The organism is Paenirhodobacter huangdaonensis (genome assembly GCF_004022465.1).
Lineage (GTDB): Bacteria > Pseudomonadota > Alphaproteobacteria > Rhodobacterales > Rhodobacteraceae > Rhodobacter > Rhodobacter huangdaonensis.
The window spans coordinates 1-56733 of record NZ_SAVA01000015.1 but is presented as its reverse complement, the minus strand read 5'-3'; the positions used below and the strand labels follow the sequence as shown (position 1 = coordinate 56733).

Annotated in this window: 47 protein-coding genes and 8 pseudogenes (1 of these 55 only partly in view); 33 read left to right on the top strand and 22 right to left on the bottom strand. The window is 65.8% G+C overall.

Going from position 1 to position 56733, the window contains the following annotated elements:
• Together EOW66_RS18395 and EOW66_RS18390 are read left to right on the top strand one after the other, a co-directional pair.
• Positions 1-121: the 3' end of a LysR family transcriptional regulator gene (locus EOW66_RS18395; protein ID WP_128157791.1), read on the top strand. It extends 761 nt beyond the left edge of the window; only the last 121 of its 882 coding nucleotides appear in the window; its start codon lies beyond the left edge, outside the window; the stop codon is at positions 119-121.
• A 260-nt stretch (positions 122-381) separates the two neighbouring features.
• Positions 382-804, top strand: a complete 423-nt coding sequence (locus EOW66_RS18390) for a hypothetical protein (protein WP_128157790.1) — start codon at positions 382-384, stop codon at positions 802-804.
• 310 nt (positions 805-1114) lie between these two features.
• On the opposite strand, the gene EOW66_RS18385 is transcribed toward EOW66_RS18390, so the two are convergent.
• The 7 genes from EOW66_RS18385 to EOW66_RS18355 form a co-directional block, all read right to left on the bottom strand.
• Positions 1115-2551: an FAD/NAD(P)-dependent oxidoreductase gene (locus EOW66_RS18385; RefSeq protein WP_128157789.1), complete on the bottom strand. Its 1437-nt coding sequence runs from the start codon at positions 2549-2551 to the stop codon at positions 1115-1117.
• The gene (locus tag EOW66_RS18380) at positions 2551-2835 is read right to left on the bottom strand and encodes a (2Fe-2S)-binding protein (RefSeq protein ID WP_128157788.1); all 285 of its coding nucleotides are present in this window, start codon (positions 2833-2835) and stop codon (positions 2551-2553) included. Before EOW66_RS18380 ends, EOW66_RS18385 begins: the two co-directional genes overlap by 1 nt.
• Before the next feature lie 3 nt (positions 2836-2838).
• Positions 2839-4017: an NAD(P)/FAD-dependent oxidoreductase gene (locus tag EOW66_RS18375; protein ID WP_128157787.1), complete on the bottom strand. Its 1179-nt coding sequence runs from the start codon at positions 4015-4017 to the stop codon at positions 2839-2841.
• A gap of 5 nt (positions 4018-4022) precedes the next feature.
• Positions 4023-4955, bottom strand: a complete 933-nt coding sequence (locus EOW66_RS18370) for a dihydrodipicolinate synthase family protein (protein ID WP_128157786.1) — start codon at positions 4953-4955, stop codon at positions 4023-4025.
• 33 nt (positions 4956-4988) lie between these two features.
• Positions 4989-6413 (bottom strand): Na+/H+ antiporter NhaC family protein, encoded by a 1425-nt coding sequence (locus EOW66_RS18365; protein ID WP_128157785.1) that lies wholly within the window; start codon positions 6411-6413, stop codon positions 4989-4991.
• A 93-nt stretch (positions 6414-6506) separates the two neighbouring features.
• Positions 6507-6974, bottom strand: a complete 468-nt coding sequence (locus tag EOW66_RS18360; protein WP_128157784.1) for a VOC family protein — start codon at positions 6972-6974, stop codon at positions 6507-6509.
• A 10-nt stretch (positions 6975-6984) separates the two neighbouring features.
• Positions 6985-7380: a RidA family protein gene (locus EOW66_RS18355; protein ID WP_206363743.1), complete on the bottom strand. Its 396-nt coding sequence runs from the start codon at positions 7378-7380 to the stop codon at positions 6985-6987.
• Between the two features lie 230 nt (positions 7381-7610).
• On the opposite strand from EOW66_RS18355, the gene EOW66_RS18350 reads away from it, so the two are divergent.
• Positions 7611-8528 carry a LysR family transcriptional regulator gene (locus EOW66_RS18350; protein WP_128157782.1) on the top strand — a complete coding sequence of 306 codons (918 nt, stop codon included), beginning with the start codon at positions 7611-7613 and terminating at the stop codon, positions 8526-8528.
• Between the two features lie 354 nt (positions 8529-8882).
• Here EOW66_RS18350 and EOW66_RS20730 read toward each other — a convergent pair.
• Positions 8883-10191, bottom strand: a pseudogene (locus tag EOW66_RS20730) (IS3 family transposase).
• 63 nt (positions 10192-10254) lie between these two features.
• Positions 10255-10560 (bottom strand): annotated as a pseudogene (locus tag EOW66_RS20725) (IS5/IS1182 family transposase); the annotation flags it as partial.
• Positions 10561-10632: 72 nt separating this feature from the next.
• Here EOW66_RS20725 and EOW66_RS18340 point away from each other — a divergent pair.
• Positions 10633-11564, top strand: a pseudogene (locus EOW66_RS18340) (hypothetical protein); the annotation flags it as partial.
• 56 nt (positions 11565-11620) lie between these two features.
• Here EOW66_RS18340 and EOW66_RS18335 read toward each other — a convergent pair.
• Together EOW66_RS18335 and EOW66_RS18330 are read right to left on the bottom strand one after the other, a co-directional pair.
• Positions 11621-12355: an SDR family NAD(P)-dependent oxidoreductase gene (locus tag EOW66_RS18335; RefSeq protein WP_128157781.1), complete on the bottom strand. Its 735-nt coding sequence runs from the start codon at positions 12353-12355 to the stop codon at positions 11621-11623.
• A gap of 1 nt (position 12356) precedes the next feature.
• Positions 12357-13031, bottom strand: coding sequence for a GntR family transcriptional regulator (locus EOW66_RS18330; protein WP_128157780.1), 675 nt, complete (start codon positions 13029-13031; stop codon positions 12357-12359).
• A gap of 198 nt (positions 13032-13229) precedes the next feature.
• Between EOW66_RS18330 and EOW66_RS18325 the strand changes: the two genes are divergently transcribed.
• From EOW66_RS18325 to lpdA, 10 genes are all read left to right on the top strand, one after another.
• On the top strand, positions 13230-14222 hold the full coding sequence (locus tag EOW66_RS18325; RefSeq protein WP_128157779.1) for an ABC transporter permease: 993 nt from the start codon (positions 13230-13232) through the stop codon (positions 14220-14222).
• 40 nt (positions 14223-14262) lie between these two features.
• Entirely contained in the window at positions 14263-15276 is a 1014-nt protein-coding gene (locus tag EOW66_RS18320) for a sugar ABC transporter substrate-binding protein (RefSeq protein ID WP_128157778.1), read from the top strand.
• 101 nt (positions 15277-15377) lie between these two features.
• The gene (locus EOW66_RS18315; RefSeq protein WP_128157777.1) at positions 15378-17507 is read left to right on the top strand and encodes an ABC transporter permease; all 2130 of its coding nucleotides are present in this window, start codon (positions 15378-15380) and stop codon (positions 17505-17507) included.
• Positions 17508-17510: 3 nt separating this feature from the next.
• Positions 17511-18635, top strand: a complete 1125-nt coding sequence (locus EOW66_RS18310) for an SMP-30/gluconolactonase/LRE family protein (protein ID WP_128157776.1) — start codon at positions 17511-17513, stop codon at positions 18633-18635.
• Positions 18632-20146, top strand: a complete 1515-nt coding sequence (locus EOW66_RS18305) for a sugar ABC transporter ATP-binding protein (protein WP_128157775.1) — start codon at positions 18632-18634, stop codon at positions 20144-20146. The genes EOW66_RS18310 and EOW66_RS18305 overlap by 4 nt, the downstream gene beginning before the upstream one ends.
• Before the next feature lie 10 nt (positions 20147-20156).
• Positions 20157-20702 carry a VOC family protein gene (locus EOW66_RS18300; protein ID WP_128157774.1) on the top strand — a complete coding sequence of 182 codons (546 nt, stop codon included), beginning with the start codon at positions 20157-20159 and terminating at the stop codon, positions 20700-20702.
• A gap of 1 nt (position 20703) precedes the next feature.
• Positions 20704-21495 (top strand): SDR family NAD(P)-dependent oxidoreductase, encoded by a 792-nt coding sequence (locus tag EOW66_RS18295; protein ID WP_128157773.1) that lies wholly within the window; start codon positions 20704-20706, stop codon positions 21493-21495.
• 50 nt (positions 21496-21545) lie between these two features.
• Positions 21546-23735, top strand: a complete 2190-nt coding sequence (locus tag EOW66_RS18290) for an alpha-ketoacid dehydrogenase subunit alpha/beta (RefSeq protein ID WP_128157772.1) — start codon at positions 21546-21548, stop codon at positions 23733-23735.
• 26 nt (positions 23736-23761) lie between these two features.
• Complete coding sequence (locus EOW66_RS18285; protein ID WP_128157771.1) at positions 23762-24982, top strand: dihydrolipoamide acetyltransferase family protein; 1221 nt, start codon at positions 23762-23764, stop codon at positions 24980-24982.
• A gap of 11 nt (positions 24983-24993) precedes the next feature.
• Positions 24994-26391 carry a dihydrolipoyl dehydrogenase gene (lpdA, locus tag EOW66_RS18280; RefSeq protein ID WP_128157770.1) on the top strand — a complete coding sequence of 466 codons (1398 nt, stop codon included), beginning with the start codon at positions 24994-24996 and terminating at the stop codon, positions 26389-26391.
• Between the two features lie 149 nt (positions 26392-26540).
• Here the strand turns inward: lpdA and EOW66_RS18275 are convergent.
• Positions 26541-26756: pseudogene (locus EOW66_RS18275) on the bottom strand (saccharopine dehydrogenase); the annotation flags it as partial.
• A 40-nt stretch (positions 26757-26796) separates the two neighbouring features.
• Positions 26797-27769, bottom strand: a pseudogene (locus tag EOW66_RS18270) (IS5 family transposase); the annotation flags it as partial.
• 29 nt (positions 27770-27798) lie between these two features.
• On the opposite strand from EOW66_RS18270, the gene EOW66_RS18265 reads away from it, so the two are divergent.
• Positions 27799-28512 carry a hypothetical protein gene (locus EOW66_RS18265; RefSeq protein WP_164881187.1) on the top strand — a complete coding sequence of 238 codons (714 nt, stop codon included), beginning with the start codon at positions 27799-27801 and terminating at the stop codon, positions 28510-28512.
• 23 nt (positions 28513-28535) lie between these two features.
• Positions 28536-28760, top strand: coding sequence for a DUF2283 domain-containing protein (locus tag EOW66_RS18260; protein ID WP_128157768.1), 225 nt, complete (start codon positions 28536-28538; stop codon positions 28758-28760).
• 168 nt (positions 28761-28928) lie between these two features.
• On the opposite strand, the pseudogene EOW66_RS18255 reads toward EOW66_RS18260, so the two are convergent.
• From EOW66_RS18255 to EOW66_RS18240, 4 genes and pseudogenes are all read right to left on the bottom strand, one after another.
• Positions 28929-30022, bottom strand: a pseudogene (locus EOW66_RS18255) (IS3 family transposase).
• 95 nt (positions 30023-30117) lie between these two features.
• Positions 30118-30216: pseudogene (locus EOW66_RS18250) on the bottom strand (transposase); the annotation flags it as partial.
• Positions 30217-30361: 145 nt separating this feature from the next.
• Positions 30362-31222, bottom strand: coding sequence for a LysR substrate-binding domain-containing protein (locus tag EOW66_RS18245; RefSeq protein ID WP_128157767.1), 861 nt, complete (start codon positions 31220-31222; stop codon positions 30362-30364).
• 35 nt (positions 31223-31257) lie between these two features.
• Positions 31258-31671 carry a hypothetical protein gene (locus EOW66_RS18240; RefSeq protein ID WP_128157766.1) on the bottom strand — a complete coding sequence of 138 codons (414 nt, stop codon included), beginning with the start codon at positions 31669-31671 and terminating at the stop codon, positions 31258-31260.
• On the opposite strand from EOW66_RS18240, the gene EOW66_RS18235 reads away from it, so the two are divergent.
• Genes EOW66_RS18235 through EOW66_RS18225 form a run of 3 tightly spaced genes read left to right on the top strand, consistent with a single transcriptional unit; the run spans position 31661 to position 34665 of the window.
• Positions 31661-32785 carry a C4-dicarboxylate TRAP transporter substrate-binding protein gene (locus tag EOW66_RS18235; protein WP_128157765.1) on the top strand — a complete coding sequence of 375 codons (1125 nt, stop codon included), beginning with the start codon at positions 31661-31663 and terminating at the stop codon, positions 32783-32785. The two genes, EOW66_RS18240 and EOW66_RS18235, sit on opposite strands and share 11 nt — an antisense overlap.
• Positions 32786-32823: 38 nt before the next feature.
• Positions 32824-33345, top strand: coding sequence for a TRAP transporter small permease subunit (locus tag EOW66_RS18230; RefSeq protein ID WP_239017629.1), 522 nt, complete (start codon positions 32824-32826; stop codon positions 33343-33345).
• A gap of 12 nt (positions 33346-33357) precedes the next feature.
• On the top strand, positions 33358-34665 hold the full coding sequence (locus tag EOW66_RS18225; RefSeq protein WP_128157764.1) for a TRAP transporter large permease: 1308 nt from the start codon (positions 33358-33360) through the stop codon (positions 34663-34665).
• Between the two features lie 28 nt (positions 34666-34693).
• On the opposite strand, the gene EOW66_RS18220 is transcribed toward EOW66_RS18225, so the two are convergent.
• Genes EOW66_RS18220 through EOW66_RS18210 form a run of 3 tightly spaced genes read right to left on the bottom strand, consistent with a single transcriptional unit; the run spans position 34694 to position 37972 of the window.
• A complete protein-coding gene (locus EOW66_RS18220) occupies positions 34694-35065 on the bottom strand; it encodes a cupin domain-containing protein (protein ID WP_128157763.1) in 372 nt (123 codons plus the stop codon).
• An 11-nt stretch (positions 35066-35076) separates the two neighbouring features.
• Positions 35077-36468, bottom strand: a complete 1392-nt coding sequence (locus EOW66_RS18215) for an NAD(P)/FAD-dependent oxidoreductase (protein ID WP_128157762.1) — start codon at positions 36466-36468, stop codon at positions 35077-35079.
• Between the two features lie 16 nt (positions 36469-36484).
• On the bottom strand, positions 36485-37972 hold the full coding sequence (locus EOW66_RS18210; RefSeq protein ID WP_128157761.1) for an aldehyde dehydrogenase family protein: 1488 nt from the start codon (positions 37970-37972) through the stop codon (positions 36485-36487).
• Between the two features lie 552 nt (positions 37973-38524).
• Here EOW66_RS18210 and EOW66_RS18205 point away from each other — a divergent pair.
• Positions 38525-40561: a hydantoinase/oxoprolinase family protein gene (locus tag EOW66_RS18205; protein WP_128157760.1), complete on the top strand. Its 2037-nt coding sequence runs from the start codon at positions 38525-38527 to the stop codon at positions 40559-40561.
• Positions 40562-40565: 4 nt separating this feature from the next.
• A complete protein-coding gene (locus tag EOW66_RS18200) occupies positions 40566-42233 on the top strand; it encodes a hydantoinase B/oxoprolinase family protein (RefSeq protein ID WP_128157759.1) in 1668 nt (555 codons plus the stop codon).
• Between the two features lie 474 nt (positions 42234-42707).
• Here the strand turns inward: EOW66_RS18200 and EOW66_RS18195 are convergent.
• Positions 42708-43328: pseudogene (locus EOW66_RS18195) on the bottom strand (transposase).
• A gap of 48 nt (positions 43329-43376) precedes the next feature.
• Here EOW66_RS18195 and EOW66_RS18190 point away from each other — a divergent pair.
• The 3 genes from EOW66_RS18190 (at position 43377) to EOW66_RS18180 (ending at position 45315) form a co-directional block, all read left to right on the top strand.
• Entirely contained in the window at positions 43377-43781 is a 405-nt protein-coding gene (locus EOW66_RS18190) for a DUF1214 domain-containing protein (protein WP_275402055.1), read from the top strand.
• Between the two features lie 474 nt (positions 43782-44255).
• Positions 44256-45044, top strand: a complete 789-nt coding sequence (locus EOW66_RS18185) for an alpha/beta hydrolase (protein WP_128157757.1) — start codon at positions 44256-44258, stop codon at positions 45042-45044.
• Between the two features lie 85 nt (positions 45045-45129).
• On the top strand, positions 45130-45315 hold the full coding sequence (locus EOW66_RS18180) for a hypothetical protein (protein ID WP_128157756.1): 186 nt from the start codon (positions 45130-45132) through the stop codon (positions 45313-45315).
• Positions 45316-45536: 221 nt separating this feature from the next.
• Here the strand turns inward: EOW66_RS18180 and EOW66_RS18175 are convergent, their stop codons facing one another.
• A complete protein-coding gene (locus EOW66_RS18175; RefSeq protein ID WP_113902139.1) occupies positions 45537-46301 on the bottom strand; it encodes a DeoR/GlpR family DNA-binding transcription regulator in 765 nt (254 codons plus the stop codon).
• 259 nt (positions 46302-46560) lie between these two features.
• Between EOW66_RS18175 and EOW66_RS18170 the strand changes: the two genes are divergently transcribed.
• The 9 genes from EOW66_RS18170 to eutB form a co-directional block, all read left to right on the top strand.
• Complete coding sequence (locus EOW66_RS18170) at positions 46561-47355, top strand: inositol monophosphatase family protein (protein WP_128157755.1); 795 nt, start codon at positions 46561-46563, stop codon at positions 47353-47355.
• Between the two features lie 75 nt (positions 47356-47430).
• Positions 47431-49005, top strand: coding sequence for an ABC transporter substrate-binding protein (locus tag EOW66_RS18165; protein WP_128157754.1), 1575 nt, complete (start codon positions 47431-47433; stop codon positions 49003-49005).
• A 63-nt stretch (positions 49006-49068) separates the two neighbouring features.
• Positions 49069-50049 carry an ABC transporter permease gene (locus tag EOW66_RS18160; RefSeq protein ID WP_128157753.1) on the top strand — a complete coding sequence of 327 codons (981 nt, stop codon included), beginning with the start codon at positions 49069-49071 and terminating at the stop codon, positions 50047-50049.
• A complete protein-coding gene (locus EOW66_RS18155) occupies positions 50049-50957 on the top strand; it encodes an ABC transporter permease (RefSeq protein ID WP_128157752.1) in 909 nt (302 codons plus the stop codon). The genes EOW66_RS18160 and EOW66_RS18155 overlap by 1 nt, the downstream gene beginning before the upstream one ends.
• A gap of 1 nt (position 50958) precedes the next feature.
• Positions 50959-52815: an ABC transporter ATP-binding protein gene (locus EOW66_RS18150; RefSeq protein ID WP_128157751.1), complete on the top strand. Its 1857-nt coding sequence runs from the start codon at positions 50959-50961 to the stop codon at positions 52813-52815.
• Positions 52808-54094: a Zn-dependent hydrolase gene (locus tag EOW66_RS18145; protein WP_128157750.1), complete on the top strand. Its 1287-nt coding sequence runs from the start codon at positions 52808-52810 to the stop codon at positions 54092-54094. Before EOW66_RS18150 ends, EOW66_RS18145 begins: the two co-directional genes overlap by 8 nt.
• A complete protein-coding gene (locus tag EOW66_RS18140) occupies positions 54091-55041 on the top strand; it encodes a phosphotransferase (protein ID WP_128157749.1) in 951 nt (316 codons plus the stop codon). Before EOW66_RS18145 ends, EOW66_RS18140 begins: the two co-directional genes overlap by 4 nt.
• Positions 55038-55979, top strand: a complete 942-nt coding sequence (locus EOW66_RS18135; protein ID WP_206363737.1) for a choline kinase family protein — start codon at positions 55038-55040, stop codon at positions 55977-55979. Before EOW66_RS18140 ends, EOW66_RS18135 begins: the two co-directional genes overlap by 4 nt.
• Positions 55980-55986: 7 nt before the next feature.
• On the top strand, positions 55987-56733 hold a 747-nt coding region (gene eutB, locus EOW66_RS18130; RefSeq protein WP_164881186.1), incomplete at its 3' end, for an ethanolamine ammonia-lyase subunit EutB.

Here is a 56733-nt window from a genome sequence, read left to right as displayed (position 1 = left end):
GACCGTGACCCTCGGGAGCTATTGGGTCACGGTGCCCAGAGAACGACGGATGACGACCGCCGTCGAGACCTTGCTGGACTGGATGAGAAACGCAGCGATCGATCACAGGCCTCCTGAATGACAACGCCCGGTTTGGGGCTCGAAGCGGCCATGCGGCGGCGCGGCGTGTCGCGTGGCCACCTTGGCTGAGCAACATGGCGCTCCCGGCCCTTTGCTGCCGGTCGAGCATGCGTCGCCGCCGCGGTGCAACTTCCCCGAAGCGATCGGTCGTGGCATTGTGCAGCATGGCCGGGCAGGCCAAGGTCAGCAGTGCGGACAGAGGCGGACGTTGACGGATGCTACTGTCGACTAAAGCTGAGCAATCGTTAGGAGCCGGACGGCATGGCAAGACGCATCGAACTTCAGGGTATCGTTCATGATGTTCTCGCCGCCTTTGTGAGCCGCAACAACGATATGAACGGTTACTGGGCCCTCGGTCAGTTGAGAAATTGGATAGAGCGCGAAGGTGCGAGTGCGCTTGATATACCGCTGGCGGGCGAAGACCTCTCCAAGATAAATCCTGAGATTTCAATGGTATCGCAACGCTTCGCGGCAACGCTGCAAGCCTTGATGAAGAGCCACAATCTGCCTTTCGAGTGGGTTCAAGACGCTCACTTAACTGTGGAGTTGGCCACTATTGACCGGCTCAATTGCTCGCTCCGCGTGGTTTCTGACCTTGGGCGCGGGTTCGAAGCTAGCTGCATCCTGTTGGTGCTTCGGCATGATCCTCGACGCGAACTCAGGAGAGCTGCTGCGAGCCCCTGACCGTCCGCTCCGGGCTCGAAGCGGCCATGCGGCGGCGCGGCATGACTGTCTTGAGGCCCCCGCCGCCGTATCGACCTCGGCCCAAAGCCGACCTTCGTGCCAGGCGCGGCAGATGGCCGGTCCAGCTTCAAACAGGATCTTTGCTGCTTGTGTGCAACGGCATCGTTCCCTTGAAACTGTTTGGGTTCTCACCTGCGTTCGGTGCAGCAAGAAGCCCTTTGCATGAGAAGAGCCGCTTGACCACAATGCCCATTCCGTTCTCAAGGAGGATGGGCCCGACTTGTTGGACGGAGCCGACTGGGCCGAGCTTTCATGAGATCTCCGGCTCATTAGCGATGTCGCGATAGGCTGCGAGCGGCACGGGTTTCACAGGCAGATGTGCGTTGAAGCGCCCGGATTGCTCAATCGAGGCGCCGCGTGCTTTGGCTATTCGCGCCGCGATCGTGCCCTCGCAATAGCGTCCCTGGCATGGCCCCATCCCGCTGCGGCATTCCAGCTTCAGCGCATTCGCGGACTGTATGAAGGGGTTGCCTGCCAATGCCGCTTCTATGCGCTTATTCCGGACCTCTTCGCAGCGGCAGATCACGGTATCTTCCTGACAAGACAGCTCCGCCAAGGCGGCACGATGAGGCTCGAACATCGTCTGCATCACCGTAGAAAAACGCGCAGCGCTGGCCAGTCGCCGCTTGGCGCGTGTGAGCGTAGACGGATCCACTGTAGCGCCGAGCGATGCAGCAATGCTCAACCCCGCCATATGACCCTCCGCCCAAGCCCGTTCCGCACCGGCGACACCCGTCGGTTCGCCCGCCACGAAGATGTCCGGCGCCGAACTGCGGAATTCGGCGTCATGCGATACGGTCCATCCGCCCCCCGCCGAGTTCCAGCAAAGCGCGCAGCCGGCCTGCCGTGCGAGTTCGGTGGACGGCGAGAAGCCATAACCGAGCGCGAGGACATCCACCTCGACAACGTGATCTTCTCCGCTACGCACCCACTCGGCGTCGACCCGGGAGAGCCGAACCTCGAGCCTGTCGTCAATCGCGCGCGCTTCCGACACCACCGTCCGCCGCGAGACCGGAACCCGGTGCCGCGCGATCTTGGCCATCGCGCGCAAGGCCTCGGCAAAGATCGAGACATGGCCGGGAATGGCGGGGAGTGCTTTCGCCATTTCGAACAGGCCGGGCAGATCGCGAGCGAGGGAAATTTCCACGATCTCGGCGCCGGCATCCAGCAACTGCCCGGCGAGAATGAGCTGGATTGGGTGCGAACCGGCCAGCATTACGCGCTTGCCGACAAGAAGTTTCTGGCTTTTCAAAAGGGATTGCACCGCACCCGCCGTCATCACGCCAGGCAAGGTCCAGCCGGGAAAGGCGACCGGCATGTCATAGGCCCCGGTCGCAAGAAGCAGACGGCGTGACGCGACCCGACGGCCACCATTTGGCGTGTTGACGGCCAGCTCCAGTGCCGCAGGCTCAGCCCCGTCCCGGTCGTGCAGCACGCCGAAGGCGGTCGAGCGGAAATGGGCCTCGATCGCCGGGTGATCCTCGAAATGCTCGATCAGCTCGCGCGCCCAAGGGTAGGGGCGATAATTCCCGTGCCGCTCGCCCCAGGCTTCGGGGGGGCGGCGAAAGATCTGCCCACCAGCGCGCGCCTGTTCGTCGATCACGGTGACCGAGAACCCGGCCTCTGCCACGGCAAGGGCTGCGGCCATGCCGGCCGGGCCTGCGCCAACGATTGCCAGATCGCGCATCACTTGCCCTCCTGCCGTTCGACTTGCATTCCGTCGCGCACATCAGTCAGGCAGGCCCGCACCAGGTCCTGCCCGTCGACCCGGACCGCGCAGTCGAAGCAGGTACCCATGTTGCAAAATGGCAAGCGCGGTTGCCCGGCCCGGGTCACACTGAACGCGGCAACTCCAGCGGCCAGCAAAGCCGTTGCCAGGGTCTCGCCCTCATAGCTGTCGATACTCCGGCCGTCGAAGGAGAACGTCACCTTTCGGCCACGTCCCGCATCGAGGCGTCGTGCCTTCACCATGTTCTAGCTCCTTCCATAGCGGGCCGGATCGAAGGCCGTCAGATCAGTTTCGGGCCGGCGACCGGCCACCAGCGCGGCCAAAACCTGCGCGAAACTGGGGCCGAGGGTAAAAGCCGAGCCTCCGGTCGCGACAAAGGCACCGGGGCAGCCCGGCACGGCGCCCACAAGCGGCAGCTGATCCGGCGTGACGGTTGTCGTCCCGACCCAGCTGCGGATCGCCGGAACACGGCTCAGGGCAGGCAGAACGCAGATCGCCATCTCGGCGTTGCCTGACAGCGAACTCAGCAGAAGAGACGGTTTGGCGTCGAAATCAGGCTCCCCCCGGGCATCGCGCATCAGGCGCGCCGGCCAGCCGCCTCCGATCAGGATATTGCCGTCAAGCGCCTGCTTGAGCGACAACCGCCCGCCCGCATGCTGCACCAGATGCGGAATCAGTTTTGGCACGCGCTGCGTCACGGTCATCATGAGCGCCAGCGGGATCGTCGGCAGATCGGCCTCCATCATTTGGCCGATCCGCGTCGTCCAGACGCCGGCAGCGATGACGATAGTCTGCGCCGAGACCGGCTCGCTCGTGCTGCCCGCCGAGAGGGCGACCTGCCAGCCTCCGCCGCTGCGCGACAGCCCGGTGACCTCGGTCCGGGTCCGGATCTCGGCGCCTGCCTTAAGTGCGGCACGGGCCAGCGCGGGCCCGGCGGTTCGTGCATCGGCCTTGCCTTCGATCGGGCAATGCGCCGCTGCAATCACCCGATCCGACAGGTAGGGAGCAATCCGCTCGATCTCGGCCCGGTCGATCATCCGGTTGTCGAGTCCCCAGCTCCTCTCGAGCGCGGTTTTTTTCTCTAGCAGGGCGACCTGCTCGGCATTTTCGGCGATCATCAACCCGCCGGTCTGCTTGACCTCGATTGTCTCGCCGCAAAGCGCGGGGAGAGCGGACCACAGCTCGGCAGCCTGAAGGTGCAGCGGCATCGCCTCGGCCGCCTTCAGCGCCGCCTCGGTGCCGCGTTCGATCATCCGGTATTCGAGCTGAAAATGCAGGCTCCCGGCATTGCTGCCGGAGGCGTGCTGATTGATCTGGTCGCGCTCTACCAGCAGAACCCGACCGCCCTCCCGCGCGATCATCCAGGCGGTGGAGCAGCCGAGCAGTCCCCCGCCAATGACGATCGTGTCGAAGTTCCGGGCCATGGCGATCAGCCCAGCGGCTGGGTTTCGATCCCCAGCTTGTGCAGAGTGGCCTCGATCCGCGCGACCTCATCCGGGCTCAGCTCCATCAGCGGGTCACGCACGAAACCGGCCGGAACGCCCCGCAAACGCAGCGCGGTCTTCATGATCGCCTGCTGGTTGCCGAACTGAACGCCGTAATCGGGCCGGAACCATTCCGTCATGATGACGCGGTCGCGTTCGCCGAGCGCCAGCGCCCGGGCCCGATCTCCTTCGGCGATCGCCCGCCAGAAATCGGGGTGATCGGCTCCCAGCACACCGCCCGAGCCCATCAGCCCGTCACCATGGCCGAGCAGGGCCAAATCCACCCCCAACGCGCTGGTGGGCAGGCCGAAATAGCGCACCCTGTCTTCGAGGCGATACATGCCTGCAAGGAACGCGGCGAAATTGCCGGTGGAGTTCTTGATCGCCACGACATTCTCGATCTCGGCAAGCTCCTCCAGAAGGTCCGTATCCATGTCCACAATGCAGCCGCGTGGCCAGTTGTAAACGGTCATCGGGATGTCGACCGCATCCGAGACCGTGCGATAGAAGCGCACGATCTCGGTCCGGTTGGGAACCACATAAGGCGGCGGGGTCAGCAGGATACCGTCCAGCCCCGCCGCTTCTGCAGCCTTGGCATGGGTGATCGCCTCGGCCGCGGTGAAAGCATTGCAGGCACCGATGACCCAAAGGCCCGCTGCGCGGTGGCGCGCGCCCGCCTGGAACAGAGCGGCGCGCTCCGCGAGGCTCATGCTGAACCATTCGCCGCTGGTGCCCGCGAGGATGACACCATGCATGCGCTCGGCGCGGAGCCACTCCATCTGCCCGTCGAACGCGTCGAGGTCCAATCGGCCCTTGCCGTCGAACGGGGTGGTGATGGCAGGAATATAGCCGGTCCAGGAGACGGAATTGCGATCCATTTGAGGTCCTTTCGATGCCTGCTTTTCAGGTCGTTATCGGATTTTGGAGGCCGAGCTGTCAGTCGCTTCGAAACGCCGCCCCCAACCGGTCACCACGGCCACGATCATCACCGCGGTCAAAGCAAGCGGATAGATCGTCACCGGGAAGAGCGCGAAGGTGGATTGCGCCGGGGCCTGATCGTAGCCCGAGGTCAGCAGCGCCCCGATGAACAGGTAGGCGCTGAGAACCGGCACCACCGAGGCCAGGCCGAGGGCGAAACAGTCCATCACGTTGGCCCGCCGATAGGGATGCAGGCCGACACGGGCGCCGAGTTCGTCAGCGATCGGGCCGAAGGTCAGCATCGCGGCCGAGTTCACGCCGCCGAACAGCAGCGTCGTCGCCGAGACGCCCAGCCCGATCGCCCATTCGACGCCGCGCGGGGTCGAGGCGAGGGAACCGGTCGAGAGCTTGGTGATGATCAGTTCCATGACGCCCGCCCCGCGCAGCACGCCCATGATCCCGAAGACCGAGATGACCAGCGCCACGGTCCCCAGCATCGAATTGACGCCGGCATAGAGGAAGCCCGAGGGGGTGCCGTCCTTGACGCCGACGATGTCGCTCAGGTTGAGCAGGCTGGAGGCGAGCCCGGTCAGCGAGCCGAGGATCAGCCCCACCGTGACGGCGAGGAAGATATCGCGCGAAAGCATCGCCACGATCAGCATGATCGCGACCGGGATCAACATCAGGAGCGGCAGCGGCGAGGCCTCGGCCGAGAATTGCGCCAGCCCGGCATGCTGGGCGCCCGACATGCCGATCACCAGATAGAGCACGGCCGAGATCGCTGCCGCCACCAGCGCATAGCGCGCCCGGTGCCGGACCACGCCGCCCACATCGGCCACCGCGTCCTTCGAGCGGAATCTCTGGCTCGAGGACGAGATGATCGTGGTGTCCGAGATCGGCGCCAGATTGTCGCCCAAGATCGCCGCCGAGAGAATGGCGCCGGCCAGCGGTGCCGGGGCTGCACCGATCGTGATGCCCGCCGCGTAGAAGATCGGGAAGGCGGTGAACATCGTCCCGATGGAAGAGCCGGTCGCCATCGAGATCACGCCGACCGAGATAAAGACGAACAGCGTGTAATATCCTGCGTTCAGGCCGAATTCCTGTGCCAGCCAGACGAAACCGATGGCCACACCCGTGGCCTTGATCAGGGCCGAGATCATGCCGACCATGAACAGGATCACGGTGATCGCGACCGCGCTTTCGCTGCCGATGCCTTTCAGCACCTGGACCCAGAACTCCTTGTAGGTCTTCGCGAACAGCGCGCCGATCAGCAGCGACACGAAGCCGCCCATGGCCAGTGCCGTCATGTCGAAGGCCTTGAAGACCACGAAATAGAGAAAGCAGGAGATGAGGAAGAGCACCGGGGGCAGGAAAGCCATCGTCAGGCCGCCCCGGAATTGCAGAGAGGGTTGGTTCATCACGAACCTCCGTGTTGGAGCTTCTGTTTTTATGTCGATTGCCCGCCAGAGGCAGCATGTTTCAGAACCGGGCGGCCCTAGCCGCCCGACCTGTCAGATCGTCAGGGCCAGGCCGCTGTCGGGATCGGTGATCTGTTGCAATTCCACGAAATTCCCGTCGGGATCCCGGCAATAGCAGACGCGCATCGGACCGACCTTGATCGGATCCGAATTGAAGCGAATGCCCTCCGCGCTCAGCCGCGCGTGGTCTGCATGCACGTCGTCGCTGTCGAAACAGACATGCGCGATGCCCTTGTTTGACAGGGCGGGCGCGTCGCTGCGCGCCGAGAGCGGCGTGGTGTATTCGAAGATCTCGAGAAAGGCGTTACCCGCCTTGAGAAGCGCCGAGCGCGCGGTGGAGCCGCTGATGCCGGTGATCTGGCCTGCGAGTGCCGACAGATCGCTGCCGGCCTCCCAACCAAAGGTGGAGATGACCTCGAAGCCCAGCAGATCCCGGTAGAACGGGAGCAGGGTGTCGAGATCATCGGTCGCGAGGCTGGGGTGATGGATGCCACGGATCATGATACTCTCCTCAAACGCAGGCCGTGGCTTCGATTTCGACCAGCAGGTCGGGCGAGAACAGCCGCGTGGTGCCGACCAACGTGCTGGCAGGGCGATGGCCAGCCTCGACGAAGGGGCCGATCAGCGCCCCCCAATTGGCGAGCGTCGCGTCCATGTCGGTGGTGAAGATGCGGATACCCTGGACATTGGCATAGCTCATGCCGGCCTGCGCCAGCACCTCGCCCAGGTTGGCCACGGCCAGCGCCAGTTGCGCGGCCATGTCGCCGGGATATTGCGGGGCGCCGGACGCATCGGTCGCGCATTGCCCCGACAGGGTCAGGAAACGGGTGGCGCCGGTCGCTTCACGTGCATGGGCAAAGCCGAAGCCGTCTTGCCAGGTCCAGGGGTTGATTTCGCGGGTTTCCAATTGGAGATCCTCTCTGTTGTCGCACATCGTTGGGGAGGTGCCGGTCTGAGGGCCGGCTTGCATGTCGATCGATCGCGTTTGTCGAGAGAGCGGTGATCGTGTCGATCATTCCAGCGGAGAACATGGTTGCGTTCAATGGCGATCATTGCAGAAATTCGTTGCAAACATTGCAACATAATATGTATTATTTCATGTGATTAATTTGAAATCATGGCGCACCTCAGACCCAGATGAAGATCACTGACGACCGCATCCGATTCCTGTTCGAAGCCTGGCGCTGCGGCTCCATGCGCGCGGCGGCCGATATCCTGGATCTGGCTCCTTCCTCGATCAGCCGCCAGATCGCCCAGCTCGAGGCAGAGACCGGAACATCGCTGATCGAACCTGGGCGCCGCGAGATCCGCCTGACAGATGCGGGCCACGCCGTGATCGACTACTATCGAGCCCGTCAGTCCAGCGTCGAGGTCCTGGAAGCCCAGTTGCTTGACCTTGCTGCTGCGCGGGCGGGGCATGCCGAAATCGCGATCGGTGAGGGGTTTCTCGGCCCCGACTTCCACGAGACGCTCGACGGTTTCATCAACACATATCCGGGGATCACGCTTTCCGTCAGCGTCACGGATACGACGAAGATGATCCGCCTGCTGCTTGATGACGAGGTCCATTTCGGCGTCGCGTTCAACCCGGTCTCGCATCCGCATGTCGTTTCGCGCTATCGGGCAGCTCTTCCCCTTGTGGCGATCCTGTCCGCGCATCACCGGCTGGCACAGCGCAGCAGCCTTTCGATGGAAGACCTCGGCATGGAATCCCTGGCCCTCATGGGGCCGAACTTCCGGATCCGGCAGTTGATCGACGAGGCCGCCACGAATAACGGGCTGAGGATATCGCCGATCTTCACCAGCAACTCGATCGCCCTGCTGACCCATATGGCGCGGGCCCATGGTTTGATCACCGTTCTGCCCGCCTTCAGTGTCAGCGCCGAACTCGCCAGCGGAGAGTTGGTCGCGGTTCCCGTTGCGACGCCCGAGCTACAAGCCGTCTATGTTCATCTTCTTGCCCGCCGCGGCCGACGTTTCGCGCCACATCTGAATGAACTGGCGGATCTCATTCGCAAACGCTTGCTGCCATCGGCGCGTGTCTCAATCGGATGAGGCAACGATGACTATTGGTCGTCGCCACTGCAGAAAATAGTCAGTATGCGCGCTTTCGATGGGGCTCATTGTCCTTAACCAGACCTTCGCGCGAGTCGCAGCGAAGGTCCGCAACCCGCCCTTCGTGCCGATAGCGGGTGTTTGGCAGAGTTTGCGTGTGAGAGGGATTTTCGCTATGCTGCAAGGGATTTTAGATCGCGCCATTGCTGCTGGTGCAAAGGCAAGAATTTCTGAAAGTGCGCCCCCGCAACCAACAAATCCGACTTCGACACAACACCAGCCCTCGCCAAACGCGGGGGCTTCGTCATGTCAAGCTCGGCGAGATCGAGAATCCCAACCAAGTCCCCAACAAGCTCAAGCTGATGGCCGCTGCTGTGACCCCCGACAGTCACCCAGCTGATGCCGGAGCCCGCGGTTGAGTATGGCGCTGTTGCGCCCATTGCGGTGAGTTGGGCCTCGAAAGCGGTGGGGGGCGCCGAGAGCCGGGTGTGGGCGCTCGGCGTTGTAATCGGCGCCCCAGTCCGCGACGATGGCGCCGGCGTGGTCGAGCCCGTGAAACAGCGGCTCATTCAAGAGCTCGTCTCGCATCTTTGAGTTGAAGGCTTCACAGATCCCGTTCTGCATCGGCTTTCCCGGCGCGATGAAGGGCCTGGATACGCCGATCTCCTCGGTCGAGGCCAGCATCGCGTTCGAGCTGAACTCATTCGAGGGGCTTACGCGGCCCCACCGGGGCCACGGTCCCATCTCATCTTGATCGCTGACGATGAGGCCCGGCTTGCCGCGCCGCGCGATCACCGCAGTGAGCTCCCGCGCGACTCGGCGGCCGGAGATTTAAGTGTCAACACGGCGGCAAGGCACTCCTTGGCTGCATCGTCGATCACGTTGAAGAACGAGCCAGTGTGGCGCCATTGCTCCGAGCCCAATGGCGAAGGCTGTCGCCGGCCGTTCGCGAACTGGTCGTGGACAAAATCGACCGACCACCGCGCATTCGGCACGGCGACGGTCAGCAGCGGCGCTCCTGTCCCGGTCGCTTTCTTGCGCCCGCGCCGCTTGCGCACCGACAAGCCTTCCTCGCGACAGAGCCGCTGGGGTTTCTTGCGGTTCATCACCAGCCCCTCTCTTCTCAGCAACGCATGCAGCCGCCGATAGCCGAACCGGCGTCGCTCGCCGGCCAGCATCCGCATACGTTCACGCAGCCCCGCATCGTCGGGCCGACGACTGCGGGAGCGCGCTGAAATCCGATCAGCTCGGATCACGGAACACGCCGTTGTTCGCTGCAAACAGTCCCCCGGACTGTCTGCTTCACGCTCCGATCTCGCTCATCTCGTGGCCTTCCACGAGGATTGCGACGGCCTCGCGCCTGGCGGCGGGCGTCACCACTTTCGGCTGAGGAGATCCTTCAGCGCGGCCTGGTCGAGCAGGGGATCTGCCAACAGGCGCTTCAGCTTCGAGTTATTTGCCCATTCTCTCGAACCGGTGGTGTTCACGGGCTCACTCCTCAAGCGCCTTCAGAGACCTCCATGCCTCCGAACCTGGCCTTCCAGGCGTAGAACGTCGAGGTGCTGATCCCGCGCCCGCGGCAGCGATCAGCGATCTTTGCCCCCGCCTCGGCCTCTCTCAGAATACCGATGATCTGGGATCCGTTGAACTTCGATGGCTTCATGGTCCGATCCTTCCCCTGGGGCGGACGCTAGCAGCAGCTGGATGAACTATCGCGGCGCACAGTATAGGCAGTCTGGGACATGCCGCCCACGGTCTTAGCCCAACCAAACGTTTCCTCGATCCGTTTGCGCTGCTTCCGGGGCTGGGCATGGCTTTTGTGTCGGGTTGTATGCCCGTCGATTGCCGAATGCCGCGCCTTCTTGGCGAGGTACGGGGGGACGCAGGCCTCGCGGAGATCTGCGACGAATTCGACCGCATCATATATCCCTTGTTGGCACCCAAGGTCAGCTGCCGGGGCGATCCGGGGGTAGCGGTGCAGCATGTCCAGCGCGGCCTTGCGTTCGGCGCGGTCGTCAGCGCAGGTCAGATCGCCATAGGGCTTGATGGGGGGCCTGCGTAGCCTTTGCTGGTGTTCAGTCCCGGCATCTGGTGATCGAGGCACGCAATCGTGCGCCCCGGGTCGAATCAGGGCGGGATGGTGAAACCTTATATCCACCGCCGTCAGGGGGCTCGAGGCGCCCGCCCCCTTCGGCCCCGCCCTTGCCGCAGTGACGGCGAAGACGCCCGGCGTGCCGCTCTTTCAGGGGCTTGCGATGCGGATCGCCGTCGTCGGTGCGGGCTGCCCGGCGGAGGCGGATCGGCACGATCGGCGCGCATCGCGCGCGGCTCATCGCCGGGATGGAAGGGAACGGCTATCCGCGCGAGATCACCGAGGCCTGTTCCTCGCAGATCGAGAGCTTCGCCGATTACGGCTTTCCCGAAAGCCATGCCGCCACCTTTGCGATGCTGAGCGATGTCTCTTCCTGGCTGAAATGCCATCACCCGGCGGTCTCTGCCGGCCCGGGGCTGATGCGGCGCGATGTGCTCTGGGCGGTGCGCGCGATCCGGACGCCCCGGCCCCTGCCGCTCTTCTCCGATCCGCTCGATGGCGAGGGGTTGCGCGAGCCCGCCGTCCTCCTGTCGCCGATGCGTTTCGGCGAGGAGGTGGTCGCGGATCATGTCTCGCTGCGGCTGACGCTGCGCGCCCATCCGGCCGAGCTTCTGCGGCTGCTGGTCGCCGGGATCACCCCGCATCAGCAGCGGACCGAGGCGCCGCCCGGGCGCTGCGCCGTCTGCGGTCTCGTGATCACCTGTCCGCGGCCGGGCACCGCCTCGGGTGTCATCTTCCTGACCCTCGAGGATGAGACCGGCGTTTCGAATATCGTCGTCTGGCCAAAGGTCTGCGCGCAGTTTCGTCGCGGGGCGATGGGCGGGAGGCTGCTGCGCGTAACCGCGCGACGAGGCGGCAGGCGTCACGCGGCCAGACGACGGCGCCCCGAGGCCGGCGCGCGCGAACAGGCGAAGTGCCTGTTCTCCAGCCGGGATTGCCACTGAGATCTCCCGATCAGGGGCCTGTGCCGCCGGGCGGGATCAGGTCAGTTGGCCCGCCGTCAATCCATGTAAAGGCCGCCGTTCACATGGATGACCTCTCCGGTGATGAAGCTCGAGGCCGGACCTGCCAGAAACAGGATTGCGCGGGCGACCTCCTCGGCGGTTCCGAACCGGTCGAGCGGGGTGGCCGCGCGCAGTGCCCCGCCGTGTGCGGCGAGCAGATCGCGCGTCATCTGCGTTTCGATGATGCCGGGGGAGACGGCGTTGACCCGGACCTGCGGCGCGAGCTCCTGTGCGAGGGAACGCGTCAGGCTGAGCAGCGCGCCCTTCGTCGCCGCGTAATGCGCATGGCGCGGGCTGCCGCGATGGGCCGCGATCGAGGTCAGGTTCACGATCGCCGCGCCCGGGTTCAGCGCGGGCAGAGCGGTGCGGATGAGATGGAAGATCGCGTCGAGATTGATCTCCATCGTCTCGCGCCAGTCCTGCGCGCTCATTTCGGCAAAGGCGCGGTCGCGGTAGATGCCCGCCGCCGGGATCAGCGCGTCGATGCCGCCAAAGCGCGTGCGGGCCAGCGCCACCAGCGCGGCGGCATTCTCCGGATCTCGCACGTCCCCGGCGAGCATCGCACAACGTCCGGCGCCGATCTGCGCGCACAGCGCGTCGAGCGCCTCGGCGCCGATGTCACCAAGCACGAGGCGCGCCCCCTGCGCCGCGGCCTGCAGCGCGACGGCCGAGGCGATGGCGCCGGTCGCGCCGGTGATGACGAGGGTCTTGCCCCCGAATGCGTCGGTCATCTCAGTCCTCCCTGATCTCCGTTGTCCGCGAGTCCTGGATCTGCAGGCGCGTGCGGCGGATGTGGCTGCGCAGCATCTGTTCGCCTTCCTCGGCGTCGCGGCGGCGGATCGCCTCGAGGATCAGTCGATGCTCGTAGTGGATCACCCATTGCCCCTCGCCGCCGATCAGCCGGGTATAGGCGCGGCGATAGTGCTGGGTCGTGTTCCAAAACCGCTCGATCATCGCGAGCAGCGTCGGCATCTGCGCGCCGGCATAGCTTTCGAGGTGGAACTCGCGGTCGAGGCGGAGGAAATCCTCGACCTCGCGCGTGGCGTCGATCGCGTCGACGAGGGCCGCGAGCCGGTCGATCTGTTCCTCCGACAGCCGCGGGATGCTTTCGCCGAGTGCGAGCGGTTCGATCCGCTCGCGGATCTTGTAGATCTCGTTGCATTCCGCCGGGTCGATCCGCGCGATCCAGGCGCCGCTGTTGGGCACGAGCGTGATGAGCCCCTGCGTCTCGAGATCCTTCAGCGCCTCGCGCACCGGGATCCGGCTGGTGCCGAAGCGCTCGGCCAGTTCCTCCTGCCGGATCCGCGTGCCCGGGGCATAGACGCCCGACAGGATCGCGCTGCGCAGATCCGCCACGATCGCCGCGCTGAGCGTGGCGCTGTCCTGCTCCTTGCCCGATATCGACATTCGGCTCCTCCTCTTTCGAATTTGTCTACATCAATGTGTAGGTGAGATGCAATTGTATCCAACGATAAGAAATTTTCGGGTATTTTCGAGTAAAAATCGCAAAACATGCATTTATTGTTGACATACATGTTTTGCGGGGGCCATTAGTGTATCCAATCCAGCTGCCGGGAGGGGTGGCGCAGGATCGAGGGAGGACCTATGACTCGGACCGTATCCGCGGCGCGGCGTTTTGCTGCGCCCAGTCAGGAACAGATCGTTCTTGTCGCCATTCTGATTGCGACCGCGATCTTCGCCGTGCTGCTGCCGACGTTCCTGACGTTTGGCAATATCTTCGCGCTCGCCCGCAGCATCTCGATTCTCGGCATCCTGTCGCTCGGCATGGGGATCGTGGTGATCGCACGCGGCGTCGACCTGTCGCAGATCGCGATCATGGCCTCGACGGCGGGGATCACCGCGGTGATGCTCAACTCCGGCGTGCCGCTGGCTGTCGCGCTGGTCGCGGGGTTTGCCCTGGCACTCGCGATCGGGGCGCTGAACGGCTTCATGATCGCCTATGTCGAGATCCCCGCGCTGTTCGCCACGCTCGCCTCGGGGCTGCTCGTCGTCGGCGTCACCCGCGCCCTGGTGATGCCGCAGCTGCTCGTCTATCTCAACGATGGCGAGACCTTCGTCGGTACGCTTGGCGAGAACCTGTCCTGGGGGCTGCCGGTGCCGCTGATCGTCTTTGCCGTGCTCGCGCTCATCGTACATCTGGGCCTGTCACGTACCACCGTCGGGCGCTTCATCTATGCGCATGGCGACAATGCCGATGCGGCGCGGATGACCGGGATCTCGGTGCGGCCGCTGACCATGCTCGAATATGCGGTCTCGGGGGCGATCGGCTATGTCGGCGGGCTCGTCATGCTCGGCTCGACCAGCCTGATGCATCTGCAGGTCGTCGACAGCACGCTGATCTTCGACGTGATCCTGGTCGTGGTGCTCGGCGGGATCAGCCTCGTCGGCGGGCGCGGTTCGGTCGGTAGCGTGCTGGTCGGGGCGCTGCTGATCGGGGTGCTGCTCAACGGCATGACCATTCTCAATCTCGACACCCAGACACAGGACATCTGCAAGGGCGTCGTGTTGCTCGCGGCGATCGTGATCGACAGCTTCCTGCATCGCAAGGACGACGAGACCGCGAAACAGGGTGAATGACCCCCGGGAGGAGGGGGTATCGGAAACGGAGGAGGAAACCATGAGATCGAAACTGATGCAGGGCCTCGTGCTCGGGATGGCACTGGCTGCGACGGTGATCGCGGCCGCCCCGGCGGGCGCCGAGGGCAAGCCGAACATCCGCGAGAAATGGCGGATGGGCTTCGACGAGAAGATCAAGGGCAAGAAGGTCGCCTGGGTGCCGGTCTGGATGGGGGTGCTCGAGTCCGAATGGACCGCGGTGATGAAGGATCAGTTCTCGCGCTACGGCATCGAATTCGCCATGCGCGACCCGAACTTCAACAACGATGTCGCGCTGCAGGCGGTCACCGCGCTGATCAACGAAAAGCCCGATGTGCTGATCGTGCAGAACAACTCCACCACCGCGCTCGCCTCCGAGCTCAAGCGCGCGATGGAGCAGGGGATCTATGTGGTGCAGGTCAACATGGCCTCGAACACGGTGGGCGACGCTTATGTCGGCGTCGACTGGGTCGACATCGGCCGCCAGATCGCCACCGAGATCGTGCATGACTGCGGCGGCGGCAAGGGCTCCGGCAAGGTCGCGATGATCCAGGGCGAGGCCACGGCGGCCGGCTCCGTCGATCAGCTCAAGGGGGCGATGGAGGTGTTTTCCACCGATCCCTCGATCAAGGTCGTGATGTCGCAACCGGCGAGCTGGGACGCGAACAAGGCCAATCAGCTGGCGACCACCGCGATCCAGCAGAATCCCGATCTCTGCGCGGTCTACGGCTTCTGGGGGCCGATGACGGCGGGTGCCGCACAGGCGGTGAAGAATGCCGGCATGGAAGGCAAGATCCGGGTCTATGCCTCCTCCGACGGGCAGCGTGGCGACTGCAACCTGGTCGAACAGGGACTGTTCTCCCGCGCGCTCTCCTATCGCGCCGACATCCAGGGGCAGGCGATCGTGAACGCGGTGCTCGGCCTGCTGCAAAGCGGTGACGCCCCCGGCTCGAAGAACCTCTTCTACTTCTCGAACCAGTATTGGGTGAACGGGCCGCAGGACGCCAAGTTCTGCTACGACGACCCGACGAAGTGATCGCCCCTCCGCGGGCCTGAGCCCGCATTTCCCCGCAAAGACCGAAACGACGCTCCCGGCACCCCGCCGGGAGCCCCACTCCCCGATTGTCCGAGGCCAACATGTCCGTCGCTCGACTCTGGTACAGATATTCCCCGCAGATCCTCATCGGCGAGCTGCTCGAGAAGCGCTGGATGGAGGCTTTCGTCCCCTTCGTGCTGATGCTGATGGTGATCGGCGCCTTCGCGCTGGCGCTGCCCTCGCAGCTGAGCTGGATCAGCCTGCAATACCTGCTGCGCGATTTTGCACCGATCGCGCTCGTCACCTTCGCGATGGCGCTTGCCATCCTTTCCGGCGGCATCGACCTTTCCGTCGGTGCGACCTTCGCGGTGGCGAATTTCGTCGCGATCTATCTGGCCGGCGTGCTCGAATGGCCGATCCCCGCCGCAATCCTCGGCACGCTGGCCTTCGGCGCGCTCGCGGGCACGGTGAACGGGGCGCTGATCGCCTATCTGCGCACCCGACCGTTCCTGACCACGATGGTCATGCTCATCATCCTGCGCGCGCTTTATGACAAGCTCATCAATGGCTACACGGTCGAGCTGTCCTCGATCATGATCGAGGATCCGCTCTGGACGATGATGGGCGGCGGCAAGATCCTCGGCCTGCCCTTCGCCGCGATCAGCCTGCTCGTCATCGGCGTGGCGCTGCATTTCTACCTCTCGCGGATCCGGCCGGGTCTGCATCTGATGGCCGTGGGGTCAAGCCGCAAGGCCGCGCGCCATGCCGGCATCCCGGTGCGCCGCGCGATCTTCTCCGCCTATCTGGTGTCGGGTCTGCTCTCGGCCTTTGCCGGGGTGATCTATGCCGCGCGGCAAAACAGCGTCGGCACCGGCGTCGGTCAGGGCTGGGAAATCACCGCCCTCGCCGCGGTGGTGCTGGGCGGCATCAGCCTGAACGGCGGGCGCGGCTCGATCGCGCGCGCGGCGATGGGCGCGATCGCGATCTTCCTCACCGTGAACGGGCTGGTGCAGTCGGGCGTGCATGGCAGCCTGACCTCGGCCACCGTCGGTCTGGTGCTGCTCGTCGCGATGGGCTTCAACGTGAAATGGGCCAAGAACAAGGCCAAGATCACCCAGAAGGTCTATGTCAGCCCGACCTGGGTCGATTTCCCCCCCGCGCCCTCGATCGCCGCCGACAGCGGCACCCCCTTCGCCGCGAACGACCGGCTGAAGGAGGTCGAGACCATCGGCCTGAACCAGATCGAGGGGCCCGAGGACGTGATCCTCGACCGTCAGGACCGGCTTTACGCGGTGACCCGCAACGGCTCGATCATCCGCTTCTCGGGCCCGGATTTCGGCACCCGCGAGGAATTCGCCCGGATCGGCGGGCGCCCGCTCGGCATGGCCTTCGACCGCGACGAGAACCTGATCGTCTGCGTTGCCGGCATGGGGGTCTATGGCGTCACCCCCGAGCGCAAGGTCTACAAGGTCACCGACGAGACGAACCGCAGCTGGCTCTCGATCAAGGACGACTCGCGGCTCTCGCTCGCCGACGACCTCGACATCGCGCCCGACGGGAAGATCTACTTCTCCGAGGCGACGATCCGTTACGACCTGCAGAACTGGGCGCTCGACGGGTTCGAGGGGCGCGGCAACGGGCGGCTGATCTGCCACGATCCGGCGACCGGCACCACGCGCACGATCCTGAAGGACATCGCCTTCCCGAACGGCGTCTGCGTGGCGCATGACGGACAGTCGATCCTGTTCTGCTCGACCTGGCTGTGCAAGGTCTTCCGCTACTGGATCGCGGGGCCGAAGACCGGCCAGACCGAGGTGGTGATCGACAATCTGCCGGGCTACCCCGACAACATCAACCGTTCGTCGGATGGCAATTACTGGCTTGCCTTCGTCGGCCTGCGCTCGCCGGTCTACGATCTCGCGATGGCCTCGCCCGGGTTCCGCATCCGCATGGTCAAGCGCATCCCGCGCGACGAATGGCTGATCCCGGGACTGAACTATGGCGCGGTCATCAAGTTTGCCGACAGCGGCGCGGTGCTGGAATCGCTCTGGGATCCGAAGAGCGAGGCGCATCCGACGATCACCTCGATGCGCGAGCACAAGGGCTGGCTCTACATCGGCGGGCTCGAGAACAACCGCATCGGCCGGATCCGCCTGAGCGGCGTCGACGAGGGCTGGACCGGCTGGAACTCCTATTGGGGCACCGACGCCCGCAGCGGGCGGAAAGGATAAGCCATGTCTCTGATCGCTGACATCATCGACCGTCTCTTTCATCCCAACCGCGATCCCCATGCGGTGCCGGTGCTCGATGGTGCGTTCTCGCCCAACCGCCTGCTGGAACAGGCGCAGCCGGTCAGCCCGGTGCTGGAGGGGGCGGATGACTTCCTCGTCCTTAAGGCCGAGGGCGCGCCCGGGTTCCTCGTCTCGGTGCCCGAAGGGCTGGTGCGGCTCGCGGATGGGGAGCGCAGCCTTTTTGCCGCGACCGAGGCCGCGGCCGGGGCAATGGCCCCGCGCAAGGAGGGCGGGCTGTTCGTCGCGCTCGAGGGGCGCGGGGTGCTCGCGCTCGATGCCGCGGGCCGGGTGCTCTGGCAGGCGGCGCAGGTCGCCGGGCGGCCGCTGCGCGCAGTGAGCGCGCTCGCCACCGGGCCGGACGGGCGGCTCTATGCCGCCGATGCCTCGCAAACGCATAGCGTGAGCGACTGGAAGACCGATCTGATGCAGGCGGGCGCGCCCTCGGGCCGGATCGTCGCGCTCGACCCGGCGACCGGCGCGGGCGAGGAGCTGGCCACCGGCCTCGCCTGGCCCGCGGGGGTCTGCGTCAGCGCCGATGGCGGGCAGCTGTGGTTCAGCGAGGCCTGGACGCACCGGCTCTGGTCGCTCGATCTCGTGGGCGGCACGCGGCGGCTCATCACGCGCAATTTCACCGGCTATCCGGGGCGCATCGTGGCGCAGGGGGCGGGCTTCTGGATCAGCTTCTTCGCGCTGCGCACGGAGCTGACCGAATTCGTGCTCTCCGAACGCGCCTTCTGCGAGCGGATGATGGCGGAGGTGCCGCGCGATCTCTGGATCGGTCCGGCGCTGAATTCGCGCATGGCGCATCTGGCGCCGACGCAGCTTGGCGGCATCAAGAAACTCGGCATCGAGAAGGCCTGGGCGCCACCGCGTTCCTACGGGTTGGCCGCGCTCTTCGATGCGCAGGGCGAAGGGGTGGCGAGCTGGCACAGCCGTGTCGGCGGGCCGTTCCACGGCATCACCGCGCTGCGCAGCACCGGTGGCCGGGTCTTCGCGCTCTCGAAGGGCGAGGGCGTGATCGTCGAGCTGCCGCAAACCGAAACCTGGCTGAGGGAGGACGCCGCATGACCGAGGCGAACCGGACGGAACAGGCGATCGTCGCGCTGCGCGGCGCGACCAAGGTCTATGGCGGGGTGCATGCGCTCGACGGCGTCGATTTCGATGTGCGCCCGGGCGAGATCCACGCCCTGCTCGGCGAGAACGGCGCCGGCAAGTCGACGCTGTCGAAGATCCTGTCGGGGGCGGTGCAGCTCAGCTCGGGCAGCTATCTGATCGACGGCAAGCCGGTGGATTTCACCGCGCCGGGCGATGCGCTCGCCGCCGGGGTGGCGATGGTCTATCAGGAGACCAGCCTCGTGCCCTCGATGACCGTGGCGCAGAACATGCAGCTTGGCATGGAGAAGCTCTTCACCCGCTACCGTGGCATCAACATCGCCGCGCAGCAGGCGTTGCAGTCGCTCAACTTCGACGTCGATCCGCTGGCGCTGATCGAACAGCTCGGCACCGCGAAACGGCAGATGGTCGAGATCGCGCGCGCCGTGCTGCACGATGCCCGCGTCATCATCTTCGACGAACCGACCGCGAGCCTCACGCCGGAGGAGATCCAGTATCTCTTCCACCTGATGCGGCGTCTGCGCGAGAGTGGTGTTGGGATCGTCTTCATCAGCCACGCGCTCGAGGAGGCGCTGCAGCTGGCTGACCGGATCACCGTGCTGCGCGACGGCAAGCTGATCCGCACCTGTCCGGCGCAGGAGCTCGACCGCGAGGGGGTGGTGAAGCTGATGGTCGGGCGCGAGGTTGCCGCGGCCGAGGCGCGCATCTCCCATCACGCCCCGGCACACCGGCGCGAGAAGCTGCTCTCGGTCGAGAATGTGACGATGGGGTCGATCGTGAAGAACATGTCCTTCTCGGCCTTCGCGGGCGAGGTGGTGGGGATCGCGGGGCTCGTCGGCTCGGGCCGGACCGAGGCGGCGAAGATCGTCTCCGGCGCGCTCAAGCGCAACTTCCTGCGCGGCGGCATGGTCTATCTGCGCGGCAAGCCGGTGCGCTACAACGTGCCGCGCCAGGCGATCCGCGACGGCATCGTCTACATCACCGAAGACCGCAAGCTGAACGGTTTCTTCGAGACGATGAATGTCGACGACAACATCTATCTGGGCAAGCTGACGCGGCCCGGGGGCTTCAGCTTCCTGTTCTCGCGCGCCGAGCGCAAGCGCGTCGCCGATCTCTGGGTGAAGAAGCTCAACATCGCCGCGCTGCGCCGCAGCCTGAAGATCATCGAATATTCCGGCGGCAACCAGCAGAAGGTCGTGGTCGCCAAGGCGCTGGTGCAGGAGCCCTCGATCATCTTCTTCGACGAGCCGACGCGCGGCGTCGATGTCGGGGCGATCCCGCAGATCCACACGGCGATCCGCGACCTGGCGGCCGAGGGCAAGGCGGTGGTGGTGATCTCCTCCTACCTGCCCGAGATCCTCGCCGTTTCCGACCGCATCCTCGTCGCCCGCGCGGGGCGCATCGTCGAGGAAATGTCCGCGGCCGAGGCGACGGAGGACAAGATCCTCTTCGCGGCGATCCACTGAGGGGGCTTTGATGACGACATCCGTTCCCTCCGGCATGCCCGGGCTGCGCGGCACCGATCATATCGGCTTCACCGTGCCCGACCTCGATCAGGCGGTGGATTTCTTCTGCCGGGTGATCGGCTGTGAGAAGATCTACGAACTCGGCCCCTTCCGCTCCGACGACGACTGGATGGCAGTGCAGCTGAACGTCGATCCGCGCACGGTGATGCGCCGGCTCGCGCTGTTGCGCTGCGGCCATGGCAGCAATTTCGAGGTGTTTCAGTACGAGGCCGCCGATCAGCTGGCCCGGCCTCCGCGCAACAGCGACATCGGCGGCCATCACATTGCCTTCTACGTCGACGATTTCGACGCGGCCCTCGCGCATCTGCGCGACAGCGGTGTCACGATCTGCGGCGCGCCGGTCTTCCGCACGGAGGGGCCGAGCGGCGGGCAGAGCTGGATCTATTTCCTGACCCCCTGGGGAATGCAGTGCGAACTCGTCAGCTTTCCCGGCGGCAAGGCCTACGAAAAAACCGCCGCGCGCCATCTGTGGCACCCGGCCCATCCCGAGGCATGACATGACCAGACCTTCCGATCTTCCGACCCAGGACTTCACCGGCCGCACCGCGCTTGTGACCGGCGCCGCGAGCGGCCTTGGCCGCGCGATGGCCGTGGCCCTCGCGCGCGCCGGTGCCGATCTCGTGCTGTTCGATCTCGACGACGCGGGCAGCCGTGCGCTGGCGGAGGAGCTTTCCGCGGCGCATGGCGTGCGCACGGCCGCCTGCGCCGGCTCCGTCGCCGACGAGGTCGATGTGGCCCGCGCCTGTGCCGCGGCGGGCGCGCTCACCGGGCGGCTCGACATCGTGATGAACAACGCCGGTATCGGTGCAAACCATCCCTCTCTCGATCTTGCCCCCGCGCTCTGGCGCCGGGCGATTGACGTCAACCTGACCGGGGTCTTCCTCGTCGCGCAGGCCGCGGGGCGGGTCATGGCGGAGCAGGGCGGCGGGGTGATCGTCAACACCGCCTCGATGTATGGCGTGGTCGCCGCGCCCGAACGGGCCGCCTATTGCGCCGCCAAGGCCGGGGTGGTCGCGCTGACCAAGGTGCTCGCGATCGAATGGGCCGCGCGGGGGATCCGGGTGAACGCGATCGGCCCGGGTTATGTCGAGACCGCGCTGACCGGCCGGATGGCGGCCGAGGGGCGGCTCGATCTCGAGGCCCTGCGCGCCCGCGTGCCCGCCGGACGTCTCGGCACGCCGGAGGAAATGGCGGCCGTGGCGCTGTTCCTCGCCTCCGACGCCGCCGCCTATATCACCGGCCAGACCCTCGTCGCCGACGGCGGCTGGACGGCCTACGGCTATCTCTGAGCCGCCCCAGCGGCCCGTTCGTTTGCCCCCGTTCGTTTTCCGAGGACATCATGCCTGACTTCATCGACCTCAGCCCCGCCGCGCCCTGGCGCGAATTGCGCGTCACCGCGCAGGATGCCGCCGCCCTTGATCCGAAGACCGGACGCACGATGCTTGCCCAGATGGCGCTGATCCGCGCCTTCGAGGAAAAGGTGCTCGATCTCGCGGCGCAGGGGCTCGTGCATGGTCCGGCGCATTCCGCGATCGGGCAGGAGGGTGGGGCGGTCGGCTCGGCCCTCGCGATGCGGCCGGGCGACGAGGTGAACGGCTCGCACCGCGCGCATCACCAGTTCCTCGCCAAGGCGCTCGCCCATGTCGCGCAGACGGGGATCGACCCGGAACAGCCGTTCGAACCGCAGATCCGCGATCTCGCGAAGAAGACCCTCGCCGAGATCCTCGGTCTCGCGCAGGGCTTCTGCAAGGGGCGCGGCGGCTCGATGCACCTGCGCTGGGCGGAGGCGGGCAATCTCGGAACCAATGCGATCGTCGGCGGCGGCGTGCCGATGGCGGCGGGCGCGGCCTGGGCGCATCGGCGCGCGGGCAGCGGGGCGGTCGTCTACAGCTATTTCGGCGATGGGGCGACGAATATCGGCTCGGTGCTGGAGACGATGAACCTCGCCGCCGCCTGGAAGCTGCCGATCTGCTTCTTCATCGAGAACAACCGCTATGCCGTCTCGACCCATGTCGCGGAAGTCACCGCCGAGACGCGGCTCTCGGCGCGGGGGCTCGCCTTCGGCATCCCCGCGCTCAAGGTCGACGGGATGGATGCGCTCGGGGTCTATCTCGCCGCGCAGGAGGCCAACCGGATCATGCGCGCGGGCGAGGGGCCGGTGATCATCGAGGCCGATCTCTACCGTTATTTCCACCAGAATGGCGCGCTGCCCGGTTCCGCCTTCGGCTATCGCACGAAGGAGGAGGAGGTCGAATGGCGCGCCCGCGACCCGATCGAGGCGCTGGGCCGGCTGCTCGCCGGGCGGCAGATCCTTGGCGAGGAGGGGTTCGCGGCGCTGCGCCAGCGGGCGGTGGCGCTGATGGAAGAGGTCGCGGCCGAGCTGATCGAGACCGCCGAGGGGCGCAAGCGGATCATCCCCGCGCTCTGGCCGGAGGAAAGCTTCCGCGACTACGGGCTGCGGGGCGACCTGTCGGAGATGGCGGGGGCGCGCTACCTCGAACAGGAGGCCTTCCCCGGCGAGATCGCCAAGGGGGCGAAATTCATCGACCTCGTCGCCGATGTGATGGAGCGCCGGATGGCCACGGATGCGCGCATCGTGGTGATGGGCGAGGATGTGCACCGGCTGAAGGGCGGCACCAATGGCGCGACCCGGGGGCTGTCGCAGGCCTATCCCGACCGCTGCCTCGGCACGCCGATCTCGGAGAACGCCTTCACCGGCGTCGCGGCGGGGATGGCGGCCGATGGCCGGGTGCGCCCGGTGATCGAGTTCATGTATCCCGATTTCATGTGGGTCGCGGCGGATCAGGTCTTCAACCAGATCGGCAAGTTCCGCCACATGTTCGGCGGCGAAAGCCCGATGCCGCTCGTGCTGCGCACCAAGGTGGCGATGGGCACGGGCTATGGCTCGCAGCATTCGATGGATCCGGCGGGGATCTTCGCCACCGCGCCCGGCTGGCGCATCGTCGCGCCCTCGACGCCCTATGACTATGTCGGGCTGATGAATTCGGCGCTGATGTGCGACGACCCCGTGCTGGTGATCGAACATGTCGATCTCTACAATTCGAAGGGCCCGGCCCCGGTCGGCGATCTCGATTACTGCATTCCGCTCGGCAGGGCGAAGGTGGTGCGCCCGGGCACGAAGCTGACGATCCTCACCTATCTCGCGATGGTCGAAAAGACCCGCGCCGTCGTCGAGGACCTCGGCGTCGACGCCGAGATCGTGGATCTGCGCTCGCTCGACCGGGCCGGTCTCGACTGGGAGACGATCGAGGCCTCGGTGCGCAAGACCAACAATGTGCTGATCGTCGAGCAGGGGGCGCTCGGCACCTCCTACGGCGGGATGCTCGCCGATGAGGTGCAGCGCCGGCTCTTCGACTGGCTCGACCAGCCGGTGCTGCGGGTGACCGGGGGCGAGGCTTCGCCCTCGATCTCGAAGGCGCTCGAAACGGCGGCCTGTGCGCGCCCCTCCGATGTCGTGTCGGGGATCGCGGCGGCGATGGCGGGCCAGGGCCTGCCGCTGGCGCAGTGACGCGCGGTGAACCGGGGAGACAGAGAATGACGACCGAGATTGTGCTGCCCTCGCTCTCGGCGGGGATGGAAGACGCGGTGATCGCGAAATGGCTGGTGCAACCGGGGGACCAGGTGGCCCCGGGGCAGGTGCTGGCCGAGGTCGAGACCGACAAGGCGACGATGGAGCTCGAGGCCGCGGAGGCAGGCATCGTCGGGCGGCTGAACGTCACAGCGGGCCAGCGCGCCGATGTGGGGGCGGTTCTGGCGCTGCTCCTGGCCGAGGGCGAGGCGCTGCCCGAGGCCGCCCCGCCCGCACCTGCGGCGTCGACCGACCGGGCGCCGGCGCCCGCCCCGGGGGCCTCCGCGGCGGCGGACCGCCCGGGCGAGCGGCGTCACCCGGCCTCGCCGCTTGCGCGGCGGATGGCGGCACAGGCGGGGCTGAACCTTGCCGGGACGCATGGCAGCGGCCCGAAGGGGCGCATCGTGAAGATCGACGTCGAGCGGCTTCTCGCCGCCTCCCCCGCGGTGGGGCCGGCGCCCGTCGCCCCGGCGAGCGGGCAGGACAGTCCCGCCGGGATCGGCGCGCATGAGGTGATGCCGGTCTCGACCATGCGCCGCACCATCGCGCGCCGCCTCGTCGAGGCGAAACAGCGGATCCCGCATTTCTACCTTTCGGCTGATTGCGAGATCGATGCGCTGCTGGCGCTGCGCGCGCAGCTCAACGAGGGGCGCGCGGCCTCCGCGCGGATCTCGGTCAACGATCTGATCGTCAAGGCCGCCGCGCTGGCGCTGCGCGCGGTGCCTGCGGCGAATGTGATCTGGAACGGCGAGGAGATTTTGCAGCTGCGCGACGTCGACATTTCGGTTGCGGTCGCGACCGAAGGCGGGCTGATGACGCCGATCCTGCGCGGGGCCGACCGGATGAGCCTCGGCACGCTGTCGGAGGGGATGCGCGCACTCGCGGCCCGCGCCCGGGCCGGGCGGCTGAAACCCGAGGAGTATCAGGGCGGCGGCTTCTCGGTCTCCAATCTCGGCATGTATGGGGTGAAGAGCTTCTGCGCGATCATCAACCCGCCGCAAAGCTGCATCCTCGCCGTCGGCGCGGCGGAGCGCCGCCCGGTCGGGCGGGGCGAGCAGATCGTGCTGGCCGAGGTGATGAGCCTCACCCTTTCGGTCGATCACCGCTCGGTCGACGGCGCGCTCGGCGCAGAGCTGCTCGCCGCGATCAAGGCAGGGATCGAGCGGCCGCTCGGCCTGCTGCTTTAAGGAGGGCTGGGATGGTGGCGAAGAGCTTCGACATGATCGTGATCGGTGCGGGGCCCGGCGGCTATGTCGCTGCGATCCGCGGCGCACAGCTGGGGCTGAACGTCGCCGTGGTCGAGCGCGAGCATCTGGGCGGCATCTGTCTGAACTGGGGCTGCATCCCGACCAAGGCGCTCTTGCGCTCGGCCGAGGTCTTCCACCTGATGCACCGCGCCAAGGAATTCGGCCTGAAGGCCGAGGGGATCGGCTATGATCTCGACGCGGTCGTCGCGCGCTCGCGCGGGGTCGCAAAGCAGCTCTCGGGCGGCGTCGCGCATCTGCTGAAGAAGAACAAGGTCACCGTGGTGATGGGCGAGGCGAGCCTGCCCAGGCCCGGCCTGGTCTCGGTGAAGACCGAGAAGGGCGTGGAAGAGCTGACGGCGAAGGCCATCATCCTCGCCACCGGCGCGCGCGCCCGCAGCCTGCCCGGGCTCGAGGCGGATGGCGATCTCGTCTGGTCCTACAAGCACGCGCTGATGCCCAAACGGATGCCGAAGAAGCTCCTCGTCATCGGCTCGGGCGCGATCGGCATCGAATTTGCAAGCTTCTTCAACACGCTCGGCGCCGAGACCACGGTCGTCGAGGTGATGGACCGGGTGCTGCCGGTCGAGGATGCCGAGATCTCGGCTTTCGCCAAGAAGACCTTCGTGAAACAGGGGATGAAGATCCTCGAGAAGACCACGGTGAAGACGCTCGAGCGCAAGCCGGGCGTCGGCGTGACCGCGCATCTCGAGGATGCCAAGGGCACCACCACGGCTGAATTCGACACGGTGATCTCGGCTGTGGGCATCGTCGGCAATGTCGAGAACCTCGGGCTCGAGGCGCTTGGCGTGAAGATCGACCGCAGCCATGTCGTCGTCGATGAATTCTGCCGCACCGGGGTGCCGGGGCTTTATGCGATCGGCGACATCGCCGGGGCACCGTGGCTTGCGCACAAGGCCAGCCACGAGGGGGTGATGGTTGCCGAGCTGATCGCCGGCCTGCACGCCCATCCGGTCAAGCCCGGCGCGATCGCCGGCTGCACCTATTGCCACCCGCAGGTCGCCTCGGTCGGTCTGACCGAGGAGAAGGCGAAGGCCGCGGGCTATGAGATCAGGGTCGGCCGCTTCCCCTTCGTCGGCAACGGCAAGGCGATTGCGCTTGGCGAGCCCGAGGGGCTGGTGAAGACGGTCTTCGACGCGAAGACCGGCGAGCTTCTGGGCGCGCATATGGTTGGCGCCGAGGTGACCGAGCTGATCCAGGGCTATGTCATCGGCCGCGCGCTCGAGACCACCGAGGAGGACCTGATCGAGACCGTCTTCCCGCATCCGACGCTGAGCGAGATGATGCATGAAGCCGTGCTCGACGCTTACGGGCGCGCGATCCACATGTGAGCGCGGCGTGGGGCATGGTCATGCCGCCTGCACCGATCCGAATGGCCCTCGACTCCGGGGCCATGACCCACCGTTGACAGGCCTGTCGCGCAGGGAAAAGCCCCGCCGAAACGGGGCCCTCGGGGCTCTCGCGATCAGATCGCGCGGTCGATGCCATCGGGGCCGATCACGCGCACCTTCACCAGTTTCAGCGGCACGACCTCAGGCCTCCCGGCGGTCTTCACCGGCTGCTCCGAGAGCAGGCCACGGGTTCTTCAACACGGTGAAGACGTTGATGTCGTGATCGCCGAACCCCATCCAGAAACGCCCGTCGGCCTGCGGGTAATTGGCCGAGAGCGAATGCACCCGTCATGGCCTGACAGATAGGTGTTTGAGCCCACGGTTTGATGGTGCGATCCACTCGTCGGAATGGACGGAAGCCCTATGGGACAAGCTCGTCACGGCAGCGCCACGATCGAGCCAGGGGAGCTCGGCGACGAAGTCGGCGCTGTCGTAGCCGCGGTCTGCCGCCAGGGTCAGTCGCCGTGCAGATCCCGGTGAATGGCGGTGGAGCATGTCGATGGCGGCACGGCGTTCGGCATGGCCATCCGCCTGCGGCAGGTCGGCCGGCACGATCATGTCAGAGCGGTTCTCCATCAAGCTATGCCCCATGAAGCACAGCATCGCACCTGCGCCGGGTGACTTCTTGAACAACCGCGCATCGGGATCGGTTGTCGAGGCATGCATCGCGTTGGAGCGCCGTTCGCCACGGAAATCGACTTCGGCGTTGCGGTGGCGGCATGTGGGGCGGGGCAGGTTCGGGTTCGGGAGTGGACTGATCGGAAGGTTCGGCATGGGCAACGGTATCTGGCGGATCACTCGGGTCGCCGTCCCGGTCGGGCAACGGCTTGTCCTTCGGCTGGAAGCTCTTCATCGATGCCCAGGCCTTTACCAATGTGCCATCGACCGAGAAGTGGTCGTCTGACAGCAGCGGTGTCACCTCGCGATGCGCCAGGATGGCAGCCATGATCTTACGGGACATGTCCGTGGTCAGGAGCCGGTCGCGGTTCTTCGTGAAGACCGTCGGGACCCAGATGACGTCGTCGATCCCGAGGCCCACGAACCCGCGGAACAGCAGGTTGTCGTCCATCTGCTCCCTGGGCTGCCGCTCGGAACGGATCGGGTAAAGGATTTGCAGGAGGCTGGCCCGTATCAGTCGCTCCGGTGCGATCGGGGGACGGCCCTCGCCGGCGTAGAGCCGGTCGAACCCGGCATCCAGGGCGCGTATCGCATCGTTGACGAGCGCCCTGATCTTACGCAACGGGTGCCGCGCCGGGATGCGCTCCTCAAGATCGATGTAGCTGAACAGCGATCCCGTCACCTTGTCCGATCCACGCATCGCGACCTCCGTCATACCCGCGGTGGCTGGTGAATCACGTTCCAAGATCCGCGCCGAGGCCGGAGTTTTTCAGCGCCCTGCTAGGGATCAGCTATGGTTTCGATACAGCTCTTCTCAACATGGCCCTCGATCAATATCGCAAGGACGGGGATTCCGCGGCTTTTCGAGTTGCGACAACCAACGCTGCAATGCAATTTGCCAGGGAAAATGGGCTGCAGCCGGATCCTGAACTATTTTTCTCCGCGACGCTGCTTGTCCTGGGGTTCGTTCCTGTCGTGGGGACTGCCATCGACGGGTATCAACTCTATTATGACGTTCAGGCAGGGGATTGGGTTGCCGCGGGTGTTGACAGCGTATCTCTTGTCGCCTCTATGATACCAATCGCGGGCGGTGGACTGCGGTTGCTCCTGCGTGGCAGCAGTCGGTTTATCGAGGTCAGTGGTGATGGGGCAAGGGTAATTCGTGCCACAAATACACAAGAGCGGATCACCGTAAGGATAAACCCAGCTGGCAAGGCCGTCGTAAGTATTCAGGGAAGAGAAATGAGCATTCATGCATCGCAGCAAGCGACCACGCGTGGCATCTCCAATGAAAGTATCGCAAACGCGATGGACCAGCAGCCGTTTAGCTATGTCCCAAAGGGGGAAGCTCTTCAAGGCTACTATGATGCTTCAAGCAATACCTTCGTCGGAGTCGGAGATAGGATTACCACTGTGGTCCAGCCCAGAAATCCGACGAACTAGCTGAACAATCTTAGGAACAGGCAATGAAGATCAAATACGATCCGTCAGTCGACGCCGCATACATTCAGCTAAAATCTGATGATGATCACACTTCATTTGGATTTACATATTGTTGCGATCCGGCGGAGGTGGAAGGGCAAGTTCACTTGGACTTTGATAGCGAAGGCCGTCTTGTCGGAATTGAAATTCTTCAAGCCAGCAAGAAATTGCCGCAGTATCTAATTTCCACGACCGAAACAACCTCGTGATTGTGATTCGCCTTCTGACTCGACTGTTTCTTGTGTCGCGGTTTGTGGCATTTGGGACGGTTGCGACATTTGCCGCGCCGGGGGATTGGGCAAGGAGCAGTTATCCAGCCGTGGCGCAGGAATTGAGCGCGCAGCCGGCCAGTCTGGCGTTGCTGTGACCCCCGATGTTCATCCGGCTGAAACCAGAGTCCTTTGCTGAATTTGGCGCGGTTGCGCCGACGGAGCAATGGGCGATCTGCGCAGCAGTTCCGTTGCGCGAAGCTGATCGCCCATTGCGATGAGTTGGGCGGCGAAGACCGCGGGGGCCTGATAACCGAGGGCCGAATGCGGCCGCTCGGTGTTGTAGATGTGGGGCCAGCGGGCGACAGCCGCGCGCGCATGGTCGATGCCGAAGAACAGGGTCTCGTTCAGCAGCTCGTCGCGCATCCGGCCGTTGAACGCCTCGCAGTTGCCGTTTTGCATGGGCTTGCCAGGCGCGATGTAGTGCCACTTCACCTGCATCTTCTCGGCCCATTCGAGGATCGCGTTCGAAGTGAACTCGGTTCCATTGTCCGAAACGATCACACCGGGCCTTCCGCGCCGCGCGATCAGCGCCGTCAGTTCCCGGGCAACGCGGCGGCCGGAAATCGAGGTGTCGACGACAGCGGCCAAGCTCTCCTTGGTGACATCGTCGATCACGTTCAGAATGCGAAAACGCCGCCCGTCGGCGAACTGATCCTGGACGAAATCGACCGACCAGCGAGCATTCGCCACAGCCTCGGTCACCAGCGGTGCCCGTGTGCCGATGGCGCGTTTGCGGCTGCGGCGCGCAACACATCGCGCAGCGCAGCATCATCGGGGCGCCGGTGCCGATACCGCACCGACGACCGATCGGCCCCGATCACGGAACACGCCCGCCGCTCGCTCATCTCTTAGCCCTTTTTGAGATGGGCGACGGCCTCGCGCCTGGCGGCGGGCGTTACCATTTTTTTGAGAGCAGATCCTTCAGCGCGGTGTTGTCGAGCATCGCTTCGGCAAGCAGCCGCTTCAGCTTGCCGTTGTTCGCCCGCTCTCTCGGACCAGTGGCGTTCACGGGCTCACTCTTCGAGGGCCTTCAGACGCTTTGCCTCCGACGGCTCCATGCCACCGAACTTCGCCTTCCAGGCATAGAACGTGGCGCTACTGATCCCGTGCCTGCGGCAGGCCTCTGCCGTCGTTGCCCCAGCCTCCTGCTCGCGCAGGAGCGCAATGATCTGTTCCTCGGTGAACTTCGATCTCTTCATGTCCGGTCCTCTCATTGGGACGGACTCTAGCATCCGATGGACGAGTTATCGGGGGTCACAGCACTGAGCAGATTCCGCTGGGTCATTACATTGTCGCCCAGTCGCCGGGAAACCTCCCGAACCGGATACCCACGCACCGTGATCTGATGCACCGCGTCGCGCTTGAACTCGTCGCTGTAATTGCTTGTCCCCATGTCGGCCTCCTTGCCTCATAGTGACGGGGCAAGGCGTCTACAAATCTAGGGGCACCTCAGTGCCCGCTGCCCAGTCCCCCTCAACCTGCTTCCAACTTTGCTGCAGCCCATCGGTTCACCTTCCGGCAGGCGAAGAGCTGTGCACTCACCCGTTTTCCAGCTCCGCCATCAGTGTTTCGACAAACCGCTCGGCGCTGTCCTTTTGGGTCTGTCCCGGCTGGATGATGAAATAGGGATTGGGGGCGGGGACCTCGATATTCAGCAGCCTCACCAGCGTCCCGCTGCGCAGATCGTCGGCACAGAGGATCGACGTACCGACCGCAATGCCGCAGCCCCGCCTTGCCGCCTGCAACGAGACCGCGGCGTTGGGGAAATAGATCTGCTGTGCGAACTGCAGCGCCTTGGGCGACGCGGCGCTGACAAGCCGCATCCAGTCCGCCCCCTGATCGGCATGCAGGGCGATGCAATGCACCAGATCGGCGGGGTCGTTGATGTTCCACTCGTATTTCAGCTCGGGCCGGCACACCGGGAAATACATCTCGTCGCGCAAGATCGCCTCGCGCATCCCGGGCATCGGGCGTTCGCCGTAGGAAATGACCACATCCATGCTGTCGTCGGCCATGCCGATCGGGAAGACCCGCACGGTCATCAACGGATACTGCTGGCAATAGGCCTTGATCACCGAGGGCAGTCGCGAGCCGGCGAAGGCCGGGGCGCAGGCGATGTTCAGCTCGCCGTCCAGGCCTGAAGCGGATGTCAGGGACTGACAGGCCCGCTCCATGTCCTGAAAGGCGTGGTTCAGCCGTTCGAACAAGGACAGCCCCGCCGAGGTCAGGGTGAGCGAGCGTTTGCTGCGCACGATGAGACGCTCCCCAAGTTCCTCCTCCAGCCGTCTGATCTGGTAGCGGATGGCGCCGTCGGTGACATTGAGGTGTGAGGCCGCCCCGGCGATGCCGCCGCTCCGGGCGACCTGATGAAAGGTGTTCAGTGCAGTCAGATTCAGCATGATTTTCGCCAGATATGAGAATTGAATTGATACATCTAATCAATTTTTTTTCCTTGCGTCAAAGAGACTAATGAATAATCTTTTTTCAATCGAGATCCGTCGTCGGCGGAAGAGCGCCGGGCATGCCAATCCGAAAGCCCCGTGCACTGGGCGGAAGTGTAGATCGACACATCTGACGGCCCGGCCGCCGCAGCAACGGCGGCATGCCGGATATTGTTGCCGCCCGTGAGCCGATCGGCGATGAAGACCGCGTGCGGCCACCGCGCTCCGGACGGTCCGGCAGTGTGCTGACGGTGATCCGGTCCAGGCCGGGAGACCTCGTGAAAGAGGGAATGACAGGCTGCGAAGCCCCCGGCGGGCAAACGAAGAACAAGTGACACGGTCGAGAAACGACCGGTCCGAATCCGCAAAAAAGCGAACAACAGGGAAAGAAAAGACATGAAACGCATTGCAGGAGCTCTCTTTTTCGGGCTGTGCAGCGCTACGGCCCTGCCTGCCGCCGCGCAGGAGATCACCGCCAGCACCTGGTTCCCGGACACCTATCCGCTGGTGAAGGACGGCTATCAGGCCCTGGCGCGGACGCTTGAGGACAAATCGGGCGGAGAGCTGACGCTGAAGGTCTATACCGGCGATTCCGTGCTGCCGCCGAGTGCCAACCTGTCCGGCCTCCGGGACGGCATCGTCGACATGACCTATCACGCCGGCACCTATACGCCGTCCGAGCTTCCGGCGGACAACGTGCTGGCCGCGCTTGGCATTTCGTTCAACGACAGCATGGTCCTGACAGCGGCCGTCGCGGATTTCTATCTGAACGACGCGCAGATGCAGCAGATGTTCCGCAAGCAGGGCATCGTCTTTCTGGGAAGCTACGCCTCGCCCTCGTATGCGCTGATATGCTCGACGCCCATCGTCTCGCTTGGCGATATCGCGGGCAAGAAAATCCGGATGCCAAGCCCCGTCCACGCCGCCTGGGCCGCCTCGGTGCAGGCCGCGGCGGTGAACGTGCCGTCCTCGGAAATGTTCACGGGGCTCGAGAAGGGGCAGCTCGACTGCGCGGCCAATTCGCCCAACGACCTCAAGACGCGGTCGCTTTGGGATGTGGCAAAGGACGTGACCCTGCTGGACCTCGGGCAGTATTTCGCAGGGTGGCAATATGCCATGAACCAACGGACCTGGTCCGGCCTGTCGGAAGAGAAACGCCAGCTGCTCGTCGACAGCATTTCGGACAACCTCGTCACCATGACCACCGCCTTCGAGCAGTCTGTCGATGACGCGCTTGCCGAGGCCGGGGATCACGGGGTCACGCTGCATGAACCGGATGCAGATCTGCAGGCCGCCTTGGACACCTTCATCGCGCAGAAGGTGGAGCCGATGGCGCTCGAGGTGGCGGCCCGGCTCGACGTCGAGGGCGCGGCGGATCTGATCGCGCGGTTCAACGCGGTCTACGCGAAATGGCAGGGTCTTCTGGCAAATGTGGACCGAAGCGATACCGCAGCCCTGCAGGCGATCTTCAAGAAAGAGATCTATGGCAACCTCGATGTCTCGACCTACGGTCTGAACTGAAGACCGGGTCTAAGGCGTGGCCTGAAAAGGAGAAGCGGTTGTTTTTACGCTGGACAAGACGTCTCGCCATAGGGCTGGCCGTCGTCGCGATCATGAGCCTGTTTCTCATGATGCTTCAGACCGTGATCGACGTGCTGGCAAGCAATCTTGCCGGCCGTCCGATCCCCGGCAATCTCGAGATCATTTCGGTCTATCACATGGTGCTTGTGGTCTTTCTCCCGCTTGCCTTCGTCGAGCTGAAGAAAGAACCCATCGCGGTCGATCTGGTTTACCGGATGCTGCCCGAAGCGGCGCAACGCTGGGTCCTCGTGGCGTCATACCTGGTCACGGCGGCCTTCTTCGGCCTGCTGACCTGGCAGACCGGGGCCGATGCGCTGCGATCCTTCAGGATGCATGAAATGATCATGGGCGCGGTTTTCCTGACGATCTGGCCGGCAAAGCTGGCCTTGCCCGTCGGCTTTGCCGCGGCGCTGCTGATGGTTGTCGCCAACGCATGGCAGGCGGCGACAGATCCCGGTTTCAACCCCTCTCCGGACGTGCCCGAAGACATCGAGAGCTGAACAGAGACAGTAATGGATAACTTGACAATCGGATTCCTGGGGTTGGGCGCGGGCCTGATCCTGCTGCTGCTGCGCGTGCAGATCGGGGTCGCCCTGGGGCTGGTCTCGTTCATCGGGATCGGCGTGCTGCTGAATATGCGGGCCGCCTGGGGCATGCTAACCGCGGTGCCCTTCAACTTCGTCGGCGACTGGAACCTGACGGCGATCCCGATGTTCCTGCTGATGGGATTCATCGCCGCCGAAACCGGGATTTCCGCCGGCCTGTTCCGGGCGATGCGCATCCTGCTGTCCTGGCTGCCAGGAGGGCTGGCCGTGGCCAGTGTCGGGGCCTGTGCGCTGCTGTCGGCGGCGTCGGGGTCGAGCGTCGCCACCTCATCGGCCTTCGCCCGCATCGCTACGCCGGAAATGCTGCGCTACAGGTATGACGCGGGCCTTGCCACAGGTGTCATCGCCGCCTCGGGCACGCTTGGATCGCTGATCCCGCCGAGCATCCTGATGGTGCTTTACGGCTATCTCGCCGAGGTCTCGATCGCCAAGCTGTTCATGGCGGGTTTCCTGCCGGGTCTTCTGTCGGCCACCATGTTCATCGGGATGATCGTCATCCGGTGTTCGCTGAATCCCGGGCTGGCCCCGGCGGTTTCCGAATCCTTCAGCCGGCGCGATTTCCTTGATGCGGCAAAAGAGGTCTGGGCCCTGCCGGCGATCATCGTCGGCGTGCTCGTCGGCATCTTCGTCGGCCTGTTCAGCCCGACCGAGGCCGGGGCGGTCGGGGCGGCGCTGGCGATTGCGCTTGGCGCCGCGCGGCGGTCGCTCAGCTGGCACTCGCTCTACCGCAGCGGTCTTGCGACGCTCGCCAGCACTGCGGGGATCTTCATGGTGGTGATCGGGACGACATTGCTGGGCAAGTTCATGACGCTCAGCGGCGTGCCGAGCTATATCGCGTCCTCCCTGCTGGCGTTCGGCTCGACCGATCTCATCGTGATCGCGATGGTCGCCGTGCTTTACCTCATCCTGGGATGCTTCCTGGATTCCATCGGCATCCTGCTTCTGACCATGCCGATCATCCTGCCCGTGGTTCGAGAAGCCGGGATCGAGCCGATCTATTTCGGCATCCTTCTGGTGAAGCTGCTGGAGATCGGCCTGGTGACGCCCCCGGTCGGCCTGAATGTCTATATCGTCAAGGCCGCCCTGGGCGACCGGGTGCCACTGGTCTCGATCTTCCGCGGGGTGAGCTGGTTCATCGCGGTCGACCTGATCACCCTGGCACTGCTGGTCGCCTTTCCGGTGATCAGCCTGTACCTGCCGTCGCTGATGCGCTGACGGGGCAGGGGGGGGCGTATTGCCCCCCTCAGGCGCGGGACGGGTTCAGGATGAAGAAGACCTTGCGCACAGGCGTCAGGTTTTCCCAGGTGCCGGAGAACCCGGCGGCGACGACGAAGCTGTCTCCCGGCCCGAAAACCCGGGAGACGCCGCTCGCATCGGTCAGCCGCACCTGGCCCTCGAGCAGATGGCACAGCTCGTCATAATCGCAGTCGACGCACTCGAGATGCGGTTCGGCCTCCCAGATCCCGGCGAGGGCGCCGCCGCCCTGACGCTGGAAATGCCGCCAGCTGCGGGCGCTGTAGGGCCGGTCGACGACGGCGGGGTCCGAGACGGCGCTTTCCACCGCCGGAACCGAGGCATCACTGAAGTCCAGAACGTGCCGGGGCGAGCGGGTCATGCTGTTTCCTTTCATGAATCGAAGCCGACGCCGAACGCGTCGAGGACCTTGTTGAAGGCAGAGCGCCGCCCGGTTTCGTCCTCACGCGCAAGCCCGTGCTGGGCCATGCGGATGCCAAGCCAGCGCAAGGGTTCCGGCGGGAAGGGGAAGGGCGGGCGGCGCAGCATGCGCAGGGCCGTCCGTTCGGTCTCGCGCCCCTCGAGCAGGTCGAGCATCGTCAGTGCCGCGAACCGGCTGGCCGAGACGCCCTGCCCGGTGAACCCCATCGCATAGGCCACGCGACCGCCCTGCGCCGTTCCCGCAAAGAAGGTGGTGCGCGCCGAGGTGTCGATGATCCCGCCCCAGGCATGGGTCAGCGGCACATCGGCAAGCGGCGGCAAGGCGCGGGCGAAATTCCGGGCGAGGCGTTCAAAGCTGTCGCTCTCGGTCAGGAAGGCGGCGTCGCGGCGCGACCCGAAATGATAGACCGCGTCGAAGCCGCCCCACAGGATGCGGTTGTCGGCGGTCTTGCGGACGTAATGGAACCGGTTCCCGCTGTCGGCGATGCCATACCGGCCAGCCCAGCCGATCGCGGCCAGCTCGTCCGCGTCAAGCGGGCGGGTCACGATGGCATAGTCGAAGATCGGGATGGCGGCGCTGCGCAACCGGCGCAAAAGCGGCGGCGCGGCATTGGTCGCCAGAACCACCCGGGCCGCCGCGATCCGTCCGCCCGGCGTGAGCAATGTGACGCCATCGGCCTGCTTTGCCACCCCGCTCACCGGCGTGGCCTCGTGGATCTCGACCCCCCTGGCCAGCGCGACACGCCGCAGCTCGGCCACCATCTTGCCGGGGTTCAGCAGCGCATAGTTCGGCTCGAACAGACCGGCCGGGTAGAGGGGCGACGCCAGCCGCTCGCGCAGGGCGTCGCCTTCAAGGAAGCGGGCCTCGACCCCGAACCGCTGGGAAAGCGCCTGCTGAGCCTGCAGCCCCTCGATCTGCCAGGGGGTCGCGGCGACCGTCAGCTTGCCCGCGCGTTCGAACTCCACCTCCATGCCATACTCGACCAGATCGGCTTCGAAATCGTCCAGATTGGCGCGCCCGAGGCGGATCAGGGTCTCTGCCTCGTTCGGCCAGCGCTGCATTGCATTGCCGATCCCGTGCGAGATCGAGGGCGCGCAGAACCCGCCATTGCGCCCCGACGCGGCATTGCCGCAAAGCCCGGCATCGACCAGCACGATCCGCGCATCCGGCAGGCGGCGTCGCGCCTCAAGCGCCGTCCAGAGCCCGGTGAACCCGCCCCCGACAATGGCAAGGTCGCAGCGCAGATCCGTCTGCAGCGGCGGGCACTCCGGCTGCGGTCCGGCGGTTTCTTTCCAATAAGGGGTGCGCGTCGCTGTGGCGAGGCTCTTCAGGGCGGTTGTCATCGGTGCCTCCGCAGGGTCATTTCGGCGCATCGAGGTACCAGCCCCAATGCAGGTTGTGGTCGAAGCGGGTGATCTGCTTGATCTCGCAACAGGCATCGTACCCGGCCTGGCCCAGTTCGCGGCCGATGCCGGATGTCTTGTAGCCCCCCCAGGGCAGCTGGGTGAAGGTCGGCTGCGAGCAATTGATCCAGACGACGCCCGCGCGCAGCCTTGCCGCGACGCGGTCGCAGCGGTCGGGATCGTCGGACATCACCGCCGCGGCAAGACCATAGGGGCTGTCGTTCGCAAGCTCTATGGCCTCCTGCTCGGTGTCGAAGGGATTGATGCACAGGACCGGGCCGAACACCTCTTCGCGCCAGATCGCCGCCTCCGTGGGGACATCGGCAAAGATCGTCGGTGTCAGGTAATAGCCACGGTCCAGCCCCGCGGGGCGGCCCCCGCCGGTGATCAGACGGGCGCCGGACCGGCGGCCCGCCTCGATGGCGGCGCGCACCTTGTCATACTGGCCCCTCGATACCAGCGGCCCGAGCTTGACGCCCGGCGTCTCTCCCGACCCGATCACGATCGCCTCTGCGGCGGTGCGCAGCCGGTCCAGAAGCCGGTCGTAGAGCCCGCGCTGCACCAGAACCCGCGAGGTGGCTGAACAGACCTCGCCCTTGTTCCAGAAGATGCCGAACATGATCCATTCGACGGCCTTGTCGATGTCGCAGTCGTCAAAGACCACGAAGGGCGATTTGCCTCCCAGTTCCAGCGAAACGGCGCGGATCCCGGCGCTCGCGGCCTGCATCACCTTGCGGCCTGTGGCCACCGAGCCGGTGAAGGCCAGCTTATCGACCAGCGGATGATCGGCCAGCGGCTGGCCCGCCTCCGGCCCGGTCCCGGTGACAAGGTTGAAGACGCCGGGCGGCACCCCGGCGGCGTCGATCACCTGGGCCAGTGCCTCGCAGGAGAGCGAGCAGAGTTCGGATGGTTTCAGCACGATGGTGCAGCCGGCGGCAAGCGCCGGTGCGACCTTCCAGACCGCCATGAGCAGGGGAAAGTTCCAGGGGGTGATGGCGCCGATCACGCCCAGGGGCTCGCGGTGGATCTTGCCCTCGAAACGCGCATCGCCCAGATCGACCGTTTCAGCCGGTTGCGTCGCGCGATGTTCCGCAAGGTCGGCGTAGTAGTCGAAACAGAAGGCCGCATCGCCGACGTCCCATTCGGCCTCGGGCAGCGGTTTGCCATTGTCCCGGACCTCAAGCAGGGCGATGTCGTGCAGCCGGGTCCGAATGCCGTCCGCGATGCGGCGCAGCACGATGGCACGGTCCTTTCCGTCCAGCCCCGACCATCCCCCTGCATCGAAGGCGCGCCGCGCCGCACGCACAGCCCGGTCGATGTCCTCCGCCTGACCGGCCGCAACCTCGGCAAAGGGGTCCTCGGTCGCCGGGTCGATTGCCGGAAAGTGCCGGCCGCTCTCGGGGGGGGTAAACGTTCCGTCGATATAGAGACTGGTTCTGTGCATCGAATCCTCCGTCTGACGAACCTGACGGCGTCTGCCAGCAGCACCCGGCGCAGGCTGTCGCGACTGCCGGTTCCGGCTGACCGGGTCCATCGCCGCGTTCGTGCGGCAGGGCCCTTTCCGCGTTCATCGGAACGTAACGGCAGGAATTAACCTGACGCAAATCAATTAACTTCGCGAAAGGCGCGAGTTCATTTAACGAAATAATCTCGCAAGAACGCTGCCAGTGGCGCGTTCTCCGCTGCGGCTGTTTTGACCTGCGAAGCTCGCATGGCTCATATTTCGTGAATTCATTTATCAAATACGGTCAATTTTATTATCTTGCATCAATCTGTTTAACCAATAGTCTTTTGAACATCGTGATCGGGCAGAGGCCGACAAGGCATCCTGCAATCCGACCGGGCAGCGCGCTCCAGCGTGCCGTTTCCGGGTCGGGACGAGACATTCCGATCATGAATCGGTCACCGGCGTGCAACGCGCGCAGGGCGCGACGACGCAAGTCGCGCCACGCGATAACTAATTTCTGCCGTTAGCGCGGCATACAGGACGGAAAACATGGTAAAAATGGCAATCGAGGTCGGGGGCACTTTCACCGACCTTATCTGGATCGAAGGTGGCGTCGTGCACAGCCACAAGGTTCCCTCCACGCCGCATGATGCCTCGATCGGGGTGCTGGACGGTCTGACCTCGGCGCTGGACGGCGACCTTTCCGGTCTGGACCGGCTGTTTCACGGCTCGACCGTGGCAACCAATGCGGTGATTGAACGCAAGGGGTGCCGGACCGCGCTGCTGACCACCGAAGGGTTCAAGGATCTGCTGCTGCTGCAACGGCAGCTGCGCCCGAACGTCTATGCCATCGCCTGCCACAAGCCCGAACCGCTGGTGCCGCTGAACCTCAGCGTCGAGGCCCGCGAGCGGGTGGACGCAAACGGAGAGATCGTCACCCCGCTGGACGAGGCGGCGCTGATCGAAACTCTGGACCTGCTGCTGGAAAAGGAGCAACCCGAGGCCCTGGCAATCTGCCTGCTGCACGCCTATCGCAACCCGCAGCACGAACAGCGCGTCCGCGAGATTATCGCCGAACGCGCCCCGGACCTTCCTGTGGTGCTGTCCTCGGACGTGCTGCCCACCTTCCGCGAATACGAGCGCGCCTCGACCACCACCATGGCAGCCTATCTTGTGCCGTTGGTCGGGCGCTATCTCGAACGGCTGGAGCAGCACCTCGACGCCGGCTCGCCGGAATGCAACCTGTTCATCATGCAGTCCTCGGGCGGTGTGCTGCCCAGCAGCGGCTCGCACGGGCGCGGCGTCGAGATGCTGAATTCCGGCCCGGCGGCGGGTGTCATCGGGGCCGTGCGGATGGCGGACAGCATTGGCGATGACAATGTCATCACCCTCGATGTCGGCGGAACCAGTGCGGATATCTGCCTGATCGCCAACGGTGCGCCCGAGATCACCTCGGAGACCGAGGTGGACGGTCTGCCCGTGGGCCTGCCCAGCATCGACATCGCGAATATCGGCGCGGGCGGCGGCAGCCTTGGCTGGATCGACGCCGGCGGCATGTTGCAGGTCGGGCCGCGATCGGCGGGCGCGCGTCCGGGGCCGGCCTGCTATGGCCACGGCGGGAAAGACCCGGCGCTGACCGATGCTCTCGTTCAACTGGGCTGGATCCGGCCGCAGCGGTTCCTGGGCGGACGCATGACCCTGCAGCCCGAGCGGGCGACCGAGGCGCTTGCGGCTCTTGGCCTTGGCAGCAACGAGACGCCCGAGGCGATGGCGCAGGCGATGATCGACATCAGTGTCGCCCATATCAGCCAGGGCATTCGCCTGGTGTCGGTGCAGCGCGGGCATGACCCCAAGGGCTATGCGATCTATGCCTATGGCGGCATGGGGCCGATGATCGGCGCGCTGGCCGCCACCGAACTCAAGGTGCAACGTGTGGTGGTGCCGCCCTATCCGGGGCTGTTCTCGGCGCTCGGGCTGCTGGTGGCCGACCTCAAGCGCATCTACCGCGAGACCAACCTGATCCGCGTCACCGACACCGTCGCCGAGGACGTGCGCGCCGCCTTTGACCGCATCCGCAGGCAGGCCGAGGCCGAGTTCACCGAGTTCGGCGGCAAGGCGGAAGACATCGCCTTCGCCTACGAGCTTGAAATGCGCTTCAAGGGTCAGGGCTATGAACTGCTCTCCGACGTCGATCTCGACCGGCTGGAGCGCGAGGGCAAGGACTACGTTCTGGGCCTGTTCAAATCGACCCATGAAACCCGCTACGGGGCGGTTGCCTCCATGGGCGATGTCGAGATCGTGACCTTCCGCCTCACGGCCTCGGTGGCCACGGAAAGCGACGTGATGTCCTCGCTCACCCGGCCCGTCGATGTGGTGTCCGATCCGCAACCGGTGGAGAGCGGGACCATTACCTTCGCCGGCGCGCCGGTCTCCTGCAGCTACTACTGGCGCGGCGATCTGCTGCCCGGAGCCGAGATCACCGGTGCCGCCGTCATCGAAGAGCCGACGGCGACGACGTTGGTGCCGCCGGGGTGGACTGCGACGGTCGACCGCACCGGCGCTCTTATCCTGACCAGCGAGGCGTAATCCAATGTCCGACAAACTCACGCAAGCCACCTTCAACATCATCAGCAACGGGCTGCACGGCATCGCGCAGGAAATGGGCGAAAAGCTGGTCCGGTCCGCCTATTCGACGATCATCCGCGAAGCGCGGGACTGTTCGACGTCGTTTCTGGACCGCAATGGCCGGATCATCGCGCAGGCGCAGTTCTGTCCGATTCACATGAACTCGTTCGGCAAGGTCTTCGAGGCTTTCGCCAACAAGTTCGATCTGTCGACGATCCAGCCCGACGAGGGGCTGATCACCAACGACCCTTACAGCGGTGCGCAGCATCTGAACGACATCATCCTGTTCACGCCGGTCTTCTACCGCGGCAAGCTGGTCGCGTTCAGCGCGTCTCTGGGCCATCACATCGACACCGGCGGCGGCGCCGCGGGCCCCAATGCCTCGGCGAATGACATCTTCTCGGAAGGTCTGCGGATTCCGCTGTCGCGGTTCAACGTCCACCGCGATCTCGGCGACGGCCTGCTGGAACAGTTCATCCGCATCAACGTGCGCCCGCCGGACGAGGTGATGGGCGACATCTATGCCCAGTTCGCCGCCAACCGGACCGGCGAGGGACGTTTCATCGAGATGCTTGAACGCTTCGGTGAAGAGACGGTGCTGGCCGGCGCGGCCGAATTGCAGGACTATTCCGAGCGTCTGGCGCGCGAGGCGATCAGCGCGATCCCCGACGGCATCTATCAGGCCGAGGATTTCGTCGACGACAACGGCTTCAGCCCGGACCCGCTGCGCGTGGCGGTGAAGATCACGGTCGACGGCGACTCGCTCGAGCTGGATTTCGAGGGCAGCGCGCCGCAGACCAAGGGCATCATCAACTCGCCGCTCGCCGCGACCATCTCGGCGGCCTATGGCGCAATCGGCATCCTGCTGGGCGGCGGCCGCATCCCGGTGAATGACGGTCTTTACCGTCCGATCCGCGCGATCAACGTGCCCTATGGCAGCTTCCTCAACCCCAGCGAGCCGCGCGCGGTGCGGGCCCGTAACAATGCCTGCCACCGGGTCTACAACGTGATCATGCTGGCGATGTCGGAGGTGGTGCCGAACCAGGTTCTGGCCTCGGGGCACGACACGACCAACGCGATCGGCATGGGGCACATGTCGCCCGAGGGCTACCGGGTTTACATGGAAGTGGTCGGCGGCGGCTGGGGCGCCTCGGCGGGTGCGGATGGCGCCGATGTCGTGGACGGCTATGTCGGCAACTGCTCGAACGTGCCGGTTGAATCGCTGGAAACCGACTATCCGTTCATGCGGATCGAGGAATACACGTTGCGCCGGGGCTCTGCCGGGGCGGGCGAACGTCGCGGCGGCCTCGGGGCCCGGCGTGTCTACCGCATCCTCGCCGATGGCGTCACGTTCAACTCCTATTCCGACCGGTTCAAGATCGCGCCCTGGGGTCTGTTCGAGGGCGAGAGCGGCGAGCAGTCGCGGTTCATGGTCGAGCGCGACGGCGCCTTCCTTTCGCTGCCGTCCAAGGGCAATACCGAACTGCTCAAGGGCGACCGGCTGATCATCGAAACGGCCGGCGGGGGCGGCTTCGGCGATCCGAAGAAGCGCGACCGCGACCTGCTGCGGCGCGAGATCGCGCAGGGGCTGCTGACCACCGACGACGCGGCACGAGTCTACGGCATGTCGTAAGCGGACCGGCCCGGGAACGCATGTTTCCGGGCCGGCTGCACGTGGGCGGATTTCATTGGACTCACCGGGCGCGCGCGCCCGGAATACACCCCCGGAAGGCGCGCCCGACCACATGCCCTCCGCGCCTCGACGGCAAGCGGAATGGCCGCCCGCGCGCCTGCTGGCACAGCTCGGTCCTCCGGGGGCGGCATTTTGCGAAGCCGTGATGGGCGACCGCGCCATCCAGAACAGGGCTTTCGCACCTGTCCCGATGTGCAGGCGCTGGCGCGAAGCAATGATCCGACACGTCTTGATGTCATCTGCAGACAGGGCTCGACCGAGCCTTCCTTGAGCAAGGCGAGGGCCAGCCCCGTTGCAGCCCCCGACATCCGGGGCCAAGGTTAGGGCCATTGAAAGGGTGTTGTTGCGCAAATCAGCGTTCGGGCTGAGGGGCTCCTTTCGCGTGGCTTTTCAGGCGATGGCCTCGATCTCGGCCTATCCGAGGGCCGGGAAGCGGTTCAGGACTGAGCGGTAAGCGCCATTGGACCGAGCGCCGCCGCGAGGGATGCGGATCTGGATTTCCGCGGTCTGGCGGTCGGGATCTCGGCACTTGATCCGCTCGCCGAAAAGCTTGAGGCGGTTCATCTGGGCTTCGCCCCGGCTTCGGATCTGGTCGTCAGCCCACGTCTTCCAGAGCGCCCTTCCGCGGTGCCGGGTCGTGTGCAGGGTTTTGTTTCGTGCCAGCGCGGCGGGCCAGCCATTCGCCATCCCCGCGAAACTTGATGCCCGTGCTGTCGATCAACAGGTGCAGCGGGCCCTTGGACTCGCGATAGAGGGTATTCACTGCTCAACTTTTCTGACGGCCGACCAGTTGCCGCAGACCCTCGACAAACCCGGTCGTTTGCCGGAGCGCCATGCCGGACAGCACTTTCATCGAAAGGCAGGTTTGGATGGCGGTGTCGCTGAAGCTCTGCTGGCGGCTCCGCCTGCCCATCGGCGCAGCTTCCGAAGTCCTCTCGGGATCAAACCGGATCGTCAGTGAGCTCCGGGGCTTCAGCGCTTCGTGATCGGCAGGCCGGTCTTGGTCATGCAGGTCGGAGGTGCCGGTCTGCTCATGCGGCCCGGCCGCCTCGCTCATTTCACGAGAGGAATCCCTGGCGGGATTTGTGCAACAAAGCCAATTTCACTGACCTATGCACCGGTTACGTATCATCGGATAGACCGCTCGATGCTGCGCCGCATGACTATGTGATGCGCATCCGCAGCGGGCAATTGCCGCCGGTCGGGGCGTTCTGGTCGCTGACCATGTATGACGCGAAAACGCGGTTCCTCGTGCGCAATCCGCTTGACCGCTACCTGATCAACTCGCCGATGCTGCCCGGGCTGAAAGGCGAGGCGAACGGGGACATCCTGCTCTATCTGCAAAAGGACAGCCCGGGCGCCGATCTCGAGAGCAACTGGCTGCCGACACCCGACGGACCGTTTGCTGCCGTCCTGCGGCTCTACCTGCCAAAGCAGTCTGCCCTCGACGGCATCTGGATCGCGCCTGCCATCTGTGCACGCGCCTGAGCCCGCGTGCACAGATGCAAGCGCGCAGCAGAGGTCGCAACCATACCGCCGCCGGATCGGGGGGCCGTCTCATTGCGCCACCGGACGGCGGGCCGGGACCCGAGCGAGGGGCTGTCCCTCCGCGCCTTTCGCGCCGACCTTCCGGCGGTCTGTTTCGCATTGATCGTGCCCCTTCTGTTTCTGGCGGGGTGCAGCCTGCGTCCCGGCCCGGAGCTGCTGTTGCTCGCCGGGACGCAGGCCGCGCCACCGGCCGATGCCCGGCAGGTCCGGGTCTTCATGGCGACGACACGAGGTGCCTCTGTGAACCAGCACCTCTGCGGAGGCGCCCGAGATCTACAACGCCGAGCGCGAGAGGGGGCTGAGCTATTCCTCCTTCGCGATCTCGATCCCGCCGGGGCATCAGGCTTCGGAAATCGAATGGCCCAGGGCGGGGGTACCGGACCCGGCCAGTGATTTCGTCCCCCCCGCCGCTGGGTGCTTGATCGCAAGGGGTTCCTGAACGGTCTTGCGGCCGAGGGCAAAGGGAAGACCGACGTCGCCCTCTATGTTCACGGCTATAACACCAGCGCCCAGGAGGCGCTCTATCGCGCGGCGCAGATTCCCGTCGACGCCGGGGGCGAGGGCGTGCCGGTGGTCTTCACCTGGCCATCGAATGCCCAGTTGATGGCCTATGTTTCCGACCGCGATGCCGCCGATTTCTCGCGGGCCTATCTTGCGGATCTGCTGACGACACTGACCCGGTCGCGCAAGATCGGCCGGACGGTCGTTGTTGCGCACAGCATGGGCGGACGGTTGATGATGGAAGCGCTGGTGCAGCTTCGGCTGATGGGGCGCCGCGACGTGCTCGATCGTCTGGAGGTGGTGCTGGCCGATCCCGACATCGACGTCGATCTGTTCTGGGAAGAGGCGCGGATCGTGGGCAAGCTGACACCACCGATCACCGTGACCGTCGCCCCGGATGATCGGGCGCTCTGCGCGTCCCGGTTCCTGGCGGTCAGCCACGACCGGATCGGCAAGGCCGACCTGACCGCCCCCCGTTTCGCGGAAGCGGCGATGAAATTCGGCGTGCGTCTGGTCGATGTCACCTCGCTCGATACAGATACAATCGCGCACCGCCGGACCGACCAGTTCGCCGTGCTCTACAATCACCTGCCGGCCAGTCAGCAAAGGTTTGGCGCCGGCAGTCTGCGTGGCGCGGGTGCCTTTGTCTTCGAGACGATCGGCTTCGGCTTCACCGGCATCGGGCAAGGACTGGCGCGATGACGATGCTGCCGGCGCGCCCCGCGCCCTCTCTTTCCATGTGCAGCCGCGCCGCGCTCCGTGCTGCGCCTCAGGAGGTTTGAACAGGATGAAACAGTCGATGTGCCAATGCGCGGCCGTGCTTGCCTTGTGCGGGACGACGGCGCCGGCCTCTGCGCAGGAGACCGGCTGGAGCTATGATCCGTCGTCGTACATGTGGCTCCCCGATACCGTGACGAAGGTCGACACCCCTATGGGACCGCTGAATCCAAACTCGACGTTGGCGATGCGCTGAAGGCGCTCGATTTCGGCGTGATGCTTTCCGGCACGGCGCGTCGGGGGCCGCTGGGCCTTTACCGGCGATCTGGTGCATCTGGATCTGACTGCCGATGCCCGCACGCCGCTCGGTGTCTTCTATTCGGGGGAGGTGTCGGCGACACCCGCCGCGCTCCCCTGCGTTTCGTCCCGCCCGGTCGCCCCCGGCCCAGCCGGCCCGGCCGTGTCGTCTGCCGGCGGTCAGGCGGGGGGGCGGGCATAATGCACAGTGCCGCGCAGCAGCGTCAGGTCGACGGGCGCACGGCTGTCGGTCACCAGATGGTCGATCTCGTCGGGGCGGCAGATCGTCACCCGGCTTTCGATGCCGATCTTGTCGGCATGGCACAGCATGATGCAGGCGCGGGCGCGGCGCATCATCGTGCGTGCCACCTCTGCCTCGTGGATCTCGTAATCCGTGGCGCCGCGGGTCGGGTGCATGCCGACCGGCGAGATCACCGCGAAATCGGCGAGGAAGCGGTCGATCTCGGCAAGCGTCATCTCGCCATAGGTCGCGGGGACGTCGCTGTGCGGCCGCCCGCCCAGCAGCAGCGTGTCGCAGCTGTCGACCGGGGCGGTGATCCGGGCAATCTCCAGCGCATTGGTGATGATGCGCATGTTGCCGCGGCGCGCCAGCTCCTGCGCGAAGGCAAGTGTCGTCGTGCCGGCGTCGATGAACAGGGTCGAGCCCGGCGGGATCAGATCGCAGGCGCAACTGCCGATCGCCGCCTTGAATTCGGATTGCACCCCGCGCCGCTCATGGAAGGCGGGTTCGGGGGTGATGTCGGGCCGGCGCTGCATCGCCCCGCCATGCACGCGCAGGATGTCGCCGTCCTCCTCCATCTCGAGCAGGTCGCGCCGCACCGTCTCGCGCGAGACGTCGAAGAGCTGTGCGAGGGTGTTGGTATAGACCTTGCCGTCGCGCCCGAGGATCTCGAGGATCTTCGACTTCCGTTCATGAGCCCACATCGCTGCTCCCCTCCGTTTCGTGATCTGTAGCATGTGCCTCGCGGGGCGTCATTGAATTTGCGTTTATGTGGATGGCTGTGTCATTGATCGTGTTTTTTGCGTATTTATTTGGCGAAATGAAAGGAATCCCGCAGATATAATAGTCAACTTATGGATTTACGTGCTTTCTTTTGTGTTTTTTGTGGTTTTGCGCGGCACTCCTCCTGCAAGCTGCCTGCAAGACCGAATGATTCCACAAGAACTGAAGAGGCACCCGATCATGCTGAACCTGGCAGAGGCGCTGCATTTCGCCAATGAGACCGTCGACGAGGCGGGCAGGATCGCGCGGGAGCATTTCCGCCATCCGCTGGCCGTCGAGCACAAGGCGGACGACAGCCCGGTGACGGTGGCCGATCGCGGCATCGAGGCCTTCGTGCGCGCCCGGATCGGCGCCGCCTATCCCGATCATGGCATCTATGGCGAGGAAGAGGGGCCGGTGAACCTCGATCGCCCGCATGTGTGGGTGGTCGATCCGATCGACGGCACGAAAAGCTTCGTGACCGGCCATCCACTCTTCGGCGGGCTGATGGCGCTGCTCGAGGACGGCAAGCCCTGCCTTGGCATGATCAACATGCCGGTGACCGGCGAGCGCTGGTGCGGGCTGCGCGGGCAGCAGACCACGCTCAACGGCGCCCCCTGTCACACCAGCGGCCGCAAGGATCTGGCCGAGGCCTTCGCCTATACCACCGACCCGCTGCTGTTCACCGGCACGAAGGCGCCGGTGTTCGAGCTGCTGCGCAGCTCGGTGCGGATGATCCGTTTCGGCGGCGATTGCTACAACTATGCGCTGCTCGCCTCGGGCTGGTGCGATCTCGTGCTCGAGACCGGCCTCGAACCCTATGACTACCTGCCGGTGGTGCAGGTGGTGCGCGGCGCGGGCGGCGTCATCACCGACTGGGAGGGGGGCGAACTGAGCACCTCCTCGCGCGGCGATGTGCTGGCCTCGGCCACTCCGGAACTGCATGCGGCGATGCTTGACCGGCTGGCCGGGCTGCGCGCGACACAGGCGGCGTGACGACCGCGCCAACGCAAGACGACAAGACCCAAAAAAGACAGAAAAAACCATAAGATCCAACAGGAGACTGACAGCATGGAAAGACGACAGTTCCTTCGGTACGGCGCCATGGTGGGGGCGGCCTTCGCCGCGCCCCGGATCAATCCCGACTTCCTCTTCAGCTCGGCCCGCGCTGCCGACATGCGGCCGCTGACCTTCCTTTCGGCCGAGAACATCACCGGCAACTGGGACCCGACCTCGCACACGACGCTGTCGCAGTCGAACATCGAGGGCTTCGTCATGGGTTTCCTGACCCGGGCCCCGATGCGCCCCGAAACCCCCGACGAGGTGATCTACGAACTCGCCACCTCGATCCGCGAGATCGACGCGCACCACCTCGAGATCAAGCTGCGCGAGGGCGTCACCTTCCACGACGGCAAGCCCTTCACCGCCGAGGATGTCAAGGCGACCTTCGAATACGGCGCCCAGCCCGACCGGCCGAAGCAGGTTTATCCCGGCCCGACCGGCACCTTCGAGATCACCACTCCCGATGACTACACCGTCATCGTCGACACCTCGAAGGGGGGCTACGGCGCCTCGCTGTTCATCTTCCTCGCCTCCTATCTGCCGATCCTGTCGGCCAAGGACGTGGCCGAGGGGCCGAAGGGCGCGCTGACGCAGCGGCTGAACGGCACCGGGCCGTTCAAGTTCGTCGAACAGCGCGGCAACGACACGGTGATGGAGGCCTTCCCGGGCTACTTCAAGGGCGCCCCGAAGATTGCCGGCGTCACCTTCTCCTTCGTCGGCGATGCCACCACGCGGATGCTGTCGCTGATGAACGGGCAGGCCGACGTCATCGAGCGGCTCGAGCCCGAACAGGTCGAGACGCTGGAAAAGGAAAAGAGCATCAAGCTCTCGCGCCTCGTCTCGGTCGAGAACAAATACCTGTGGTTCCGCTGCTCGAAACCGCCGTTCAACGATCTGCGCCTGCGCAAGGCGGCGGCGCATGCGATCGACCGCGACATGATCATGGAGGTGATGGGCTCGGCCGGGCATGCCTCGTCGAACTTCATCTCGCCGATCAAGTTCGGCTATGTCGACCTGCCGAATTATCCGAAATACGACCCCGACGAATGCCAGCGCCTGCTGGCCGAAGCCGGCTTCCCGGGTGGCAAGGGGCTGCCGGAACTCGAATACATCACCTCGACCGGCTTCTATCCGAAGACCAAGGAATATGGCGAGGTGATCACCGCGATGCTGCAGGAACAGGGCTTCCCGGTGACGCTGAACGTGATGGAGGTCGCGGCCTGGAACGAGCGCCTCTATGACCGTCCCGGCGGCGGCCCGGGCCACATGGTCGATTGCGGCTGGTCGACCGGCTCGCCCGAGCCCGATCTGGTGCTGCGCACGCATTTCCATTCGAGCTCGAAGCGGATCTGCGGCATCGAGGACCCCGAGATCGACGCCGCGCTCGATGCCGAGCGCAACGCCCCCTCGCTCGAGGCGCGCAAGGCATCGCTGCAGACGAACCTGATGCCGATGCTCGCCGACAAGGTGCCGGCGCTGAGCCTGTTCACCTCGGTGCTGATCCACGGCATGCGCGCCGATGTGCAGGACCTGTTCATCTACCCCGACGGGCTGAGCGACGCCTCGAAGGCCACGCTCGGATGATCCCTGCCGGGGCCGCGTTCGCGGCCCCGGTTCCCCCGACAGGCACGCAGCCCGGAGCAGTCGATGTCCATCCTCCGTTTTCTCGTGCGCCGGCTCTTCCAGGGGGCGATCATCGTCTTCCTGGTCTCGGCGCTGATCTTCACCTTGCTGCGCGTCGTCCCCGGCGATCCGGTGCGGCTGATGGCGGGCGGCATGGCGCCCGAGGCGCTGATCGAGCAGATCGCGACCGAGATGGGCCTGCGCGACCCGATCTATGAACAGTTCGGCCGCTACATCGGCGGCGTGCTGCAAGGCGATCTGGGGCAAAGCTTCGTGCGCCCGGCGAACGGGGCGGCCGTCGGCGGCGCGAGTTTCGACGACAGCACCCGATCCGAGCGCGCCAAGGTGCTCGACCTGATCGCGCAGACGGCACCGAAGACGATCCAGCTTGCCCTTCTGGCCATGGTCTTCGCGCTGATCATCGCGGTGCCGATCGGGGTCTGGGGCGGGCTCAATCCGGGGCGGCTGCCCGACCGGCTGGCGCTTTATCTGTCCTCGCTGCTCGTCAGCCTGCCGAACTTCTGGCTGGGCATCGTGCTGGCGCTGCTGCTGTCGGTGAAGCTGAACCTGCTGCCGGCGATCGGCTACAAGGGCTTTGCCTACACGATCCTGCCGGCCTTCGTGCTGGCGCTCGAGATCGCGCCCTTCATCATCCGCAACCTCTCGGTCTCGGTTGCGGGGGTGATGGGGCAGAATTTCATCGACATTGCCCGGGTGCGCGGCCTGACCCGCAACCAGATCGTCTTTCGCCACGCGATGAAGAACTCGGCGGTGCCGCTTCTGAACCTGCTCGGCGTGCAGTTCTCGATGCTGCTCGGCGGCGTGCTCGTGATCGAATTCATCTTCGACTATCCGGGGCTCGGCCTGTTGACGATCAATGCCGTGATGCAGCGTGACTTTCCGCTGATCCAGGGCATCGCCGTCGTCACCGCCGCGGCCTTCGTCCTCATCAACATCGTCGTCGACCTGCTGGCGACGACCATCGACCCGAGGCTCGACTACTGATGAGCAGCATCGACATCACCCCGCCCCGCGCCATCGCCCGGGAAAAGACCGTCTCCGCCCGGATCTGGCAGCACGCGCTGTCCTCGGTCGAGTTCCGCATCGGCCTTGTCGTCTTCACCGTGCTGCTGCTTGCGGCGCTGTTCTATCCCTGGCTGAGCGGCATCGACCCGCTGAAGATGGCGATCCGCGACAAGCTCGCGCCGCCGCTGTTGCTGGGCGAGGGCTGGAAATGGGTGCATCCGCTCGGCACCGACCAGCTGGGCCGCGACATGCTGGCGCGGGCGCTCGTCGGGCTGCGCTATTCGCTGCTGATCGGCATCTCGACGACGGTGCTGATGGTGCTGATCGGCGCGCTCGTCGGGCTGTTCGCCGGCTATTACGGCGGCCGGGTCGACACCGTGCTGATGCGGCTGACCGATGCACAGCTGTCGATCCCGATGATCATCCTCGCGATCACCATCCTCGGCGTCTCGCGTCCGACGATCCCGGCGATCATCGTCGTGCTCGGTCTTGCGGGCTGGCCGGTCTATGCGCGGGTCATGCGCTCGACGGTGATGGCCGAGCGCAAGAAGGAATACGTGCGCGGCGCGATGGTGCTGGGCGCCACCGACCTGCGGATCATGTTCACCCTGATCCTGCCGCTGGTGCTGCCGCCGATGTGCTTCGTCGCGGTGCTCGACATCGCGCGGATGATGATCTTCGAAAGCGTGCTCGGTTTTCTCGGCCTCGGCGTGCAGCCGCCCACCCCCACCTTCGGCAACATCATCGCCGACGGCCGCAAATACCTGATGAACGCCTGGTGGATCGCCACCATGCCCGGTGTGTTCCTGGTGCTGACGCTGACCAGCATCAACCTGATGGGCGCCGCGCTCGAACGCGCCCGCAACGCGATCTACGGAGGTGCGTGAGATGTCGCTCGACATGGTCCGGAACGAGGTGCTGCTGTCGGTGCGCGATCTGTCGGTCGCGGCGGAGGAAGGGGGCGGTGCGGCGCGTCCGATCCTCGACCGGATCTCTTTCGATCTGGCGCCGCAGCAGATCCTGTCGGTGATCGGCGAAAGCGGTTCCGGCAAGACCGTGCTCGCCCGCGCGATCGCAAGCTGGCTCTCCGCGCCGCTGAGGGTCACCGGGGGCGAGGTGCTGTTTCGCGGCCGCGACCTGCTCGCGGACCCCGCCCATGCGCGCAGCCTTGCCGGGCGCGAGATCGCCTATGTCGGCGGCAACCCGGCCGGCGCACTCGACCCGACGATGACGGTCGGCGCGCAGCTGGTCGAGAAGCTGCGCGCGGTGCGCCCCGAGATCACCCCCGCCGAGGCGAAGGACAAGGCGATCCGGCTGTTGTCTGCGGTGCGCATTCCCGCGGCCGCGCGGCGTTTCCACGAATACCCGTTCCAGTATTCGGGCGGCATGATGCAGCGCGCGATGATCGTCGATGCGCTGATCTCCGATCCGGCGCTGCTGATCGCCGACAACATCACGCAGCCGCTCGACGTCACGGTGGCCGCGCAGATCCTCAAGCTGATGCGCGAGCTGAACGCCGAGTTCTCGACCGCGATCCTGTTCATCTGCTCCTCGCTGCCGGTGGCCTGCGATGCCTCGGACGAGGTGATGGTCCTGCACCGGGGCCGGGTGGTGGAGCGGCAGGCCCCCGCCGCCCTCGTCGCCCATCCCGAACACAGCTATACCCGCGCCCTGATCGCAGAACTGCCGACGCTGTGGCAGGGCGGCCCCGCGGGGCACGATGCGCCGCAAAAACGCGACCAGCGCGCGATCATGTCGGTCAGCGGCGTCTCGAAGGCCTACGAGACCCGCGGCAAGAGCGGCAAGGCGCTGGTGCAGGCGGTGCGCGATGTCACCTTCGACGTCTTCCCCGGCGACAACTTCGGCATCGTGGGCGAATCCGGCTGCGGCAAGTCCTCGCTGATGCGGCTGCTGACCGGGCTCGAACGCCCCGATGGCGGCACGATCTTCTTCGAGGGCGAGAACATCGGTGCGGCCAGTCCGGCGCGCCTGCGCGAGCTGCGCCGCAAGTTCCAGCTCGTGCTGCAGGACCCCTATGGCTCGCTGCCGCCGCAAAGCGCGATCGGCGCGATTCTCGAGGAGCCCCTGAAGATCCACCGCATCGGCACCGCCGCCGAGCGGCGCGAACGCGCCCGCGCGGTGATGAACGAGGTCGGCCTGCCTGCGGACATCTATGAAAGCCTGCCGACCGGGCTCTCGGCCGGCCAGCGCCAGCGCCTCAACGTCGCCCGCGCGATGATCCTGGAGCCGCGGCTGCTGATCATGGACGAGACGCTTTCGGCGCTTGACCAGACCGAGCAGGGCAAGCTGCTCGACCTGTTCGAGCGGCTGCAGGCGCAGCACGGCTTCACCTATATCTTCATCTCGCATGACATGACGATGGTGCGGCAGGTCTGCTCGCGCATCGCGGTGATGTATCTGGGCGAGACCGTCGAGGTGGCCCCGAACGAGCGGCTGTTCTTCGAGCCGGGCCACCCCTACACGCGCGCGCTGCTCTCCGCCGCGCCGACGCTCGAACCGCGCCGCTACCGGCCCGAGGACTGCCTGCTCGACGGCGAGCCGCCGAGCCCGATCGACCTGCCGCCGGGCTGCGCCTTCGCCTCGCGCTGCCCGAGCGTCACTGCCCGCTGCCGCGCCGAAAACCCGGCGCTGCGCACCCGTGGAGGTCAGGCGCTTGCCGCCTGTTTCCTCGTTCCCGACCCTTCCGTGACTTCCGATGAACCGATGGAGCACTCCGATGTCTGACACCCTTGACCTTGCGCAGATCGATGCGGGCCTCTTCCAGGCCCTGATGGAGAAGGTCTCCGAATTCGGCTCGACCGGGGATGGCGGGGTCGACCGCCCGGTGCTGACCGACGCCCACAAGGCGGCGCGCGACTGGTTCATCTCGGAACTGACGGCGCGCGGCTACACCGTGGTGATCGACGACATCGGCAACCTGTTCGGCCGCATTGATCTGGCCGGGCCCGACGCGCCGCTGGTCATGCTGGGCTCGCATCTCGACAGCCAGCCGAAGGGCGGCCGCTTCGATGGCGCCTATGGCGTGATGGCGGCGCTGGCGGCTGTCGAAAGCTGGCGCGCGAGTGCCGCGGCGCAGGGCATCGCGCCGAAATGCAACTATGTCGTCGCTGACTGGATGAACGAGGAAGGCGCGCGGTTTCAGCCCTCGCTGCTCGGCTCCTCGGTCTGGGCGGGGCTGGTCGAGCGCGACTGGGCGCTGGCGCGGCGCGACCGCGACGGCAAGAGCGTGGGCGAGGAGCTGGTCCGCACCGGGTTCAACGGCACCGGCGTGATGCCGAAGCCCGACCTCTATCTGGAAATCCACATCGAGGGGGATTCGAAGATGGAGCAGGCCGGCGCCCGCATCGCCCCCTATGCCCGGCACTGGGGTGCCTACAAGGTCCGCATCGAGGTCACCGGCGAGCAGAACCACACCGGCCCGACCCCGATGGAGGAACGCAAGGACGCCGTTCTCGGCGCGGCCTACATCATCGCCAAGGTGCGCGAGCTGGCCGAGACCGCGGCCGACACGCTCTACACCTCGGTGGCGCGGGTCGACATCTCGCCGAACTCGCCCAACATCGTGCCCGGCAAGGCGATCCTCTTCGCCGAGCTGCGCTCGCCCGAGCAGGCGATGCTCGACTGGTCGCTCGCCGAGCTGCGCAAGGCACTTCCCGGGCTGGCCGCGCAGGCGCATGTCAGCGCCGAGATCGCCGCGATCGACGAGCGCCCGGCGGGCCGGTTCGATCCGCGGCTGGTGAAGCTGACCGAACAGGCCGCCGATGCCTTCGGCTATCCGCGGATGGAACTCGACACCGTGGGCGGCCATGACGCCGTTGCGGTGAACGCGATCCTGCCCGCGATCGTGATCGCGGTGCCCTCGGTCAACGGGGTGATCCACCGCAACGACGAATACACCTCGCCCGAGGATCTGGCGGCGGGCTGTGACGTCTTCGTCGATATCGTGCGGCGCGTCGATCAGGCGGGGGGCGACCTCGACAAGGCGGTGGGGGCGAACGCATGACCGCGCCGCTCGTCACCCCCGACACCCTTGCCGGCGCCTGCCGGGCCGCGGGCCTGCCCGAGGGGGCCGCGGTCACGCCCGGGCCGGGGCCGCTTGCCTCGCCAAGCTACAAGGCCCTCGAGAGCACCTCGATCGTCGTCGAGGCGCCGGCCGGGCCGGTCTTCCTCAAGGTCATCCACCCCGAGATGCGGCCGGGCTTCGATCTGCCCGCGGCGATGAGCCTCGCCCGGGCCGCGGGCGAGATCGGCGTCGGGCCGGAGGTCCTGTGGTCGGATGCCGGGGCAGGGGCGATCGCGATGACGGCGCTTCTGCCCGCCGCGGGCTGGCGCACCGCCAATCAGGCGGTGTTGCAGGACCCGGCCATTGTCGCCGCGGCGATGGCGGCGCTGCGCGCGCTGCAGGCCACCGCGCCGCTTGCGCACCGCTTCGACCCCTTCGCCGAGATCGACCGGCTGATCGCGGGCTTTGCCGAGATCGGCGCGCCGCTGCCTGCCGACACCGGCTGGCTGCGCGCGGTCATCGCGCTGTGCGAGCCGATGATGGAGGATGCCGCGCTGGCGCCCTGCCGCAACGACGGCGCGGCCTCGAACCTGCTGGTCGGGCCGGGCGGCGTGCGGCTGATCGACTTCGACCGGGCCGGGATGATGGATCCGCTCTACGAGGTCGGCGCGCTGCTGGCCGAGATCACCGATTTCGAGACCGACATGATGCCCGGCTTCGTCGCTTATCTCGGTGGCTTCGACGCGGTGGCCTTCGCCCGCGCGCGGCTGTGGTCCTTCGTCGATGACATGCTGCACGGGCTGTGGTCGCGGCTGCAGGCGCATCGGTCGGTGCGCGGCGGCGTCGAATGGCAGAAATACGGCGAATGGCGGCTGATGCGGCTGCGCCTTGCGCTGAACCATCCGGGGTTCGAGGAAAAGATCCGCATCGTCAGGGGGCAGGCATGATGAAATCTCTGGGCACGGCGGCAACGCCGATGGAAGAGACGATCGAGGCGGCCATTCTCGAGGCCCCCTTGTTCCGCGGCGGGCTGGGGATGGTCTATGGTCCGGTCTCGGGTGGGATCTCGAACGAGAACTGGCGCGTCACCGCCACCGATGGCAGCGGCGACTGGTTCGTGAAGGTGCCCGGCACCGGCACCGAGATGTTCATCGACCGGATCGCCGCCTTCGATGCCGCCCGCAAGGCGGCGGCGGCGGGGCTTGGCCCGCGGGTCTATGAGGACCTTGCGCACAAGGGCATCGAGATCAACGACTTCCTGCCCGACCGGCGGCCCTCGACGCACAGTGACTTCGCCGATCCGGCAAAGCGGCGCGCGGCGATTGCGGCCTATCGCAGGATGCACGGCATGCCCGCGCTCGGCCTGACGAAGACAGTCTTCGACATGATCGACGAGCATGCCGCGCAGGTGGCGGCGCTCGGCGCGCCGCATTACCGCGACGAGGCCTGGGTGATGTTCAACGCCGATCTGGCGCGACAGGCGCTGATGGCTTCGGGGCTCGATCTCGTGCCCTCCTTCAACGATCCGATGCCCGGCAATTTCATGATCGGGCCCGATGGTTCGGTGATGCTGATCGACTATGAATATGCCTCGATGAACGACCGCTGTTATGACCTTGGCATCTGGTTCGGCGAGATGTTCTTTCCGCCGGAACAGGAGCTCGAGCTGATCGAGGCGTATTTCGGTGAGGTCCGGCGCGACATCGTTGCCCGCGTCACCGTGCACAAGGCGCTCGCGGATGTGAAATGGGCGCTGTGGTCGATGGTGCAGCTCAAGGTCTCGCGTCTCGATTTCGACTTCCATAAATACGGGGTATGGAAGCTGATGCGGTTCCGGCAGATCACCGGCCACCCGGACTGGCCCGCGCATCTGCGCAATCTGTGAGGTTTTGATGGGATATCGGGCGACGGCACGCGGCGAACGGTTTCGCTTCGACACCCTTGCGGCGGTGATGGCTGCGGCGACGCCGGAGCGGTCTGGTGATGCGCTGGCGGGGATTGCGGCGGGCAGTGCGCTCGAACGGGTGGCGGCGCGGCGGGTGCTGATGGATCTGCCGCTTGCGACCTTCCTGACCGAGGCGCTGGTGCCCTATGAGGTCGACGAGGTCACGCGGCTGATCCTCGACACGCATGATGCGGCGGCCTTCGCGCCGTTCCGCTCGATGACGGTGGGGGCGCTGCGCGACTGGCTGCTGTCGCCCGCGGCGACCGCCGGGACCCTGCGCGCCGCGGCGCCGGGCTTCACCCCGGAGATGGTCGCGGCGGTCTCGAAGCTGATGCGCAATCAGGACCTGATCCGCGTCGCGCGCAAATGCGAGGTGGTGACGGCGTTTCGCAACACGCTGGGCACGCGCGGCACGCTCTCGACCCGGCTGCAGCCGAACCACCCGGCCGACGACCCGCAGGGGATCGCGGTGTCAATCCTCGACGGGCTGTTGCACGGCGCGGGCGATGCGGTGATCGGCATCAACCCGGCCTCCGACAACCTCGGCAATTGCCGTGACCTGCTGGTGGCGCTCGACGCGCTGCGGCAAAGCCTCGAGATCCCGACGCAGAGCTGCGTGCTGACCCATGTCACGAATTCGGTGCGGCTGCTCGAGGCGGGCGCGCCGGTCGATCTGATCTTCCAGTCGGTCGCG

What these genes read in the sequence shown, in the direction of transcription:
- EOW66_RS18175 (WP_113902139.1), bottom strand. Translation starts at nt 46,301, where the DNA reads ATGTGGGCTCATGAACGGAAGTCGAAGATCCTCGAGATCCTCGGGCGC.
- EOW66_RS18155 (WP_128157752.1), top strand. Translation starts at nt 50,049, where the DNA reads ATGAGCAGCATCGACATCACCCCGCCCCGCGCCATCGCCCGGGAAAAG.
- EOW66_RS18330 (WP_128157780.1), bottom strand. Translation starts at nt 13,031, where the DNA reads ATGTCGATATCGGGCAAGGAGCAGGACAGCGCCACGCTCAGCGCGGCG.
- EOW66_RS18300 (WP_128157774.1), top strand. Translation starts at nt 20,157, where the DNA reads ATGACGACATCCGTTCCCTCCGGCATGCCCGGGCTGCGCGGCACCGAT.
- EOW66_RS18305 (WP_128157775.1), top strand. Translation starts at nt 18,632, where the DNA reads ATGACCGAGGCGAACCGGACGGAACAGGCGATCGTCGCGCTGCGCGGC.
- EOW66_RS18365 (WP_128157785.1), bottom strand. Translation starts at nt 6,413, where the DNA reads ATGAACCAACCCTCTCTGCAATTCCGGGGCGGCCTGACGATGGCTTTC.
- EOW66_RS18205 (WP_128157760.1), top strand. Translation starts at nt 38,525, where the DNA reads ATGGTAAAAATGGCAATCGAGGTCGGGGGCACTTTCACCGACCTTATC.
- EOW66_RS18140 (WP_128157749.1), top strand. Translation starts at nt 54,091, where the DNA reads ATGACCGCGCCGCTCGTCACCCCCGACACCCTTGCCGGCGCCTGCCGG.
- EOW66_RS18225 (WP_128157764.1), top strand. Translation starts at nt 33,358, where the DNA reads ATGGATAACTTGACAATCGGATTCCTGGGGTTGGGCGCGGGCCTGATC.
- EOW66_RS18320 (WP_128157778.1), top strand. Translation starts at nt 14,263, where the DNA reads ATGAGATCGAAACTGATGCAGGGCCTCGTGCTCGGGATGGCACTGGCT.
- EOW66_RS18215 (WP_128157762.1), bottom strand. Translation starts at nt 36,468, where the DNA reads ATGACAACCGCCCTGAAGAGCCTCGCCACAGCGACGCGCACCCCTTAT.
- EOW66_RS18200 (WP_128157759.1), top strand. Translation starts at nt 40,566, where the DNA reads ATGTCCGACAAACTCACGCAAGCCACCTTCAACATCATCAGCAACGGG.
- EOW66_RS18260 (WP_128157768.1), top strand. Translation starts at nt 28,536, where the DNA reads ATGAAGATCAAATACGATCCGTCAGTCGACGCCGCATACATTCAGCTA.
- EOW66_RS18370 (WP_128157786.1), bottom strand. Translation starts at nt 4,955, where the DNA reads ATGGATCGCAATTCCGTCTCCTGGACCGGCTATATTCCTGCCATCACC.
- EOW66_RS18285 (WP_128157771.1), top strand. Translation starts at nt 23,762, where the DNA reads ATGACGACCGAGATTGTGCTGCCCTCGCTCTCGGCGGGGATGGAAGAC.
- EOW66_RS18375 (WP_128157787.1), bottom strand. Translation starts at nt 4,017, where the DNA reads ATGGCCCGGAACTTCGACACGATCGTCATTGGCGGGGGACTGCTCGGC.
- EOW66_RS18135 (WP_206363737.1), top strand. Translation starts at nt 55,038, where the DNA reads ATGATGAAATCTCTGGGCACGGCGGCAACGCCGATGGAAGAGACGATC.
- EOW66_RS18350 (WP_128157782.1), top strand. Translation starts at nt 7,611, where the DNA reads ATGAAGATCACTGACGACCGCATCCGATTCCTGTTCGAAGCCTGGCGC.
- EOW66_RS18360 (WP_128157784.1), bottom strand. Translation starts at nt 6,974, where the DNA reads ATGATCCGTGGCATCCATCACCCCAGCCTCGCGACCGATGATCTCGAC.
- EOW66_RS18245 (WP_128157767.1), bottom strand. Translation starts at nt 31,222, where the DNA reads ATGCTGAATCTGACTGCACTGAACACCTTTCATCAGGTCGCCCGGAGC.
- EOW66_RS18145 (WP_128157750.1), top strand. Translation starts at nt 52,808, where the DNA reads ATGTCTGACACCCTTGACCTTGCGCAGATCGATGCGGGCCTCTTCCAG.
- EOW66_RS18240 (WP_128157766.1), bottom strand. Translation starts at nt 31,671, where the DNA reads ATGCGTTTCATGTCTTTTCTTTCCCTGTTGTTCGCTTTTTTGCGGATT.
- EOW66_RS18310 (WP_128157776.1), top strand. Translation starts at nt 17,511, where the DNA reads ATGTCTCTGATCGCTGACATCATCGACCGTCTCTTTCATCCCAACCGC.
- EOW66_RS18290 (WP_128157772.1), top strand. Translation starts at nt 21,546, where the DNA reads ATGCCTGACTTCATCGACCTCAGCCCCGCCGCGCCCTGGCGCGAATTG.
- EOW66_RS18160 (WP_128157753.1), top strand. Translation starts at nt 49,069, where the DNA reads ATGTCCATCCTCCGTTTTCTCGTGCGCCGGCTCTTCCAGGGGGCGATC.
- EOW66_RS18380 (WP_128157788.1), bottom strand. Translation starts at nt 2,835, where the DNA reads ATGGTGAAGGCACGACGCCTCGATGCGGGACGTGGCCGAAAGGTGACG.
- EOW66_RS18295 (WP_128157773.1), top strand. Translation starts at nt 20,704, where the DNA reads ATGACCAGACCTTCCGATCTTCCGACCCAGGACTTCACCGGCCGCACC.
- EOW66_RS18150 (WP_128157751.1), top strand. Translation starts at nt 50,959, where the DNA reads ATGTCGCTCGACATGGTCCGGAACGAGGTGCTGCTGTCGGTGCGCGAT.
- EOW66_RS18165 (WP_128157754.1), top strand. Translation starts at nt 47,431, where the DNA reads ATGGAAAGACGACAGTTCCTTCGGTACGGCGCCATGGTGGGGGCGGCC.
- EOW66_RS18210 (WP_128157761.1), bottom strand. Translation starts at nt 37,972, where the DNA reads ATGCACAGAACCAGTCTCTATATCGACGGAACGTTTACCCCCCCCGAG.
- EOW66_RS18315 (WP_128157777.1), top strand. Translation starts at nt 15,378, where the DNA reads ATGTCCGTCGCTCGACTCTGGTACAGATATTCCCCGCAGATCCTCATC.
- EOW66_RS18235 (WP_128157765.1), top strand. Translation starts at nt 31,661, where the DNA reads ATGAAACGCATTGCAGGAGCTCTCTTTTTCGGGCTGTGCAGCGCTACG.
- EOW66_RS18325 (WP_128157779.1), top strand. Translation starts at nt 13,230, where the DNA reads ATGACTCGGACCGTATCCGCGGCGCGGCGTTTTGCTGCGCCCAGTCAG.
- EOW66_RS18170 (WP_128157755.1), top strand. Translation starts at nt 46,561, where the DNA reads ATGCTGAACCTGGCAGAGGCGCTGCATTTCGCCAATGAGACCGTCGAC.
- EOW66_RS18220 (WP_128157763.1), bottom strand. Translation starts at nt 35,065, where the DNA reads ATGACCCGCTCGCCCCGGCACGTTCTGGACTTCAGTGATGCCTCGGTT.
- lpdA (WP_128157770.1), top strand. Translation starts at nt 24,994, where the DNA reads ATGGTGGCGAAGAGCTTCGACATGATCGTGATCGGTGCGGGGCCCGGC.
- EOW66_RS18385 (WP_128157789.1), bottom strand. Translation starts at nt 2,551, where the DNA reads ATGCGCGATCTGGCAATCGTTGGCGCAGGCCCGGCCGGCATGGCCGCA.
- EOW66_RS18335 (WP_128157781.1), bottom strand. Translation starts at nt 12,355, where the DNA reads ATGACCGACGCATTCGGGGGCAAGACCCTCGTCATCACCGGCGCGACC.
- EOW66_RS18390 (WP_128157790.1), top strand. Translation starts at nt 382, where the DNA reads ATGGCAAGACGCATCGAACTTCAGGGTATCGTTCATGATGTTCTCGCC.
- EOW66_RS18180 (WP_128157756.1), top strand. Translation starts at nt 45,130, where the DNA reads ATGAAACAGTCGATGTGCCAATGCGCGGCCGTGCTTGCCTTGTGCGGG.